The sequence below is a fragment of the Coprobacillus sp. genome (genome assembly GCF_984815275.1).
In genome coordinates this window covers 1-57671 of the sequence record NZ_CFJNYH010000008.1, presented here as the reverse complement: position 1 = coordinate 57671, position 57671 = coordinate 1, and the positions used below count along the sequence as shown (strand labels likewise).

Here is a 57671-nt window from a genome sequence, read left to right as displayed (position 1 = left end):
CACATTTTTCATTATAGAGAAGCGAAACCCCTCCAGATTTAGAGTTAAAGTTCCAAGAGTTACCATTCCCCAAATGTTTAAATAAAGATCTCGGTTTTTCTTTAATCAAAACACCAACCGTATCAACATTTGAGTTAGACATATTTGATAAAACAAAATCAATAATACCATAACGACCCAAGAAGCTTACCGAAGCAACTGGTCTTCTTTCCGTTAATCCTTCATAAGATACATCAGAGTGTAAATTTACTAATCCTACTACTTTTGCCATATTCTTAACCCCCTATTTCGCGTTGTCACTAACAAGTTCAACTGTTTTAGCTTCCTTGTTGACAACTTTCTTCGCTTTGATTACAACACCTTCATCGACAATGGCTTTATAGATTTCTGCTCCCTCTTCCACCAATACTCCTGGCATGAGCACAGAATCAACAACTTTTGCACCTTCACCAATATAAACGTTGTTGAATAAAACAGAACCAGTGACATCACCATTGACTATACAACCTTGTGTAACAAGGGAATTTTTCACACTTGCTTCTTCTCCAATAATCTGAGGCTTACTCAATGTATCTTCAGTATAAATTTTCCAATCTTTCTTAATATTATAAAGATCTAATTCCTTATCATCTAATAAATCCATATTGGCTTGCCATAAACTTTCAACAGTTCCAACATCTTTCCAATATCCAGCAAATTCATAAGCATATAATTTCTTACCTTCATTTAACATCATTGGAATAATATTCATACCAAAATCATGCTTACTACTTTCATCTTTAGCATCCTCAATTAAATATTTTCTTAATTCTTTATAAGTGAAAATATAAATACCCATAGATGCTAATGTAGATTTAGGTTTTTCTGGTTTTTCTTCAAATTCATAAATTGTACCATCTTTATTGGTATTCATAATTCCAAAACGACTTGCCTCTTTCATAGAAACATTTAAGACAGCCACTGTTAAATCAGCACCTTTTGCTTTATGTGCATTTAACATATCTGCATAATCCATTTTATAAATATGGTCTCCTGAAAGAATCAAAACATATTCAGGATCATATTGATCTAGGAAACTGATATTCTGATAAATAGCATCTGCCGTACCAGCATACCAAGTTGCTCCAACCTCTCCTCTTTCACGAGCTGGTAAAATAGCGGCTAATGAACTATTTCCATCAAGCCCCCACTTAGATCCAGCACCTACATACGTTCCTAATAAAACTGATTCATACTGTGTCAAAACTCCAACAATATCAATTCCTGAGTTGGCACAATTGCTTAATGGAAAATCAATAATTCTGTATTTTCCTCCAAAGTACACAGCTGGTTTCGCAACTTTAGCTGTTAATGCTTCAAGACGCGTTCCTCGACCACCTGCTAGAATCATTGCAACAATTTCTTTACCCATAATTTCTCCTCCTTGACTTTAATGTGAAAGTGCTTACCTATATCTTTATTTTAACACAAAGCATTTTAAAAAAACATAAATTCGTGTCATTTTCAAAAAGAAAAAATTCGCCAAATTCTATGAAATAAAAATAGTGTTGAACGTACCATTATTTTTTAAATAATAGGCAATTATTTTGATTTCATGCATATAGTAAAAAGAGGTGATGAACTTGTCCCCAAGAATCGCATTTAACGAGAATGACGTCGAATTATTGGCAAGAATCATGAAAGCGGAAGCCTTAGGCGAAGGTGATGAAGGTATGTTGATGGTTGGTAACGTCATTGTCAATCGTGTTGTGGCAAATTGTGATGTTTTTAGAGATACTCGCAACATTTCTGAAGTCGTCTATCAGAAGAATGCTTTTTCTGGTGTTGGCCAACCATTATTTAATCAACCAGTCAATGCCAAAGAACGTGAACTCGCATTAAGAAATATCGACGGTTATCGTGTTGAACCAGCTTATAGCGCTTTATGGTTTAAGAACCCCGGTTCTAACACTGCATGTCCTGATCAATTTTATGGGCAATTAACCGGACGGTATAAAAATCATTGTTTTTATGCCCCAGGTGGGAAATTAAATTGTGACTTGTAGGAGGGTCTATGGATACTAACAATCAATCTATTTTACAAGGCAGTCAAACAACTCAATCATCATTACCATCTCCAATTGCTGCCCAAACATATCTTGAAAACATATTACGTTTAAATATTGGAAAACTTGGAACGTTTTATTTCACTTATACTGGTAGTACTGACTGGCGTGACCGTGCTTATAAAGGGACTATTGAACAAGTTGGTCGAGACCACTTTATCGTTCGTGATCCTAAAAATCAAAAGTACTATATCTTCCAGTTTGTCTATTTTGACTGGGCTGAATTTGATGAGCCTCTTAATTTTAATACCAGATAAGCAAAAAGGATATTGCATACAACAATGCAATATCCTTATTTTTTTAATCCTACCAGATATTTTCTAACTCTAGATATAAAATGCAAAGATCCCGTAATAACAATATGACTCTTTTTGATATAGGCCGTCTGTAAAGCCTCAACAAAATTATCAACAATAATTAAATGTGGCTGTGATTCAACTGTTGTAATATCAATTGCTCTGTCATCATTAAATGTTGTTAAATATACTGTATAACCTTCTTTTAACATAAGGTCTAACATCGGTTGAACATCTTTATCATCTAAGCAAGAAAAGATAATACTAATATTTTCTTCTTTTTTGACACGTAGAGTTTGAATCAGAGCCTTGATTCCAGGTAAATTATGGGCACCATCAATTTCAACTGTTCCATCTTGATAAGGCAAAGTTTCATAGCGACCTTTCCAGGCTGCATTTTCAATAGCAGATGTTGTTAACTGGGTATCTAAAGTGATTAACTTAGAGGCAATCGTTAAAGCCAAACGAGCATTAGTCACTTGATAGATTCCTTGATTTTTAAGTGTAAATGCCATATTTCGATATCTAAAATGGAATGGATAACGTGAAACCTGATATTCTGGAACGACATACATAACTGCTTCTTGAACATCACATTGTTCTTGTAAACGTGCTAAAATCGTTCCTTTTGCTTCACTTGTAATAAACATTTGATGAGGTTTAATAATTCCCATTTTTTCATTAATAATATCATAGATACTCTCACCTAGCTGTTTTTGATGATCCATACCAATATTTGTAATCGCACTAATAATTGGATCAATAACATTTGTCTTATCATGCAAGCCACCAATCCCCGTTTCAATAATACGATAATCTAAATCTAAAGACTGAAAATAAGCAAGCATAATTAAAACATCAATTTCAAACATAGATAAACCATCTTCTTCAATGATATCATAATATTGATTAACATATTTCAATAAATCCTCATCACTGATAGGTTGATCATCTACTCTAATACGGTCATTATGACAAATAAGATAAGGTGATGTAAATGTTCCAACACGAAATCCATGCGCATTTAAAATACTTCTTAAATAATTCACTGTTGACCCTTTTCCATTGGTCCCTGCAATATGTATCATATTTTTTTGTTTCATATGAATATGGCATCTATTTAATGTATCTCTAAATTGATCAACAGTTCTTTTATTTCTCTTTGATTCTATATAAGCGATTGCTTCTTCAACTTGTGTAAACATCATTGAATCCTCCAATCTATTGGTTGTATTCCTTGACTTATCAAAAACTGATTTGTTTTAGAAAAAGGTTTTGAACCAAAAAAACCACGATATGCTGATAAGGGAGAGGGATGCGGACTCGTAATGACACAATGTTTTGTTTGATCTATCATTCTTGCCTTATCAATGGCTTGTCTTCCCCAAAGAATAAATACTAATGGCTTTTCTCTTTGATTCATAGCTTGAATAATATGATTTGTAAAGACTTCCCAACCTTTTTCTTTATGTGAATTTGCACGGTGTGCCTGTACTGTTAAAACTGTATTCAATAATAAAACTCCTTGATGTGCCCAAGATGTTAAATCTCCATGACTTGGAATTTCAATACCTACGTCATCATGTGCTTCTTTATAAATATTCACAAGACTTGGTGGTGTTTGTACCCCTCGCTCAACGCTAAAGGCCAATCCATTGGCTTGATGTTCTTCATGATATGGATCCTGGCCAATAATGACAACCTTGATATCATCATAGTCTTGAAAATTAAAACAATGGAAAACTCTATTTCTAGGTGGATAAATAATCTTTGTTGCGTATTCTTGATTAACAAAAGCTTCTAGTTCTTTGTAATAAGGCTGTTGCCTTTCATTTTGAATAATTGTCTTAAAATCCATAATTATAAAATAAACCTTTCTATAACTTCTGCAACAACACCCTGATTATTATCCGCTTTCGTTACAATATCACAAGCCTTTTTCACATCATCCACTGCATTCGCAGCAGCAACTGATAATCCTGCCACCTGTAACATAGACATATCATTATAGTTATCTCCTACAGCAATTGTCTCTTCTATGCCAATTCCTAAAATTTCTGCCAAATGTTTTAATCCAGCACCTTTATCTACCCCTAATTTATTAAATTCCATATAACGATTAGAAGAATAACTTACGGCACACTCACCTTCCCAAATATGTTTCATTTGAGGTTCTAAACTCATTAAATAAGGAACATCTGTATTTTGATATAAAATCTTTGAAATTGGCTGATCTTTTAAGAAATCAATTGTATTTTCTTCCATAATAACACATTCTACTTTTTGATTCTGAATTCTTTGGGCTTCTGATTCAGATAGATTGAACACATAAACTGTATCCTTTGTATAGATATGTTGACAAACATGACAATCTAATCCAAACTCAAATATTTCTTTTGTTTTCTCAAAAGAAAGTCCCTCAAAAAATAATATTTGATTATCTTTATTTTCTGTTAAAGCACCACCATTAAATGAAATCACATATTCACCAAGTTCATCATATAAACCCAAAGTTTTCAAATCATGTTGGATCGACATAAAGCCTCTTCCTGTTGCTGGAACAAATTTAACACCCTTCTCTTTCGCCTTTAAAATCATATCAATATTATGCTGACAAATTTGATGATTATCATTTAACAATGTTTCATCCATATCACTTGCTATTAACTTATACATTCTTAAACTCACCATCCCTTTCAATAAATTTCTCAATAACTTCAGCAACAGCTCCCTGATCATAATCAACAGTCGTTACATAATCTGACATTGCTTTGATATCATCTGTAGCTCCATCTACACAAACACCTAGTCCTGCTGTTTCTATCATTGAAGTGTCATTATAATTATCACCTATAGCAATTGTTTCAGTTTGACTGATTCCTAAATAATCAGCTAACCATAGCAATGCTGAACCTTTACTTACATCTAAGGGATTAAACTCTAAATATCGATATGATGAATAACTAACTGCAAAACGCCCTTTGGTAACATCAACTAAGTCTTCTTCTATCTTTTTTAAATAAGGCATATCACGTTTTTCAAAAAGAATTTTTGCTATCTTTGCCTCCTTTAAGAAGTCCATATTATAATCCTCAATAACTTCAAATCTTGCTTTCTGAGCAGTTTTTCTAGCAACCTCATCAGGATCAGCCTTAAATATATAACAACAATCCAAAGTAAATATCATGACACATACATCATAGTCTTTCCCTATGTCAAACAATGTCTTCGTATCTTCAAAAGTCAAACCATTAAAATAAAGAATGTGATTGTCTTTATTTTCTACAATTAATCCACCATTAAAACATATAGAATACTCTCCTGCCTTTTGATATGTACCTAATTCCTGAAGAATTTCTCCAATCATATTAAAAGCCCTACCTGTTGCTGGAACAAACTTAACACCTTTAGATTCCAATTTCCCAACAGCAGCACGATTCACTTCTGGGACATGATGATCGACTAATAAAGTTTCATCCAAATCCGATAAAATCATTTTATACATTTTCATTACCTCCATAAAAGAAATCCATAAACAAAGGAACACGTTGGCGCCATTGAGCCTCATTATGCTCAGCCCCCTCAAAATAACGATATTCTAAACTCTCAACTTTATCCTTTAACATGCTATAAATATCATTATTACTTTCAATATACCATTCATCAATACGGGCGTCCCCACACCCTTCAAACTCGCCTAAATCAAAATAGAATCTTTCTAATTCCTGATAATTATGTTTTTCAATAAGATCAGTAAATTCATCCATATAAAACCAAAAAGCAGTAGACAGTGCAGCACACTTATGAAAAACTTCTGGATATTCTAATGCAGCATATGCACTAATCACACCCCCCATAGAACTTCCAACAATTCCAGTGTCTTCACGGATTGTACGAAAACGTTGATCTATATATGTCTTTAAATCATCAATAAGCCATTTGACATATGCTATGCCTTCACCACCAATAATCTTATTCTTAATTCCTGTTTCCTGATAAGAAAATGCCTCATTAATTTTCCATGGTCCATATTCATCCATTCTCTTAAATCCAGCTTCATTACATGGAATAGCAACCATGATAATATCTAAATCCATGTTTTCTACATAATCTAAAAAACCCCAACTGATACCACAATATGATAGTTCGTCAAAAAATGCATTTTGACCATCTTGAATATATAAAACAGGATAATGTTTATCTTCTTGATAATAGCGTTTAGGAAGATAGACAGTTATTTTGCGATCTCTTTTTAACGCTTCCATCTGCATACGAAATGATACAATCATAATTTTCCTCCTGCAACACAAAAAAATAAGCACAAGCTTATTTCTTTGAATCTGGTAATTTTACCACTTCTTCTCCATCCTTAGAGAAGATATAATGATCTCTAGCATAACGTGCTACATAATCATCATCATTTAAAAGTTTAACCTGTTCAGATAAATCTTTTTTTTCTTTTAATAATTCAGCTTTTTTACTCTCTAAATGAGCCATTTCCTTTTTTTGCCCAAAGACACGATAAGCATTCATCCCTAAAGTATAAATTAAAATAGCAGAAATGCCTAAGTATATAAATCCTATGAATCTTCTGTATCCTGGTCCTTTTTTCTTTGCCATTTTAATTTCACCTTCTTCACTCTTTTTTGTATTATACCATTAATATAACGAAAAAAGAAGACAAAAGGTGCGATAATTCTTTTCAAAATACGAACAAAGATCTCTAAATGATACAAAATATAATAAGCATAATATCTTTGATAGAACAAATATCCAATAAAAATCATAACAAAGAAATAAAGTCTCAAAATACCATCATTTAAAATAACCAAACCATAAAAGTATAAAATACCAAACAATACACCAATTCCAACCTGTAAAATATATCGAAAAATATATGGAATCTTATACAAAAAACGATTAATGACATGATAAACACCACTCATTACAAAACCAAAAAGAAATGAATAAAACAGACATTGAAACTGTGTCAATAAATCCATTATTTCAACAGTTTACTAAAGCCTTTTTCCTTTTGATGAGATTTCTTCTTGTCTGAAACATAACTCATACTATCAATATTCCCTTTAATACTCACTTCGTTTTGATCCTGATCCAAGCGAACTAAAGTCAATTCACTTCCAGTAATATTTAAATACCCTAATGAAGTTTCAATTAAAAATTCATACGAATCAAAACTTTCTATTTTCTTCACACCAGTCAATTCTAAACTTTTACGATCTTTTAGACAAATATGATGATAAGGTGTTTGTTCAAAATGTAAACTATTATTATCCATAGATAGACCTCCTCACAACAACATATGCTCAACATAAAAAATTAGACCTTTATCTTCTTTTCATTTATGATAGTATTTATTTTTTGAAGTCTATCTTTTTATGAAGCAGAGAAATGATCCTACAACAAAAAAAGAAGAAGTTTAATCAATGAATACTTCTTCTTTTCTCTTTTCTTCTATAATTTCATATAACATTGTACTATCATCTTTAAGGACATGATCTTTTAAATCCTTCACTTGAACAACTAAAATACTGCGTCCAAATTCAATTTCAATGATATCACCAATCTTCAGTTTTGTAGAGGGTTTAGCCATTTTGCCATTAACCTTCACACGTGAAGATTCACTAATTTCTTTAGACACTGTCCTTCTTTTGATAATTCTTGATACTTTTAAAAACTTATCTAACCGCATGTCTCCATCTCCTGCTCAATAACCTCCTTCACAAATTGAAGAAGTGTTTCATCAATCATATAATATGGTGTTTCATCTGTCAACATTAATAATGCACCTAGATTTTCCTGTGTACCTTTTAATGGTAAAATTGTCACCTTTTCAACATCATCCACAAATTCCAACATTGTTTCAATAGTATCTTCTTCTTTTTCAATCATTAAAGCAAAATCTTTTGTAATTGGCTTTCTTTGATATTTTGCTAGCCCATTAGATGAACATGCAATAATATTCTTCTTATCACATAACAAAAAAGTGTTATGATACTTTTTGTATAATCTTTCTAATAAAAGTTCTACTGCTGAACCCATTTTATTTAACATTGAGAACTTTGTTAAAATAATCTTCTCATCTTCCAATGCAAATGAGATACTTTCTCCTTCTCGCATCATTAATTGCTTTCTAATTTCTTTTGGAATAACAATTCTTCCTAATTCATCAATTCTTCTTACCATACCAGTTGTTTTCATAATTTTACCTCACTTGAAATATTCGTTTGATATTATTATGTCCACTCCTAAGTCAATTAAACGTTGATATTCTTTAAAATTTGGAACTGTCCAAGTTGCAATAATCTTGTTATGTTGTTTTAACTCTTGAACTCTTTTTTCATTCAAGAATGTATATCTTGGATGGAATGCCAAAATATTGTTTTCTAGCAACTCTTGATATTTCTTTTTATATTTAAATTCCATTAAATATCCAACATAAGCATCTGGATTTAACTCTTTTATTTTTAATAGAGTAGGTAAATAAAATGATGAATAATAGACTTTGTCTTCAACACCTAATTCCTTGACAAGTTTTAAGACTTTTGCTTCAATACCATCATAATGAATAACATCTGTTTTTAACTCAATATTGACTACAAACTCTTTATCCTGTATAAATTCTAAGAGTTCTTTTAAAGTCGGTATAGGATATTCACCATAAGCTTTATAATTAAAATTATAATTTCTCAACTCTTTTAATGTATGGTCCTTAACATAACCTTTACCAGTACTTGTACGATTTATTTTTTCATCATGAATCAAAACAAGTTCATCATCTAAAGTTAAATGAACATCTGTTTCAACACCATCAAATCCTTGTTCATAAGCTTTGATAAAAGCTTCCATTGTATTTTCTGGATATTTAGCACTATATCCTCTATGGGCTAATTTTTTCATCGTATATCCCTTTCTTTATGCTATAATGATTATACTATAATTCGGAGGTAACGAAAATGATTAAAGCTATCTTTTTTGATATTGATGGAACATTATTATCTCACACAACACGTAGTGTTCCATATTCCACTCAAATTGCATTACAGCACCTAAAAGAAAAAGGAATTTATACTTTTATTGCAACTGGTCGTCATATATCTGAAATGGTTGATTTACCTATACATGACTTAGAATTTGAAGGATACATTACACTCAATGGACAATATTGCTATAATCGAGATGGTATCATTTATGATTTACCTATTCATTCTCATGATATTCACAATATTTTAAAACTCATTGATAAACATCCTTTCCCTTGCATATTTGTAGAAAAAGAACTTATGTATATTAATTATCATAATGATGCAGTTCAAATTGTTCAAGATGCCATTTCAACACCATTGCCTGATATTCAAGATATAAATCGCGCTTATTCACATCCTATCTATCAAGTTATTCCATATGATATAACATCTCAAAAAGAAAATATCATCCTAGATATTATGCCTCATTGTCAAAAAACACGTTGGCATGAATTGGCTATAGACATTATACCTAAAACAGGTGGAAAACAAAATGGCATTCGTGAAGTATTAAAACATTATGATATTCAACCTGAAGAAACGATGGCATTTGGAGATGGTCATAATGATATTGATATGTTTGAATTCGTTGGGCTTTCTATTGCTATGGGAAATGCAACTCAAGAATTAAAGGAAGTTGCCAGTGATGTAACAGATGATATTGATCACGATGGTATATATAATGCATTGGTTAAATACAATATACTTCAAAAGGACTAAACATGCTAATGCCAAATAAAAAGAGAACGAATTAAAAATTCGTCCTCTTTTTATTTGGCATTAGCATTAATTTAAAAACACCCAATTTATAGTCATCAGCACTGTTAACCAACTTTTTTACTAGGAATATCTTTTTGTATAAATTTTCACGGAAAGTATATAACTTCCTATGAGAGTCATAACAGCAAGAATTATTCCTATCATTAATAATATATTATGATTTACGTTCACAATACTCATAACATCAAAATTAAAGAAACTGAGAATATAAATAATAGCAGCAGCAACCATAAATATCATATACATAATAGAACCTTTTTTATTTCCCAATAAATAAAATCCAGTATAACAAATACCAAAGAAAATCAATCCTACTATAATACCTAAAATCCATAATTGTAGAGCTGGTATGAACTCTGCAACACCAGTGAAATAATAATATAAGGTTACTACTAACGAAAACAAATAGAATACACTTTGAGTCATTAACCCACCAATATACTTAGATAGGACAATTTGTTTTTTTGTCATTGGGAATGTGAGTTGCATTTTATCAAAGTTAGATTGTTCATCCTGCTCCATTGTCATTTGTAATAAAGCTGATCCAGAAACAGGAATTGCTAAAGCAACAGTTAGAGCAAGTCCATAATAATTAGGAAAAAAGATAACAATTCCAATTGAAACAATAATATTTGCTAACATTGAAATAATATTCTTTGGTAAAAAAGCAATCAAGTAATCTTTATAAATAATTCCTCTCATAAAACACGTTCCCCCCTTATATAAAATAGCATCAAGTCTTCAACATCAGCTTTCTCAACAATGGCATCTGTATGAACTTTCATAAAATCCTGTCTATTGTGAATTAATACACGATATTCAAATTCCTCTTTTTTGTATGCTATAACATCTTCTTTATTTAAAATCTCAAACATCTGTTTGCCACATCTTAATATTCCATAGTTATCCTGAATATCTTCATACGTCTTAGTAAACAACAGTTCACCTTCATGTACAAATGAAATATAATCCGCAACTTTATCCAAATCACTTGTAATATGTGAAGATATTAAAACAGCATTTTCATCATTAACTATATAATCTTTTAAAATATCTAATATTTCTTCTCTGACAACTGGATCCAATCCACTTGTTGCTTCATCTAAAATTAAAAGTTTTGGATTATGTGAAAAAGCAACTGCAAAACTCAACTTCATTTTCATTCCTTTAGAGAACTCTTTAATTTTTTTATCTTTAGATAAATGAAATTGATTTAAATACTTTAAATATGTTTCTTGATTCCAATTCTTATAAATCTTTGACATCATTATTCCAATCTTATCTGGTTTCATATTAGGATTAAAATGACATTCATCAAAAATCACTGCTATATCTTCTTTAACAACACTTTCATATTGATAAACATCCTTATTAAATATCTTAATATCACCTTCATCTTTTTTAGCAATATTCAAAATAGTATTAATAATTGTAGATTTCCCAGCTCCATTTTCACCAATTAATCCCATAATTGTTCCTTTTGGAATCTTTAACGAAATATCTTTTACACAAAAATCTTTATATCTTTTTGTTAAATGATTAATTTCTAATGCATAATCCATACTTATTCCTCCTCATAAATCACTGTTAATGTTTTTATCATATTCTCTAAAGAAACATCATAAATCTTAGCGATTTTCACAATATCTTCAATTTTTTCTTCAATGATCCGTAACTGCTCTTCCTTAATAAAATCCTTATTTTGAGCAGATACAAATGTCCCTTTTCCTGCGACTGTTTCAATAAAACCATCTTTCTGCAAATCTTCATAAGCATGTTGTGCTGTAATTACACTGACATGCAATGATTTGGCCAAATTTCGCATTGATGGCATTGAATCACCTGTTTTGAGTGTTCCATCTATAATCATTGTTTTAATTTGTGAAGTAATTTGTTGATATATAGGCTCGTTCGAACTATTGCTTAATATAATTTCCATACTTTCACCACCATACTGTACTTATCATACAAGTACAGTATATACACTTGTATGCAATTTGTCAAGACGCAAACGTAAAAAGCAGTCTCTTGTATAAGAAACTGCCAAACTATATATATTATACTTTTTAGAGCGGTACGAACTCTTTCTAAATTTCAGTTACACAACAATATTAAAGCTTCTATCATTTTCATTGTTATTATAGAAATGTTCGCTGCCTTCATCATATTTTTGATCTTCACATATTCATCATCTACTTCTTCGCTTTCACCAATAACATCATTGGTCTTCGTAGTTCATCTTTCATCCCAGGAATATCTAACATATCTGACGATGGCTTAGCTTCTTCAATAACTTCAATTTGAAAACCTGCTTTAAGGAGTTCCATGAGAATTTGTGTCAATGTATGATGTTGCTTTGTAACCGTTTTTCCTAAAAAGTGTGTGACGCGTTCACCTGTCATGAAATATTGATCAATTGGCCAATATAATGGTTTTCCTTGTTCATCATAAATCCATTCCTGATTGACACTCCCTGTAAATATAGGATGTTCAATATTGAAAATAAAGACACCATCTTTTTTTAATGTCTTATATACATTCTTATAAACCTGACTTAAATCTTTAACATAATGTAAGACCAGATTTGAAACTACACAATCATATGTATTCGCTGGATATTCATATGTATCCAATCCACAAACCCTATATGTAATACGTGTATCTCTATTTCTCGTTTGTGCCTCTTGAATCATTTTCTCACTTAAATCAATCCCTAAAACTTGCTTAGCTCCACATTCAACAGCATATTGACAATGCCATCCATATCCACAACCTAAATCTAATACTGTTTTTTCTTTTAAATCTGGAAACATAACTTTTAACTGGTGCCATTCACCAGCCCCATCTAATCCTTTTTGACTACGCGCCATTTTCGCATATTCTTCAAAAAACTCTTCATTATCATATATATTACTCATGACAATCTCCTCCTATATTCATTAATATTTCTTGATAACGCTGTGTTGCTAAGGCACTTGGCTTTCCTTTTTCACAAAAAGATAATTTAGCTAATTTTGGAACCACACGTTCTACTACAATTTGTCCATCTAATAATTTGGATTGTAATACTTGGAAAGCCTCTAAAAACCTTGGATCATGTCTGGCTGACTTATAGAACGATAACACATAAACATAATGGAAAAGGTTATATCCTCTAAACGGATACTCAACTTGCATAAAAAGTTTGCCAATCCCATAGTGACAGGGGCTAATTGGTTTTCTTATTACCCAATGTTCTAACAAAAAATGAACAGCTTTATCTAGTGCTTTATTTTCATTAAAATGCTTTGTAAAACGGAATGCATCTAAAACAATAAGTGTTGTATTAGGTGTAGAATAATTTGTTTCTTCCCCTCTTCCAAAACTATATTTATAACATTTCCATCCCCCATCATCCTCTTGGGTATTCAAAAAGTATTGAAATGAGTTCTGAACTCTTTGGTCTTGAGAATATCCCATATGACAAAGTGTTTGTAAAGCAAGTGCAGTATGACAAGGATAGATTCCTCCTGAAGGTGATATTTTAAACCGACCATCTTCTTTATATACACTCAAAATAAGAGTAGCCACTCTCTTCATAATCTCATCCTCAGGTGATACTCCTAATTCCAACAAAAAGTTCACACTCTCCAAGGTAGTAAATGGGGCACCTTTTAATAATTTCTTATCTTCAGTTGTCCATAAATCATCACCATTATCATATCTGTGCGATAAAATGATTTCTATATCTTTTTGATAACTTTTTTTATTCATAGTCTTATTCCTCATTATTGTCTATAATATAAACATGCGATTTTAGCAATCTTTGCTTTGTTATTTCAAACTGATTTATAGATTTAAAACCTATATAATAAGTTAGAAAGTCTATAGAGAAGTCTAGTCGAATACCCTCAATTGCTAAGATGTCAACACATTGATTTCCATCAATAGCAACAAGTTGAATATGGAGTATATTGTTTTCTTTTAATAAATTTACAATTTTTGATTATGAAACAAGCTTGCTTTCTCTTTCTCAAAAATATAATCAGAAACAACCAATAGTCCTTCTACAAATCCAGATGCATTGTTTCTTTCGCCTTCCTTTATTTTTAATATAGATAACCACTTCTTATCTCTATACACTTTCTTGAATCTTTCAATTCATTTTATCTATAAGTTTTGGGTGATAACTATATTGATTCTTTTTACATATCAATAACAATGAGTGCAGTTTTTTCTATTATATAAATCCTCATTGACTGTAAATTTATTTTCTCTTCTTATATTTTTCTTTTGCATACTCATATGATTCTTGTATCAATGGTTTCAATTTTCCAAATGTCTCTGGAGTTGGATTAAGAACACAGATCCAACTCATCCATGCATATACAGGATGAGGCATGATTTGATTCAACGAAGTGAAATCACAATTCATATCAACCATCTCTCCAGCCGCTGGTCTTTTAGGCGTTGCTCCAAACAAATCAATAAATGTTTTCTTGCGAATCCCTAAATTAACGCGAAACACACCTTCTCTATTTATTTGTGAACCCTTATCATTTTGACCATCTTTATCCTTAATCGTTAAAATATACACCCCTCTTTGAAGAAGCCCTTCAGGATTATAATAAATTCCTCTTTCTCCCCAGCTTTCTACCATGACAACTCCTTTAAGATTGTCCAAGCAATATTGTAATATCTCTTCTGCATTCATAGAATAATCCTCCTTATTTTACAAATATTTCTCAATACGACTTTGTTCTATAACTGTTTTCCCAAGTACTGTCAATGCCATTGTAGGACAATTATTAACGCAGCGATAACACATTGTACATTGATGATGAGAAGTCGCAACACCAGCCTTTAAATCAATATTTTTCATTGGGCATAATTCAACACATTTTCCACATCCTATACACTTTGATATGTCTATTTTTAATTTATCATTATATTTTTTAGTTTTATTATAGAAGTATAATCTTTGTCCAAACAAGCCTGCCAAATGATAGAAAAAACCTAACCCAACCTGTGAAGGTTGGCCCATCTTCAAATTCATAACAGCCTCTTCAATCCTATGAGTTGCCGAAATAACAAGTTCTTTATTCACATCCAACGGACGTTTTAATGCCTTTTCATCACCAATCGAATCAGGCATTTTTAAATGTAATCCCCCAACAATAGTAGCTCCATATTGTTTTAACTGGCGTGCCAATAGCCCAGCGCCATCACCACTAAAAAGCCCCATTGTTGCTATTACAAAAATATGTTTGCCTTTCCATAAATCAGCATGATTATCAATAAAATCTTTAACATACTTTGGTATTTGACTATATTGTACAGGATAGCCAAAAACAATCTCGTGACTCTTTAAAATATAGCTCTCAATATTGTCATCCTCTATTGAATATGTTTCAGAATTATCCTTATATTTCCTCATAAATGTTTCTACACAGTATCTTGTATTTCCTGTTCCACTAAAATAAATACCTATCATCTTTAGCAACCTCCTTATGACGTCTATTCTATCACGTCTCTATTCTAATGTCATTTTAAAATAAAAAGATGAAACAAATGAAATGTTTCATCTTCACATACTATTGTGTTAACACATCAGTGATTACAGGAACAACTTGTTTCTTTCTAGAAATAACACCTGGAAGACTTGCCTGTTGTTCAACCAAATCAATCTTGAATGCTGTTTCGACATAATCAGGACGTGGACCAGCAACAAACACTTCACTTGTAGCATTAATAACATCAGTTAATAACAACATAGCAAATTGCATATGATTATCCACTGCAACCTTTTCCATATATGCCAACATTTCAGCCTTATATGGCGCAAATCCTTCAATATCCATTGTGTTGACTTGAGCCACTCCAACAGAAACATCTCCAAAACTAAACTTCTTATAATCTTGATTAAAAATCTCTTCAACAGTTTTTCCAACCAACGAAGTTCCAGCTTTAAACATGTCCATTCCAAAGTCTTTAATATCCACATTAGCAATAGCTGCTAATTCTTTAGCCATCTTTGTATCAGTTGGTGTACATGTAGGAGATTTGAATAAAAGCGTATCACTTATAATAGCCCCTAGCATAAGTCCAGCCATATCAGCAGGTATTTCAATACCTTGCTCCTTATAACATTTAGCAACAATCGTTGCTGTACATCCAACTGGTTCTGCTCTAAACATGACAGGTCCAATTGTTTGAATATCTGCAACTCTATGGTGATCAATAATTTCTAAGATCTCTGCATCCTCAATTCCATCAATAGATTGTCCTCTTTCATTATGATCAACTTGAATCACTTTTTTTCTCATTCCATTTAAGACTTGGAAACGGGAAACTGACCCTACAACTCTTCCCATAAAATCTAAAACAGGATAACTTCTATAACGTGTTTCACTCATCACTTCTTTCACATAATCTAAAGTATCATCTGTTGAAAATGTTGTTAACCCACCTTTTTGCATAACATATTCAACAGGAATAGATTGAATAATTTGTTGTGATGACATAAATGTATTAAATGGCGTTGAAATAACACTAATATGAGCTTCCATACATTTATTTAATAAAGCATCATCAATTGATAATAATCCTGTTAGAATAATTAAAGAAACTTTCCCTTCAATCAAATGTTCAACAGCTTCATCTCTATCTCCACCAACAATAACAACATCATTTTCATGAATGCGTTTCATGGCTTCTTCTCCAGTCATGGCAGCAATATGTACTTCACCTTTAATTGTTTTTAAGGATTTATCTAAATATAAAATACTTGCATCTAATGTATCAATAACATTTTCAATTGGTGTATTGGCTTCTTTAAGAATTTCACTATTCCAATCATCCATATATCCTTCAATAATATTAGATGTAGACAATAACCCTAACAATTGACTATGGTCATCTAAAACAGGTGCACTTTTTAAATTTTGTTGTTTCATTAAGGCCCAAGCAGTTTTTAAAGTCAATTCCTTTGAAAAAACAGTTACTTTATCATAATCCAAGTCTTCAACTTTTTGTTTAACAGTCTTTAACAAAACAGGTATCTCTACACCAAATCTCTTCAAAATAAACTCAGTTTCCTTATTAACATCACCAAGTCTAACCGGCACAGCATTATAGCGTCCAGTTACAAATAATAAATGTGCATAAGCAATAGCACTGCAGATAGAATCACTATCTGGATTCTTGTGCCCACTTACAAAAACAATGTCTTTCATAAAATCCCCCTTACATTTTCTTTAAATAACGATAAATTGTTGGCTCACTAACAGCCAATTTTTCAGCAACAAGAACAATAGCTCCCTTTACCTTAAATGTACCCTTATCTTGTAAATATTTAACAACTTTAATCTTTTCTTCTACATTCAATCTTTCAACTAAGAAATAACTTGGAAATCCCATTTGTTCTAAGCATTCCTTTATGTATAAATCAATCATTTCATCTAATGGTGATGATAGAATCTCAATTGGATTATCTAATTTAAATTCAACATCCTTAGATTCCTTAATTCCTAAAATTCTCTTTAATGTAGACTCTAAATATTCATAGTCAGAAATATTCACATTAATACACAACATTCCTACTGGAACCTCATGCCCTTCTTCTTTTATAAAATAAGTTGCTGATCGTAACAGTTTTCCATCTGGACCAGTTGTTTTATAGTTCATTACGAAATCATGATCTTTATATTGTTTTGTCTCCAAATAGTGAATTGATAGATTAGAAAGTTTAGCACCAACCTCTCTGCCAGAAATATGACTGTTTGATATTGCTACTATTTCCTGTTCTTGAGAAGTCAAATCATGTAATGCAATTTCTACATTTTCACCTAAAGCTTCTCCCAAAAATTCTACTAATTTTCCATATGGTTCTAACAATTTATACATTATACCGCCTCCGATTGTCATTATACACTATTTTATTATAGACGACTAGTCTTTTTTATCATGATAAGAAATGATAATTTTTTGTAAAAGAAAACAACTTTTTTACATTCAAAAGTTGTTTCAAGTTATTTTTTATCAATATAAATATATGCTTTTGTGACAAGCATTCCCAGGGCATACCCGAAAACAGCTCCTGTTAATGCTCTTCTCAAATTGTTACTCATCATTCCCCAAAATGTTTGTAGACTTCCATCAATAATCATTGGTAACATGCAAAGGAAAATAACATACAAAGGAATTGTTTTTTTGTGTTTATAAGCAATATACAAAGTCATTATAAATAAAATAACAATAAATGTGCATCTATAACACAAAGGAAAACAAAAGCCTAAAATATGAGGAGCACGTTCAGCTATACCATTACACATAGGTATACTTCCAAACTGTGATAACCTCTGATATATAAAATCAATAAGACTACTCATAAGAAACTGTTTCTACAACAGCGTTAAAATCATTATGATTCCAATGAACTTCATCATCATATTGAGAAGCAATACCAACAATTCCACTCATGATACAACGAAACATCAAAACATAAAAAACAATATTAGCAATAAAGCCTTTGATACAAGATTTAGCACGCAATGGATATTCTTTGCTCCATACCAGATATAAGACAAGCCCAACAACTGGAATAAAAAAAGAAAGCAGTGCATAACCAAAACTTGATTCATCATCTGGTTTTTGATATGAACCTTGATAATTCTGATTAATAGGGTTATATCCATTTCCATTATTTTGGTCATGCGAATTGAGCTGTGCACCACAATAAGGGCAGAATTTCACATCTTCTTCAACCTGTTTTCCACATTGATAACAATACATATTGATTCCTCCTTTATATTTTTATTGTACTAAAATCTTATGAAAATGTAAAAGAAAAAAGTGCATATCATAGCGTCTACTATGAAGTTACACTTCTTTAACTATAAAACTTTCATTCCACCATACTTTCTGACTTTCAAAACGTGGCATGATCCTTCACCAAAATATTTCTCAATTTCTCTTTGATATGTGTCTACAAATTCATCTTCAACAAAAACTTGAATTGTTCCTGCAAATCCACCACCATGAATACGGCATACACCATTTGCTCCTAAAATATCTTCTGACAGTGCCAATGCGATGGAAACAGCTTGTTGATCAGTATTATGATTTGAATAAATATTTTGCAGATACTTAAAAGAACTTTCGCCAGAAGCTTTGATTGTCTTTTTAAAAGTATCAAAATCTCTATCATTTAAAGCTGATACAGCTTTCTCTACACGTTTATTCTCTTCAAAAAGATGAATCGTTCTTAAAACAGCTCTATCATTGATTGCGGTTCTTACTTCAGGTAATTTTTTATAGAACTCTGCTTCTTCAACATCTCTCAAGACCTCTTTCCCAAAATATTGAGCCACCTTTTTCATTTCATAAGGAATAGAAGCATAGTCATTTGTCAGATCTGCATGTGATGCATGAACATCAACAATACATAAACTGTGTTTAAATTCCGAAAAATCAACTTCTATCTTATTCACAATTGGATGTTCATTATCCTGAAAGTCAATATGAATAAGACTTCCCACTGAACAGGCACACTGGTCCATAAGACCGCATGGCTTTCCAAAATAAACATTCTCACTATATTGACCAACTTGTGCAATTGTCACTGGATTAATAGACATATTATTATACAGTCCAGAAAGTATTGTCCCAACAACAACTTCAAAAGCAGCTGAAGATGACAAACCAGACCCCTGTAAAACATCACTTGTCATATAAGCATTAAATCCACCAATCTTATATCCTAATTGCTGATATCTCGCACATACACCTCGAATAAGACCTTCTGAACTTTCAACTTCCTGATCTCTTTTTTCTAAATCCTTGATATTTACACCTTGAATATCATAGTCATCAGACAACACCTTAATTGTCTCTTTAGTTGGAGCAACCACAGCAATAATATCTAAATTAATTGCAGCAGCCAAAACTTCACCATGCTGATGATCTGTATGATTTCCACAAACTTCACTACGCCCTGGTGTACTATAAATTTCAACTTCCTGATCACCATACAATGAAATAAATTTTTCAATTGCTTGAACATATCTTTCTTTTTGATAACTTAATAAATGCTCATCAACATAAACATCTTTAAAAATAGAATTATATTTATGAGTCTGTATCTCCTGTATTAATAAACTTGCCTTTTTCATGATTTTATAACCTCAAACTTATATGATGTCATTTCATCATAAGTTTCACCTTTCTTTAATAATGTTGTCGGATTTTCTTCAATATGAATAGCATCTGGTAAATTTTGCGTTTCAATACAAACTGCATCTCTTTCATAATAATGTTGACCATATTTTCCTAAACGTCCATCTAAATAATTAGCTGTATAAATCTGCGCTCCAGGTAATGTTGTAGAAACAGTTAAACGTCTTCCAGTTGCTGGATGTTCTAATATGACTTGATTTTGTTGGGTATTGAAAATAAATGGATGATCAAATCCTTTTCCTAATTGAAGCTGCTTATCATCTTTGATAATCTGCTCTCCTATTGTCGTTGGCTGTAAAAAATCAAAAGCAGTATCTTTTGTTTGTTGGAATTTTCCAGTTGGTAAACCATCTGAATCAATGCATGCATATTGATCTGCTTTCACTTGTAATAAATGATTATAAACATTTTCTTGCTTAGCAGACAAGTTAAAATAAGAATGATTAGTGATATTAATCAGTGTATCCTTATTTGTTGTTGCTAGATAGCGAATATGAAGTGTATCATCTTTTAATTCGTAAATAACTTTCAACTCTAAATCGCCAGGATAACCTTCTTCACCATCAGGTGAAGAATAATGAAATATAATTGTATATCCATCTCTTATTTCATAATCAAAAGTTTGATAACTAAATCCTTTTATACCGCCATGTAAATGATTAGGACCATTGTTAATAGCTAATGTATACTCTTCATTATTTAAAGAAAAATGCCCTTTTCCAATTCTATTTGCAACTCTCCCTACCAACGCTCCCAAATAAGCATCAAGTGTCTGATAACTTTTAAAATCATCATAACCTAAAACAACATCTCCAACATGACCATCTTTATCTTTCATTAAAATCTTTACAATTGTACAACCAAAATTAGAAACTACAATTTCCAATTCATCATTTTGCATAGAAATGAGATCAATACCATTATCTAAACTTTCTATGATTCTAATCATTTTTATTCCTCCTTCTTGTCAAATGATTTTACAAAACTTATAAACGCATCAATACCTTCTTCATTCATTTTAAAAACACCAGCATCTTCTAAAACATTAACAAACTTTCGTGTTAATGATTCAGCAATAATATTATCAACATTATCTTCATTGATTACATAACTTTCTTCAAGTTCCTGATACCATAATTGGTGTTTCTCTAAAACAGCATAATCTTCGATATGAGATTGATGCAAAAGACAGGCTCTTAATAATTCTAACTCATCTTTGAGGCGTGCCGGTAAGATTGCTAATCCCATAACTTCAATCAAACCTATATTTTCTTTTTTTATATGATGCAAATTCTGATGTGGATGGAATATACCATCTGGATACTTTTCGCTTGTACGATTGTTACGTAATACCAAATCCATTTGATATTCAGAATTCTTTCGACGAGCAATCGGTGTGACTGTATTATGTGGAATATCTCCAGTATGAGAAATGATATCTAAAGAAGGAAGTGAGTACATTTTCCATTGTTTCAAAACAGTCTCTGAAAAATCAACAATAGCAGCTTTATCTGATGAAGTTACTCTGATTGTGGATAATGGCCATTTCATGACTTCAATTGTCAATGTTGGGTAATTTTGAAGTTTGATTGTTTGAATAACCTCAGCACCTTCAATTGGAAAAGTGTATCTCCCTCCCTGAAAATGATCATGAGTCAAAATTGAACCACCAACAATTGGCAAATCAGCATTTGAACCTAGCATATAATGTGGAAATATTTCTATAAAAGATAACAAATGTGTAAATGTTTCTTTATTAATAACCATAGGTTTATGTTCTTGGTTAAAAACAATACAATGTTCATTGTAATAAACATATGGTGAATATTGTAAATAATAATGTGAATGATCTAATTCAACAGGAATAATTCTATGAGTTTGTCTAGCTGCTCGATTTAAATCACCTTTGAAGCCAACATTTTCTTTACATAACAAGCATCTTGGATACCCACTTGATTTGATAAGTTTTGCTTTTGCAATCTCTTGAGGGTCTTTTTCTGGCTTTGAAAGATTGATTGTGATTTCAATATTGCCATATTTATAATATCTTTTAAAACGAATATTCTTATCAGTTCGACTTTTTCTAATATAGTTAGATGCAATGGATAAACCATAATAATAATCTGTCGCAGCCTGTGGTTGAAATTGATATCGTTCATAAAATGTTTTCACAACTTCACTTGGTCGAGGCATTAAACAATTCATAATACGTGTATCAAATAAATCCCTTGATGTTATATTATTTTCAATAAATTTTTTTGCAACAGCATAATCAAGCATATTCTCTAAAATAGGTGTACATTCAGATAAAGTTTCATAAATATCTTCCCATTCAAAATCTTCCAATTGAAAAAGATCCAATAACAAATTAACAGTATAATCCTTATCTTCTTCTTGAATCATTCCATGCTCTAACCCAAAATGAATCAATCTATTGATTTCATGATTCATATAAACCCTCCTTCATTATTCTTATATTCTTATTTTAACATATTAGTAAACAAAGTCAATTCTTTTTACTAAATCATTAAATACATTTACTAAATATACAAAGACCTAATATTTATTCAATGAATGATTGCAAAAATAATGATGATACCAAACATGTTGTTTTATTGTATATCAATGAGAGAATATGTTCTTTATAAACAAGGATATAAAATAATAAAATCCTTTATATCTTAATTTGAAATATCATTCAATAAATCACTGTTCTGATTATAAAAAAACAGCATAAAAAATTGACAATATATACTTATTTAATAAAAAATATAATAATCTACATAAGTAAATGACTATATCAAAAAAAAGAAATAACTTTATATTGTTACTTCTTTGCATCAATACATTTTATAACTGACATTTCCCATTTCATTCAACTCAATTATTTTCTTTCTAGAACAGTATCATCCTTATAATATAACTTCATCATATTTTTAAGTTGAAAGAGTGCGCCTATAAGATTGGCATCATTACCATGTTGACATATCACAACTTTTGGTCTATTCAATGGGTAGTCATGATTTTGATAATAACTATTCATTTTCTCAATATATTTATTTATATATTTTCGTAATATTGGTTGTTTAGATATACCTCCACCAATAGCTATCATTTCCGGATCAAATATTGCTTGAAGATTAAATATTTGACGAACAAGCTTATTACAAAAATCATCAATCCCTTTTAAGACTTGTGGATTGTTTCTATTAGCCATTTCAAATATCTCCTTGCCAGTATATTGCTGTGTTGTATTCAGTGACTTTTGTACGGATTTAAGCAATCCAGAACTCCCATTTTCATGACACCATTCATCTTCTTCCGATTGAGTGCAGTATTTTGCAGTGCTTACACATGAAAACTCACCAGAAGCATATGATTTGCCAATATGAACCTTTCCATCAATGATTAAACATCCACCTATCCCTGTTCCAAGAACAATCATTACTGCATCACTTATCCCCTTTAAACATCCAAAACCAAGTTCTGCATACGCTGCACATTTGGCATCATTTCCGATTGTTATTGGCAAAGGGATTCTTTCTTGCAATATCTCAACAAGATTCATATCTTTAATAAAAGAAAAGGCTCCTCCTGTTTTCGCAAAACCAATCTCTGGATTAATGACTCCTGGCATTGAGATACCTATACCACTTATACTCCCTTTATACTTTTCATAAAATGAGTATATAGAATCTAAAAATTGTTCCTTATTTTCTGTAGGCGCAGGTATACTTCCTTTTTCCAAAAATGTCATAGAATCATCAATCAATCCATATTTTATGGCACTCCCACCAATATCTAATGTCAAATAAATCATTTTCCTCTCCTATCCCACTTCAAAACGATCTGTCAAATCTCGGCCATGTGTTGCTATGACTTTCTTATACCAATAAAAAGAATCCTTTCGATAACGCTTTAATTGTTTTAAATCAAATTCTTCTCTATCAACATAGATAAATCCATAACGTTTCACCATACCCTCATGTGTTGAAATCAGATCAATCGCTGACCAAGGACAATATCCCATCATTTCACAACCATCACTGATCGCTAATTGAATCTGTTCAATATGTTCTCTCAGATATTGAATACGATAAGAATCATGAACTCTCCCGTCAACCAATTGATCATAGGCTCCTATTCCATTCTCACAGACAATCATAGGTAATCTATATCGAGAATAAATTTCACGAATTGTTCCTCTAAAACCTACAGGATCTATTTCCCAGCCAAATTCTGTCATTTCTAAATATTCATTTCTGTATGCACGATATAATCCCGCTGCCCCTCCTGTTGTTTGTTGATCAGCAACTGGATTGTCAGTTTCTGTTCCATCACTTTCTTGGCATGTTGCCGTGTTATAGTAATTAAATCCAATAAAGTCTGGATGTCCATTTTTGAGAGCTTCCGCATCTCCATCGGCAAATTCTGGACACGCATCATTCTCTTGAAGATAAGCCCACACAAGGTTGTTATAGACACCATAGACTGATGCATCTAAATATAACCAGTTTCTTATTGCATTAAAATTTTGGGCTGCTATAACATCTTCTGGCCTGCAACTTGCAGCGTACACTAACGAGATATTTAGTGCTGGACCAATTTTTGCATCTGGATTCATGTCATGACATAAAGACATAACTTTTGCTTGGGCTACCAACATATAATGATTTTGTTGGTAAATCTCCTTCATTTCATTTGTACATCCTTTTGGTAAATGAAGTGCTCCAATAACCTGACCCGCTAAAGTCAACATATTTTGTTCATTGATTGTTAACCAATATTTAACTCTATCACCAAAGTTTTTGAATAAGACCCTAGCATATTCAAGAAACCATTCTACTGATTCAGGGCAACTCCAACCACCTTTTTCATCAAGAGCTGCTGGCATATCAAAATGAAACATTGTCACAAATGGAATAATATTGTATTTTAAACATTCATCTATTAATTGATTATAGAATTCTATTCCTTTAGGATTTATTTTTCCAGTTCCTTGAGGTAAAACTCTAGACCAAGAGATTGAAAAACGATATGTTTTAAATCCCATTTCTGCCATTAAAGCAATATCTTCTTTAAAATGATGATAATGATCAGCACAAACAGTCAAATCAGAAGTCCCTTCTGGCACTTCCTTCACATCTTGGCACGATGGTCCTTTCCCATCAACAAGGTTCGCACCTTCTACTTGATATGCTGAAGTACTCGCACCCCAAAGAAAATCATTATCAAACTTTACTAATTTTTTGTGTAACATAGTTCCTCCTTTATATACTTACCTCTTTCACCAGCATCCTTTTGAACAACTTCATGAACATCCCTAAACTTGGTCCAAATATAACCATTCCTATCACTGTTCCTATACCTATAGACCAAGGAATATCAGTAAAAAGAGTCATTACAATAATAATTGCAAACGAAAGAATATCAGCACATTGTCTTATCACATGAAACTTTAATGGAATCATTTTTGTAAGAGCATCACAAAATCCCTCTAAAGCAAAAGTCACTTCATCTAATACCATAATGAAAGCAACACCAACAACACAAACTTCAGTAGATATAATATACATGATGATTCGTCCTATAAAAGATTCAAATGGAAATATAAGAATATCATATAATACATAATTGATAACAATTCCAAGTAAGACACTTAATGGTATTTGTAAGAATTGAATCATTTTAAAATCTTTTCTTAAGATAATGATTTGTCCTAATACACAAACAATATTTAAAATCATCCCTAAAGTTCCAACCTCAATCCCAGTCAAAGAGTTAAGGGATGCGCTTAACGCATCCCATGCACCAACTCCTACATTCGCCTTCAGTGTAAAAGCAAAACCAATGCCGACAATCATAAAACTAAAAATAATCATGAAGTATTTTTTTATTTGAAGACTCATCTTATTACTGTCTGACATACGCTTTCACAAAACGAATTGTTTCTTCACTATCATATGGTCTAATTGTATATTCTTTTGCTTCACTTGGTAGAATGAATGTTTCTGCATAATGGACAATGAATGGTTCAAACGCATCAGTTGGACTTTCAACAACTGCCTGTGTCCCTTCAACTAAGTTCAACATGTGAACACCATCTTCACAATGATGATATGTTTTCTTTGAAGAAGTGAAGCGTCTTGTTTCAATAAATTCTAACTCATGCAAACCAGTTCTTTCTTCCAAATAATCATCTTCTTCATGAATAATCTGAATATTATTCACAAGATTATCCTTAACCCATTGTGTTGTACGATCCCATTGAATATTCTTTGCACCATCCTCAATATGAATTGGACGAGGGAGGCCGTCTAATCCTAATCGATCCCAATCCCACAACTTAAATGTGAAGATATATGGTGTTGCACTAATTTCTAAAACCATACAGTTAGAAGATGAACAGTGAACTGTCCCAGCTGGAATTAAATAATGATCATGTTTTTTCGCTTCAAAGAAATTCACATATCGATCTGCATCAAAAGACCCTTCACCCTTTTGTGCTTTATTTAAATCATCAATCATTTCATGAGGTTGAATATTATCCTTTAATCCTAAATAAACACCACCACCATCTTGACAATCCAATATATAATAACTTTCATCTTGAGTATAAGTCATCCCAAAATGTGATTTTATATATTCAGTCAGCGGATGCACCTGAAGACTCAAATTCTGTCCACCAATTGTATCAAGAAAATCAAAACGTATAGGAAACTCTGCTCCAAAACGACAATATGTTTTCATACCTAATAACTCACGTGGCTGGTACAATACCAAATCCATTGCAGGAATCTCAATACGTGTCTGATTATATTTTAAATAAAGACTGTTCTCTTCTGGAACACCATCAAAACTCCACGCAAAGTTATCTTGTTTTGAATCTAAACCACAGACTTCCTTCATCCATTGACCACCCCAGACACCAGGATCAAAATAAGGCACTAATCGAAATGGACGCTTTACAATTTGCCTTAATCCTGATCTCAACGCTTCACCTGTCAACATTTTTGGATTCCTTTTGATATTGCTGTCAATGAGATAATCTATATGATCAAACATCTTCATTTTTTGCTTATCAGCAATACGCCATTCAATGAAGAACCCTCTTTTGATTTTTCTCAAAGTATCTTCATCTTGATTATCTTGTTTAAAGTTTGGCATTCCTTCTCGATAACGGCATTGGATTTCCCATCTTGCCATATCACAATATATATAGAGATCACCCTGAGATATTAAACTTGCTCCAACCCCATAAATTAAAATTCTTTGCTTTGAAGACAGGACTTTTTTCATTTCAATACACTTTTGCTGATCTACAAAATCTTCCATCTTTCCATAATACATAACACCACGGACACGATCTTCAGTCAAATGCGATGCCATCATCTGACTCAACTTTTCTTGATTATAGAAAATATCTTCACTTCTTATCACAATTTCTGGATCATAAATATCTTGAATCATTTCCAAGATTTCATCATCAACTCCTGGATAACACTCTACAGTCATACAAAACTGAGATTCTTGACTATATTTTTCTAATTCATTTTTAATACCTTGAACATCAGCAAAGACTTGATCATCAAAACCATTTATTTTTATTTCAGGATATTTATCATAATTCATTTCACATCATTCCTATCTTTTTTCAAATTCAATTTGACCATTTCTTTTATATACACGATATCCAAATTCTCTTTTTTCAATAGCGTGATAATCATGTCCAGCTGATGTTGGCCAACATGCACCAACTTTTAAATCTTCATCACCTGTATTGACCAGTCGATGAGCAATTCTCCCATCAATATGATGTAAAGACCCTTCATAAACTTTTTCAGCCCAAGTATGACCTTCTTCATCCATCAACAATAATAATCCTACACCTGCAATTCCAAAATAAATTTCTGCACAATCTTTATTTACATGGAAATGTCCTTTTGTCATATTACATTCATTATGTGAATAAACAGGTTTCAACACTGTTAAGCCCCAATTCAGATTTCCTAAAATATCTTTTCCTTTTGAATATGAATAAACTTCATAGACAATAGGATCATCCTCTCTTTGTTTTTCATAAAGATAATTCACTTCATGATATCTTTTTGTATAGCTCTCTATATCCTTACCTTCTAATACACCATTTTGAATATGATGTATCACTGATGGTTCAATGACTTTCATAAATACCTCCTAGGGAATAAAATTTTCCCACTTTTCCTTTGCCAGTTGTGGCTGTGATACAAATAAGAATAAATCAGGATTTTCAACAAATTGCTGATAAATCGGAATTCCTTTACGAATACCAAATTCTTCATATATTCTTGGTTCTTTCACAATTAGCTGACTTTTCTGATAAAATTGATTTGCTATAAAATCAATTCTGTTTTCATTCACAATCGGGAACCAGGCGACCCCCTTATGTGCTCTCACTTCATCATAATCAAATCCATAATCTCTTACACACCATGCTCCAAAAGTGAGATTTTGTGTTATATCAGCAACAATTGTGGCATGTGCCCATCCCGGTGGGACAATCACAATATCACCTGGTTTTGCATAAACCGCAAAGCATCTTCCAGGATGATCTTGAGCAGTTTCCTGCATGTAAATATAAGCAGCACCACTCCAAATTTCATAAACTTCACATGTCGACATTCCACAAGATGGTGATACAGCATGAATGTGCCCTTGTGAACGAATTGGCTCTTTTCCTAATGTTCCTTTCGCATATGTCACTGCTCCATACAATAGATTTCGTTCAATCATATTTTGCTTATCGTCATCATTTCCTACATCCATCGCAATAGAGTAAACAACTGCAGGACCATCACATGTTGGCTCCATAAGATTCTTTCTTATAGCATCTAAACTTCTATTTTCAACTTCTGGTCCAAAAACATTTTGACCATATTGAAAGCCCAATGGTTCATAAGTTGGTTGAATATCAAATCCAGGATTAAACTTCATATTTAAGCCTCAGTTTGTCCAACTTGTTCTTGTTTTACCAATTGTTTATCATACATTTTTACAAATGGTAAGTAGATAAATGTTCCAATAATAACATTGACAATTTGTACAACTGCTCCCATTGGTGAACCAGTAATCAACCAACCTGAAATCAATGGAGGTGTTGTCCAAGGAATATCTGCACCTAATGGATAAGGGCATAATCCTGACTGCATGAATCCCCAAGTCACAAGCACAAAGACAGCCATTGTCACAACCCATGGAATCAATAACATAAAATTCAATACAACTGGTGACCCAAACACAATAGGTTCAGAAATATTAAAGCATGCTGATCCAATTGATAATTTACCCACAGCTTTTAATTGTTCACTCTTGGCACTGATTAAACAAGCAACAATCAAAGATACAAATTGCATCCAAATGAAACCTGTAAAGAATTGACCAGTAAAAATGTATTGAGGTGATTGTCCACTCTGTACAGCAGTTAAGTTTGCAATCATGGCCGCATTCCAAATTGGCGTCATAACAGAACCAGCAATATTTTGTCCATGTAACCCCATAAACCATAAAACCTGAATAAAAACAACAATAATAATTGAAGCAGGCAAACTTGTTCCCAATGCCATCAATGGTGTTTGGAAAACATTGAAGAAGAATGTATGTACATCTCCAAAAGAAGTAAATGACATTCCATACCTTACTGCTGCAAACACTAAGAATGTTGCTAAAGCTGGAATCAGCATTTTAAATGGTTCAGCTACCATTGGTGGTACTGACTCTGGCAATTTAATCGTCATTTTAGAGTTCATTAATTTATTATAAATAACACCTCCACCAAAACCGACAATCATTGCAGTTAATAAACCTTGTCCTCCTAACCATGTCATGGGAATATATGCAAATGCACCTTCCTCATTCCAACCCATAGGAGTCACAATTAAGAAACAGCAAATCATAACAATAGCTCCAAAAATACCTTCATGTTCTTCTTGTCTTGTATAATAATAACCAATAACACCAGCCAAGAATAATGCAACGATGCTTAATGTTGCACTTGACATGGCATCCAAGAAAGTAATAATCTCATTCAAAACATCAGCAGGAACAACATAATCAATGAATGGGAAATACGAAATAATTAATGCAATTGACCCAGCAATAGTCAATGGCATAACAGCAATAAATGATTTTTGCAATACCTTTAAGTACTTATTATTTGCAATCTTAGAACCTATAGGCATTAAAATACCTTCTAACTTACTTTGGAATTTATCCATACCTTTCTCTCCTCCTCATTACTAAATGTTATAACATTACAATGTTATTATAGCACAACTTATCAAGAATGCAATACTTTTATGTTAGAATGTTATAACATTCTAACATAAAATAAAAAATAAGATACTCAGTACCTTATTTTATTTCAAATCTATAACAAGTTCATATCCATTTGCAACATATCTAGAATATGTGTACTCAATTGGTATATCTTCAGAACTGCCCATACGAATACGATTCATAAGAGCCTCATTTCTTGTAACACCAAACATTTCTTTTTCTTTAGCAGTCATAAGAGCAGCAGTGATTTTCTCTTTAACATGTGTAATTGGATAGCCTGCTTGTTCAAGTTTTGCATACATAGATCCACTAAAATCTGTTTGATCATCTACTGGAACAATTGGATTGATATAAGACTCATAATGAGTCACAGGTTTTTCATCCACATATGTTTGACGAGTTAATTTCAAAACTGGTCGATTAACTGAGACTCCAAAGAAATAAGCAACATCAATAGGAGGTGTAGCATATTCAACGCTGATCACTCTTCGATCATTTGCATTATTTTTTTCTTCCACACCATTAAAAGAAGATTGAAAAGAAGTTGCTACAGTATTTTCACGCTTTAAAACAATAGTGCCTTTCCCTCTTTTTCTGGAAATCAGTTTAGCATTAATAAGTTTGTCCATAGCCTGACGTACTGTTACTCTAGAAACCTCAAACTCTTCCATCAAAGCCATCTCACTTGGTAAAACTTCACCTTCTTTGTAATCACCATTAAGAATGCGCGATTCCAAGATATCATAAAGCTGACTCCATAATGGTTTTTGTCCACTTTGAAAACTTAATTTCATGTTACTCCCTCTCTTCATTATAACTTCTTTTTATTATACACTATATTACCAATTTTTGTAAACTCTCATATATTATTCTTCAAAACCGTTAACTTTAGTTACATATTCGAACCAATCTGCACTCTTTTTACGTTTTGTTTCACCAGATTTCAAATCATATTCATAAAAACCATAACAATTTTTAAACTGATTCGATGGTGACCACAAATCAATAAATGACCACATATTATAACCTACAAGATTAACCCCTTCCTGTATTGCTTTATGAGCCCATTTTAAATGTTTCTTTACATAATCAATACGATAATCATCTTGGATTTGTCCTTCTTTATTCCTAAAACGATATTCATCCTGAATACCCATACCATTCTCTGTAATTCTCATTTCTGGATTTCCATATTTTTCTTTCATCAATATTAATGTATCATAAAGACACTTTGGATAAATCTCCCAGCCACGATCAGTATTCATTTGACGTCCATGCATAATATAGAGTTCACTAAATGAATCAAATGTTATTGGTGCTTCAGAATTTCTTTGATAAGTAGGACATTTCACTCTTTCAGGACTATAAATATTTAAACCTAATACAGAAATTGTATTGTTCGCTATGAAACTAGCATCCTCTTCATGAACTTCTATGTGAGCACCATATTCCTTTACAAAGGCTAACCATTCTTCATTAACTTTACCAAGTAACAAGGGTTCCTCATAAGACAATTGCATCATCAATTCCACACGATGCTTTGCTAAAAGATCTGCAGGATGCTGACTCCTTGCATAAATATGTCCATGATTCAATACAGTTCCTATTTTTCCTTGATAGTTTCCTTTCTTAAAAACATCTACAACCTTTGCATGAGCAACAACCATGTGATAAATCGCATTGCTTGCTAAATTCCAATCTAATAAATTTGGATAGCACATATCATTTTGATACTTAAACATCACATCCACAATTGGTTCATTATATATATACCAGATATCTACATAATCACTAAATAGTTCAAAACATTTTTGACAATAATAAACAAACGGTTCAATAACATCACGTTTCGTAAACCCACCTTGCTTTTCAAACATTAAAGGCATATCAAACCAATATAAAACAATTGATAGTTCCATCCCTCTTTTTTTAAAAGATTGAAACATGTTCCTATAAAACTCGACAGCTTTTTGATTGATAGTTTTACCATCAGGTAACAATCTTGCCCATAGGATAGATGTTCTAAAACTGTTATGACCAATATCCTGAGCCAATTGAGCATACTTTTCATAATCCTCATACCAATTTAATGTTTCACTTGGACCAACCTCATTAAAAAAACGTTCAGGTGATAAACGATAGTATTCGTCCCATACTGTTGGTGCCTTCCCATCTTTATCAAATGCTCCTTCTGTTCCTTGAGCCCAAACTGCACTACCCCATTTAAAATTTTCTGGAAATGTATATTTCATATTTTTATCCTCTCATAATGTTAATTTTATTGTAATATTATAACATTATGACTATAATATATCATATATCTTGAAATTGTCAATCATTTCCACAGTATTATTATTTCTTTTTCATCCGCTATCAAATATTTAACTATAAAGACTGATTTTTCATTGATGACAAATAACTGGTAAGAATACACAATATAGGATATCGACTTATATAATACAAATCGGGGATAAATCAAAAAGCTTACTCTTATAAAAGTCATAAGAATAAGCTTATCCAATCTTTATAACAAGAAGATTATCTATCTTCTTTTTTTAACGCCTCATCAATTGCTTGAGCAGCTGTTTTTCCAGCACCCATTGCCAAAATAACAGTTGCAGCCCCTGTCACAACATCGCCACCTGCATAAACGCCATCTTTAGACGTTTTCATTGTTTCTTCTTCAACAATAATTCCGCCCCATTTTTGCGTATCTAAACCAGGTGTTGTTTGTCTAATCAATGGGTTTGGACTTTGTCCAATGGAAACAATAACTGTTCCTGTTTCAATAACAAAGTTAGACCCTTCTTTAACAACTGGTCTTCTTCTACCGCTATCATCAGGTTCACCAAGTTCCATTTCTACACATTCCATTGATTTCACCCAGCCATCTTCACCTTCAATCTTCACTGGATTTGTTAATAACTTAAAGATAATACCTTCTTCTTTTGCATGATGAACTTCTTCAGCACGAGCAGGTACTTCCTCAGCACCTCTACGATAAACAATATATACCTCTTTAGCTCCTAAACGTTTAGCAGTTCTTGCAGCATCCATCGCCACATTTCCTGCTCCTATGACACACACTGTATCACTTATCTTAACAGGTGTTGGATGATTTGGAAATTCATACCCTTTCATCAAATTGACACGTGTTAAAAACTCGTTAGCAGCATAAACACCATTTAAGTTTTCGCCTGGGATTCCCTGAAAACGTGGTAATCCTGCCCCACTTCCTACGAAAATAGCTTCGTATCCTTGTTCTTGTAATTCATCAATTGTTATTGATCTTCCCACAACAACATTGGTTTGAAAATCAACACCCATTTGTGCAACTCCATCAACTTCTTGTTGAACCAAAGCTTTAGGCAAACGAAATTCAGGAATACCATAAGAAAGAACTCCCCCAGTTTTATGCAATGCTTCAAATACTGTAACATCATAACCTCTTTTGGCTAATTCCCCAGCACATGTAATTCCTGCTGGTCCACTTCCTACAACAGCAACCTTTTTACCATTTTTCTCAATTTTTATGTTTGTTTTTTGTCCATGATCACGATGATAATCAGCTACAAATCTTTCTAAACGACCTATACCGACTGATTCACCTTTAATAGCACGTACACATTTCCCTTCACATTGATTTTCCTGTGGACAAACACGTCCACAAATTGCTGGTAAGGCATTTTCCTTAGTAATAATGGCATAAGCTTCTTCAAAATTTCCTTTTGCCACTTCTGAAATAAATTCAGGAATAGGAACACCCACAGGGCATCCTTGTTTGCATGGCTGATGTCTACAATTTAAACAACGTGTTGCTTCTTCCATTGCTTGTTCTTTTGTATAACCTAATGAAACCTCATCAAAATTCTTATTTCTTACATCAGGTTCTTGTTCAGGTATTTTTACTTTTTCCAATGACATATTTGGCATTACTTTACACCTCCCATTAAGTTACACATACGGTTTGCATTCTCACTCACAGTATGTTCTTCTTCTTTAAACATTCTTTGACGGGCAATCAATTCATCAAAATCAACTTGTAGACCATCAAAATCAGGTCCATCAACACAAGCAAATTTAATCTTTCCATCTACACTTACACGACAACATCCACACATACCAGTTCCATCAATCATAATCGGATTTAATGAAACAGATGTTTTGATGTTATGTGGTTTTGTAACACCCACAACTGCTTTCATCATTGGTACAGGTCCAATCGCAATCACTTCATCTATATCTTCACCTTTTTCAATCAAGTCAGCTAAGACTTGTGTAACAAATCCTTTACGTCCTAAAGACCCATCATCAGTTGTAATATAGACATTCTTACAGAACTTTTTAAATTCATCAGCCCATAAGACATATTGAGTTTCTCTACCCCCAATAATAACATCTACATCAACACCCATTTCTGCCAAAGCTCTCAATTGTGGAAATAGTGGTGCACTTCCTACCCCACCTGCAACACCAACAACATGCTTTGATTGATGTAACTTTGTTGGTTCACCTAGTGGCCCAACAAAATCTGTTAACTCATCACCTTCATTTAAATTTGATAATTGTTGCGTAGAATAACCAACAATTTGATATATAATAGTAATCGTTTCTTTTTCACGATCAAAATCAGCAATTGTTAATGGGATTCTTTCACCATCTTCACCAACTCGTAAAATAATGAATTGACCTGGCTCACATTTTCTTGCTACAAATGGTGCATGAATCTCCATTAATTCAACAACATCATTTAGTTTCTCTTTACGTATAATTTTATACATTCACATCATCCCCTCTTCATAGTTGTGTTGTATTATATCATATAGTCATATTTTCCGCAATACGACATTGTTTTTTCTTTTATTAAAACTTGACCTATTCCTAATTTATGGATATGATATTTAGGAATGGAGGAAATTATGGATACAAAACTTATATTCTTTGATATAGATGGAACAATTTTAGATGAACATACTCATACTGTTCCACTATCTGCAATCAATGCTATTAAAAAAGCTCAACAAAATGGCCATCAATGTTTCATCAATACTGGCAGACCACGCTCTACAATAGATAAAATTATCACCGATTTACCTTTTGATGGTTTTATTTGTGGTTGTGGAACCTATATTGAGCATCATCACCAAGAACTCTTTCATACTGAACTCAGTGAAGAACAAAGACGACTTGTCATTCAATCATCATTTGAATGTAAAATTGAAGCAGTTCTTGAAGGCAAGGAAGGTGTTTACTTTCCTGAAAACTGTCAACATTCTTTCATCAAAGATATCAAGCATCAATATGAACAAAATGGTTTCCCAGTCTATACATATTCAAAAAATGATTTGATTATGTTTGATAAATATGCTGCTTGGTATTATGAAGACTCAAAAATTGATACATATCGCGAAACTCTTTCACCTTATTTTGAAATCATTCAAAGAGATGTTGATTTCTTAGAAATTATCCCACTGGATTATTCAAAAGCAAGTGGAATACAATTCATTACAGATTATCTTGGAAACTCTCTAGAAAACACAATCAGCATTGGCGATTCTACCAATGATATCGCTATGCTAAAATATACAAAAGATTCTGTTGCTATGGGGAACAGTAATCCATTACTTTTTGATATAGTCACATATATAACAAGTGATATTAATGATGATGGTATTAAAAACGCATTAAAACATTTTAACATTATTTAAAAAAACCTATTTCATATCATAGGTTTTTTTGTGATTTATTTCTTAATAATCATAGTTTCTTTTTCTTTATCAATACTTATGCTTTGATAATTCTGACTATTTGTACAGATAATGAGAGTCGTTATATCATAGTTGGCTTTCTCAATGCTTTTAAAATCAACTTTCATTAATCGATCTCCTTTTTTGACTTTATCCCCCTGTTTAACGTAACTTTCAAAATACTGACCATTTAATTCAACTGTATCAATACCAATATGAATAAGTAATTCTTCACCTTGTTTCGTCTGTATTCCAAGCGCATGCTTCGTTTGAGCAAGCACTACAATTGTACCATCGCATGGTGCATAGATATATTGATCATTTGGAATAATTGCATAACCTTTTCCCATTTTTTCATTTGCAAACGTTTCATCAGCAACCTGATCTAAAGATATCATTTTCCCTTTTACAGGCATTTCTATAACAAGATCAGTTGTCTTTGCTTTGCTCATTCCTAAAATATAACTCAGCACTGCAGCAATCATAAAAGTGCTCACAATACAAACACACATTAACAATAAATTTGCAATTGTTCCATCTGGATTTGCATAGACTGGTAAGGATGTAATTCCTGGCATAACAAAGGCAAAACATTTGGCTCCTAAAAGAGTTGTAAGAGCTCCACCAATACCATTAGCTACCATCGCCGCAATTAGTGGTGTTTTATTTACAATATTGACTGTAAACAATGCAGGTTCTGAAATTCCTAGAAATGCTGAGAAACTTGTCGTGAGGGCAGCAGCTCTCATCTTGCTATCTTTCATATGTAAGGCAGCTCCTAATGATGCTCCTGATTCAGCCATATTATGACAGAATGAAATAGGTAATAGGTAATCATAGCCAAGTGTTGTTATATTTGTAATTTGAATCGGCGATGTTGACTGGTGCATACCACATGTGACAATAAGTGGCATAAAGAAGCCTAGTAAGAATCCTGCCAAAACACCAAATGTGTCAAACATCCATACAATACCATCAGCTAAATAAATACCGCCATACGCCCCAATTGGAGCCAAAATCAGATATGTCAAAGGAATTGTAACAAGCAATGACACCGTTGGAACAATGACCATTTTTAAAACATTTGGAATAAATTTGTCTATAAAACGATAAACCATGGCAAGTAATCCAACTCCTAAAATAACTGGAAATACAGAATCAGCATACTTAAAAACCGGAATAACAAAACCCAAGAATGTAAAAGGGCTACTTCCAGCATCAACGGCTGCCACAAAAGTTGGATACATCAAAGCTCCAGCAACACAGATTCCTAAGTATTCATTCACTTTTAATTTCCGAGCAGAAGAAATAGCCAATAAAAATGGTAAGAAATAAAATGGAATATCTGAAATCAAATTCAGTATCACAAAAGTTCCACTATCAGTAGCTACCCAGCCAAAGCCATCAATCATAGCAATAATCCCTTTTAACATACCGCCTGCCACTAAAGCTGGTAAGATAGGAGAAAAGATACCAGTAACGATATCAAGAATTTTCTGAATATCAAATGTCTTTGTTGTTTTGACTTCATTATCATTCAAACCTCCTAAAAGAGGTTCTATCTCAATAAAGACATCGGCTACCATTGGTCCAATAATAATTTGATATTGATTATTTTTAATCTGTGTTCCAATAACACCCTCTAAATCCTCAATAGCTTTCATATCAGCCAATTCATTATTTTTGAGATTAAATCTTAACCTTGTTACACAATGTAATGCAGTTGTAATATTATCACACCCACCCAAAAAAGAAACAATCTGTTTTGCAAGTTCTTTATTTGTCATATGTCTAGTCCAGTTCCTTCCCATTAGATTTTATACATTTTTGATACCAATAAAAACTATCCTTACAATAACGTTTCCCTGATCCTTGTCCACCATTATCCAAATCAACATAAATAACACCATAACGCTTATCAATAGTTAAAGGCCCACAAGAAACAATGTCAATAATTCCCCACATCGTATAACCAATAATATCAACTCCATCAATAACTGCTTCCTTCATTTGAGTAATATGTGATTTCAGATAATCAATACGATAAGAATCATGAACAGTTCCATCACTTTCTAATACATCAGTTGTTCCCAAACCGTTCTCAGCAATCATTAATGGCAATCGATAACGATCATACATCTTATTCAACGTCACTCTTAATCCTATTGGGTCCATTTGCCAGCCCCATTCACTGGTATTTAAATATGGATTTTTATTTGCCATAATCAAATTTCCAGCTGTTTTTTCCCAAGTCTGATCACTCGTTGAAACTTGTGAAAAATAATATGAAAATGATAGGAAATCTACTAATCCTGATTTGAGAATCTCTGAATCTTTGATATCCATATTAATATGGATATCAAACATATCAAAATATCTCTCCATATATTGAGGATATTCACCACGCACCATAACATCAGTATAAAACCAATTCCCATACTGTTCATCCTGCAATGCTTGTAAAGCATCCTCTGGGCGACATGTGGCTGGATAAGTTTCAAATCTCGCAATCATTCCACCAATCATAACTCCTGGTAACATTTCATGACATAATTTGACTGTCATAGCATTCGCAATCAATTGGTGATGCAAACATTGGAATATAGCCTGATTCATATTTTCTTCTTCATCTTGAATTAAGCAAACACCATCCCAAGGTGCAAAACGACCAGCATTAAATTCATTAAAAGGTAACCAATAATCAACCAAATCCCCCAGTTCTTTAAACAAAGTTTCAGCATAGTGAACATAAAATTGAATAGTTTGACGATTTTTCCAACCACCATATTTTAAAACAAGATTAACTGGAATATCATAGTGTAAAATTGTTGCAAAAACTTTTATACCTTTTTTATGACATTCAGCAAACATATCTTTGTAATAATTGAGACCTTCTTGATTAGGCATTAAATCGTCACCATTAGGAAAAATTCGTGACCAACAAATAGATGTTCTAAATATTTTCATTCCCATTTTATGAAATAAATCAATATCTTGTTTATATTGATGATAAAAATCAATCCCTCTACGATTTGGATAATATGTCACATCCATGTCTTTTAAAGCTTGTTCAAATTCTGCTTTAGAAAACGGACACTTGTGGTGTTTTTCTTCAACCTGTTCACGATTCCAAGATGGATCTAAATAGCGTAGATCCTGTGTAGAAATACCTTTTCCTCCATCTAGGAAACCGCCATCAGCTTGCGAACATGATATTGCTCCACCCCATAAAAAATCTTTATTAAATCCTGTTTTCATATTTTCTCTCCTTTTCATTGAACTAGCTAGTTTTCAATGTTATTATAACAAGAGAGATAGTATTTGAAAATATCACATTATTATATTATTTATATCATTTTCACAGTTAGGAGAGATTATGAATATTCAAGATTTAGATGAATTCTTACATATTGATACTTCAGGAGAAAAATGGCATTTAAAGCATCCTGGTGAGCTAAGTCCATTTTATGCTCACTTACCACTTCACAATTATCAAAATATGCAATGTTATTATTTTGATTTTGCCAATACTTTAAAAACGGATCAAATTGGTGTTGTTAAAGAATCACGATATACGACTATCCCACCTCATTATCATAAAGATATGGAATTAAACTATATATACGAAGGAACTTGTACTTTTATTATTAATGGGAAAGAAGTTACCATGAATCAAGGTGACTTATGCATTCTTGATACAAATGTTGTTCATAGTGCAACAAGTTATAAATCTGCTAATGATATTGTGATTAATATTGTTTTTAAAAAAGAGTTTTTTAATAGCGTTTTTTTAAGCCGTTTATCACAAAAAGGAATTATCACAACCTTTTTACTAAACGCAATATCTAAAAATCGTCATCATAATCAATATATTATTTTTAATACTCAAAACAATTTTAAGTTTCATACACTTATCCAATTTTTACTTTGTGAATATTTTGGTCCTAGTCGCTGTTTTAACGAATTAATGCAAACCTATGTTTCAGCTATATTCCTTGAATTAATTAATACTCTTTATGATGACCAAGACACGAACTATAATGACAAAGCCAGTCAAGATATCCTCATTCCTATTTTAAATTATATAGAAGAAAATTATACACATTGTAAATTAGAAGATGTTTCTAAAAGATTTGGTTATAATCCTAATTATCTTAGTAATCTTCTCAAGAAAAAAACAGGGATGTCTTTTATTGAAATAAAAACATCACAGCAATTAACTGAAGGAGCATTTCTACTTACAAACTCTCAACTGACTATTAATGAAATCATCTATAAAGTAGGTTGTAATAACATCAATTATTTTTATAAAAAGTTTCATACGATGTATGGTATGACACCAAAAGAATATAGAACAGTTGCTAATGAACTATCGCATACATTTTAACTAATAACATGACATTCAAAAACAAAAAAAGAACGTGGGGAGACGTTCTTTTTGATTATAGACGAATATATGTTTAGGGAGAGGGGTCGCCTATAGTTTGTATTATTTGTCTTTTCTTAAGACACTTATACTATAACCCAATCATATGAATTCTCTGTGAACAGATATTCATATTTTTAAATTTTTTCTAGCTGTCCTTGATGAATTTTTAATTGAATATCTAAGCAGGCTGCAAAATCTTTTGAATGTGTAACAACAATAACACATTTATTTTTTTGGTGAGCTAAATTCATAAATGTTTGTATAATGCCCCGTGATGTTTCCTCATCTAAATTCCCAGTTGGTTCATCACATAGAATCAAATCAACATCCTTAGCCATAGCACGTGCAATAGCAATTCTTTGTTGTTGCCCACCCGATAATTTACGAATATCACGTTGACTTTCATCTTCGCTCAAACCAAGTTCCTTCAAAATATTTAAAGCATATTCTTTTTTGTTAGGAACTATTATACCTGATATTTCCATAGCATTTATAACATTTTGAACTGCATTCATATAAGTAATCAAATTGTATGACTGAAAAACAATAGAAACATTATTTTTTCGATATTTTGTAAGTCCTATTTTTTCAATATCTATACCTTTATATAAGATATGACCAGCCTTAGGTCTATCTAAACCACCTGCTAAAACAAGTGAAGTTGTCTTCCCACTACCAGATGCCCCAACAATAGCGTATATCTTTCCTTTTTCAAATTGATATGAAGCATTTTTTAAAATGTTAACTTGGCTTGAGCCATCTTTATAGTGATAACAAACATTTTCAAATGATAATACTATTTCATTATCCATGTTATCCCTCCTTCTTCACTAATATTTCTCTTGGTGACATTCTTAGAATATAAATTGATGGTAAGACAACAGATATTAAACATATTAATCCTGTAATTTCAGCAAGTTGAATAACTGTTGATGCTGTTAATGAGACATCCAACTCAGTATTTGCTGATGATGTCATAGCAGTTCCAAAGAAATCCAGTTTACCTGAGTTCTTGTTATTATTTTCTCCTTGATCATCACCATTAGAATTATCACCTGGTATTTCCATAATCATATGATTATTTTCACTTTGACTAGATTCCAACATTGAACTCACCACATTAGAAACCATCTTTCCTGTTCCTAAAGACAATCCAAAAGCCACTGTTGCAATCATTAAGACCTCTAATAATTGTTGTAGCATAATTTTTATTTTAGATTGCCCTAATGACAGGAAGACTCCAAATTCATAAAAACGTCCTCGCATAGTTAATATTAAAATTAAACAGAGAATTGCACTTCCAGCACCTACAACAACCCACAGAAATATTGTAGCGAACTGTTCCATGTTTTCTAATGAAGATATACTTCTTTGATAAATTTGGTCATTAGCATCCAATGTATATGTTTCAAAATCTATATCTGATGATGTTTGAGCTAATTCTTTGAAGGCATCTATATGCTTAGGATCATCTAAATAATAAGTCGCACTGGTCATTTCTGTAGTACTATTATTTAATTTTTGAGCAGTCAATAAACCTGTGTAAATTTGATTGATAGGATTTTGACGATTACTCATCATTCCACCTAACTGACTTGTTGTCTTAATCTCATAAATACCTACAATAGTTAATTTAACATCAATATCTTCATTATCACTATTGGTTGCTGTCACTATAAATGAATCACCAACCTTTAGATCGTTATCTGTTGCAAGATTAGATTCAATAACACAGTTTGTTGTTGATGAATCATCCTCATTCAAAAGACGTCCACTTTTTAAAATATAATTTTGATCAACAAAATCAGACAAATTTATCATCGTTGTATTCCCTACAACAGTGAAATCATTTTCATCCATCATTCGAGGTTGACTCACTTGATTAGTTTGATTATTTCCACTAGGCCTCTGCTGATTGGTATTAGAAGATATCGATGTTTCTGTCTTCGTCATCTCAACTGGTTCGACATCCTCACTTGTCACGCCAACACTCACTGTATAATTATAACTCTTTACATACTGAAGTGATTTTAATTGGTCAGCCATGGCAATAGTAATACTACTTATTGCCTCATCCATAGCTGCACCTTTATCTCGATTCTTCATCATATTTTGCATATTATAAGAAAGAGTCACATCACTGCCTAAAGAAGTCCTCACTTGATCCATAGATTTAGATGTTGCACTTTTAATTGCTAATCCTGAAATAACAAGATTAGCAATTACACACATTAAAACAAATAATAATATTGTTTTGCCAATATTCTTTTTAATGCTTAACAATGCATTTTTTACCATTCCAATTCCTCCTTTATACATTTATAGTTTAAGAAGGTAATCTATGAAAATAATCAAGACATTGTGTGAAAAAGTAGGAATAATCTTTTATAGTTATGAAAAATCATATATAATATTTTTATTGAAGGAGGGTTTCAAATGATTAAACATATTGTTTGTTTTAAATTAAAGGATAACAGTTTAGAAAACTGTCAAAAAACATATGATATCTTAATGTCAATGAAAGGAAAAGTTGAGATGTTAAAGGATATCCAAGTTGGTATTGATTTCTTACATAGCGAAAGGTCCTACGATATTATATTAGAAACACTTTTAGCAGATGAAAACGCATTAGATGCATACCAAAATGATCCTTATCATTGTGATGTTGTCAAAAAACATATGCATGCTGTGAGAGAATCAAGCATAGCAATTGATTATTATATAGAAGAAAAGCAGAGTTAAATTAACTCTGCTTTACTGTTTCTATAAGTGGCAAAATATCACTTTCCTTAGCATAATTATGTGAATGTGCTATAGCCTCCATCATGCCTATCTCTTCTGCTGTTTTATCAGTTTTTTTCTTCAATGAATTATACATCATTTTTAACATCTTCTTTGAGAAAAATCCTAATTTATCATAGTCTAATCCAGCTTCAAAATAATAGAATGGGACATCTTTTCCAAATTGGGAAAGATTATCATTCTTTATTTTGTCAACAATCTCTGTTGCATCCTTTGAAATAGCTCCCGTTGCATAAATAATTGTTTTCTGACCTTGAATATATGGTTTAAAGTCTTTTAAACCATTCATTTTACCAGCCATTAGTCCTGCACCATAAATAACCAAATCATATCCTTCTAATGTTTTCAATTGATTTAAGGGAATAATATCACAGTTTAAAGCGGTTTGAATCCATTTGGCATATTGCTCAGAAAAACCAGTTTTACTCTTATAAACAACAATTATTTTCATTCTTTATTCTCCTTAATTTTTATCAAATTATTTTCCATCATTTTTATAACTTGTACTGTATCAGCAATTTGTTGTGGTGTTAATCCACTATATAAGTGCTTCATAAAAGCCATTTCCTGCTTTTCATATTTAACTTTCAAATCATTCATCTTATTGGTTTGTTTAATTCTCATTTTACGCTTATCTGTTTGATCACTTACAGTTATAAGAAACCCTTTTTCTTCCAGTTTGTTAATAATTTGTTTAACATTTTGATGTGAACTTCCCATCACTTCTGCTAATTGATTAACAGTAGGTTCTTCATCTTGGAAAAGACTTAAACAAATTAATAAGAAAAATTGTTTACACGTAATTTCATCATAAAAGGAATCACCTGCTGCTTGTAATCTGTTTCCAAACACAAAAAACAAACCAAACAAAATACGCTCATTATCCATCCCTTCTAATAATTGATTTCTATCCATTTTTATGCACTCCTTTTTGTAAAGCCTGACTTACAGCACTTTTAATAATTTCACTTGAATATGTTGCTCCACTTTTTACATCAACTTGATAGTTATTTTTCTGTATCATTGTTTTGACAATCTCTTCAGCAGGTTCTCCAAAACCATTATCATGCTGTAGGATCTCTATATTCTTCAGAGAATGATTTTCAACAGTTACATTCACTTTCACTTTGATTAACATTGTTTCAATATGACCTTCATATGTTCCCTCTACAACATCATTCATAACAATATTAGCATATTCCAAATTTTGCACATCTTCTGTCTGCTTTTGAAACATCCAAAAGATAATGCAACCCACAATAACGATAACTCCTAAGATAATTAATAATATTTTTTTCATGCTTCCTCCATATAGGTAACACATTACCTATATAAGTAATATATTACATATATTTAATTTTGTCAATAAAAAAGATAAACCTTTAAGTTTACCTTTATCTATATAATGTTTTTAGCAAAACTCTTGAATTCTCCTTTTTAGCCTCTTCTTCAAAATAACTAAAATAAGTTCCAGGAGTTATAATACCATTCATATTCACAATATCTATACCAGATTTCCCAATTATATGGTCCGCTAGTAAAACACAATTATTTGTCATTACAAAATAATATTTAAAACGCCCTTTTTTAAATTTATAAAATGAAGCTTGTGTTGCTTTATATAAACGACTGGCATAATCATCTACATCTTTATTCAATTGGCAAGGAGGATTCCACGATACTAAATTATCTTTGAATGTAGAAATTGTTTCTTCTATACGCTGTTTTTGAATTTCATCTAAATATAATGAATAGCCAAAAATATGGCTCGTTGAATCATCCTGACAACAAAATGTGATATAAGTTTCTTTCTCAACTGTAAAGAGAACACCATCACCAATAGCACCAAATAATTGAGTAGAAGCTTCATCATAAGCCCCATAAGCAATAACTTCACCTTGATAGCAGATATCAACATGACCAATTGCTCCAAAACCCTCTTTACTAACATGAATCAAAACCTCTAAATCAGATTTCCCTTTATATTGAATTGATTCATCTTTCACCTCTAATTGTTCATTAATATATTCAATAAATAACCTTGGTAACAAAGCAGCAATAAAGTTAGGCATAGATACTCTTATACGCCTCTTTAATGTATTCTTACGATCTTCTGATAAAAGTTCACGAATTGCCCTACCAATATACTTCATTCCTAAATAAATGGTATAGACTGCAAAAATATAAGTCATCTCAATGGCATGTATACCTGGTGATAAGATAAATGTTATACCTACCACTAAGAGTACCACTGATGCGATTAAAAAAACCAATCGACCATTTACCCTCTCTTTCCTATAATAACAATAAGTAATCAAATAAGAAAAGCCTGTCATACAAATATATAATGCAAATAATACAACAACTAGGGATAATGGTAACTGCGGAAACAAAAGAAAACCTAAACCAAATCCAATTCTCATAAACGTTTGTATAAGATCGTGTTTATTTCCCTGAAATAATCTCACTAAACAAAAGAGTGCATCCACAAGAATAAATAATCCTAAAAATACAACAATCATATACATAAAGTATGATGAAAAAGAAAAAGCAAGTATACCAATAAAAACAAATAGTAAACCTAATAAAAATATAAGAAAAAAATAGAATTTATTTTTCATTCAAATTGTTCTTCTGTTCCTGCCTGAATGACATAAATATCATTTGGTATACACACAATAGAACGTGAACTTCCTTCACTTACCCAACCAACCTTTTCACAATCATGATTCGGACACTCAACATTGACTGCATGATATTTCTTATCTTTGACTTCTAAAGAAAATTTTCCATAATCCCCATCAAATGTATAAGTTTTATCAATCGAAATATCAATTTTCTCTATAACTTCATTATGATAATAGATTTCAATAACATCTTTTTCTCCCTGCATCATTTCAAATATAAAATATCCAATTCCAATAACAACCAACAATCCTATAATCAATATAATATCTTTCTTTTTCATAAACTATTCCTTTCCAACTAAACAATATATATGAGAAAGTGGAAAACACTTTAATAAAAAATACATTAATGTTGCTCCAGCAACATTGAGTAAGAAATCATCAATATCTCCACTTCCAATTCTTAAATAAACTTGTAAAATCTCTACACTCAAAACCATCATAATAATAGTTAAGATAAACCATCTTATTTTCCTTAGTTTAGGAAATAAAACAGGTAAAAAATAAGCCATTGGCATAAAAACAAGCATATTTCCTAATAGGTTTCCTAACAATGCTTCTAAAGTTACAACACCTTTTTGATAACCTCTAATAAAGAGATGAATTGTCTCAAAAGGGTCTAAATTTACATTATATTGAAAATAATCTTCAAAACTTAATGTTGCTTTCATAACTTTTCTTCCAAAGTCTGGATCTAGAAACAAAATATAAAACAAATTGAGACAATAAAGAATAAATAAAACCCAATGCATCTGTAAAAAACTTTTTTTCCTCTTTTCTTGATTTTGATAATTTGAATCAAAATAAACATATCCAACAATAGATGTTGTTTGAATCATAATTAATATTACTTTTTGCATTAATGTCAATTTTAATTCAATTGATAATATATACATAAACTGCATGCCAAAACTAATGACAATACATAACAAAAAAACATATTTTAATCGCTTAAGTATCTTTTCCATAAACATATGTTAAGGGAGACAGGAAAATAAGTCAATAAATTTATAAATGTTTATTCATTATTCTTTCATTCTATTTTTATGCGGTGTATAATATATATAGATATAGAATATGATTGACAAGGAGGAAACAACAAAATGTTAAAAATCATGTTAGCATGTAGTGCAGGTATGTCAACTAGTTTACTTGTAACTCGTATGCAAAAATCTGCTGATGAAAGAGGTATTGAATGTAAAATTTGGGCTGTTAGTGAAACAGCACTAACAACTGAATATGGAAATGAACCATGTGATGTTTTATTAATTGGTCCTCAAGTTAGATTCCGTTTGAATGCTATTAAAGAACAAACAAAAGGTGAAGTTCCTGTTGAAGTTATTGATATGCGTACTTATGGTATGATGGACGGTGCTAAAGTTTTAGACCAAGCTTTAAAAATGTATGAAGATTGGAAAAATAAATAACCCCTAGTCATTATAAAAAGAGAAGTGAGAAATCACTTCCCTTTTTATTTACATTAAAAATAACAAGCAGCTGAGCCATGGTATTTTGAATTTCCAAAAGCAAGAATAAGTATAAAAATAGGATAAAAAAATATCAACCCTAATGTAAATAATAATCCATGTTGAAAAACAACTGATAGTCTAAAAAGAATATAAATCAAAATAAAGATATTAAATATCGGAATAAGCATTGTCAAAACTAGCCAGCCACTTCCCAGTGTTAATTTGCAAAAGATATAAACATTGAAGAGTGGAATAATTGCATACCAACCTTTATATCCTGCTTTTTTAAAAATAGACCACCATGCAATCAAAGATACAATTGAAATTAATAAACCACCTGTCATCATGATTTGATAAACATCTTGCATAAGAAACCTCTCCTTTTTTCCATTATATAACAAGAGCAGAGAAAGTATATAAAAGAAAATTTTTATTTTATACTGGTTATCCCTTATTTTACCCAATACGTATATACTTACGAACATGTAACTGTATTTTCATTAAAACACATTAAGGACATACGGAAAAAGAATAATCAAAATAAATCAATGCTTTTAACACTTTAAAATCTTATATATTATGAAATGAGTACATGTACACGTATCATTTTATGTTTCAAAATTGACAAGAAAAAAGTACTACAAATCAATGTAGTACTTTAAATCTTTTATTATTTCTTTGGAGTTTCAGTAGCAAACTTAGATTCATAATCATAGATCATTCTTAAGATGGCTTCCATATCATGTACCATTGGCATTCTTGGATTTGCTGGAGTACATTGATCTTCATAAGCATTCATAGCCATTCTATGAACTGATTCTTCCCAAGCAGCTTTATCGATACCTTGAGATTTAATGTTGCAAGCAACACCAACTTTTGCACATAATTCTTCACATGCATCAGCAAACATAGCAACACCTTCAGCAGGAGTTTTTGGTTTTAATCCAATTAATTGTGCTAATTCCATGTATTTTATATCTGCTTTATAGTTTTCAATCTTTGGCCAGATATTTAATTTTGTTGGGATAGTTCCATTATATCTAATCACATGTGGTAATAAGATACCATTAGTACGACCATGAGGAACATGCCATTCTCCACCAATCTTATGAGCTAATGAGTGGTTCATACCTAAGAATGCATTAGCGAATGCCATACCAGCGATTGTTGCTGCATTATGCATTTTTTCTCTTGCTTCTGGATGATTATTTCCTTCTTTTACTGATAATTCTAAGTAATCAAATACTAATTTAACAGCTTGTTTTGCCCATCCATCAGTGAAATCAGATGCTAAGATAGAAACATAAGCTTCTACTGCATGAGTTAATACGTCAATTCCAGTATCAGCAGCAATTGATGCAGGTAAACTCATTACGAATTCTGGATCAATAATTGCAACTGTTGGAGTTAATGAATAGTCAGTTAATGGATATTTTTTATTTGCTTGTTTATCAGTGATAACTGCAAATGGAGTCACTTCAGATCCAGTTCCTGATGTTGTTGGAATACAAATCAATCTTGCTTTCTTACCTAATTCAGGGAATTTAAATGCACGTTTTCTTATATCCATGAATTTTTGTTTGATATCATCAAAGTTCACTTCTGGATGTTCATACATTAACCACATAACCTTTGCAGCATCCATTGAAGATCCTCCACCTAATGCAATAATAACATCTGGTTGGAATTTTCTCATGATTTCAACACCTTCATTAACTGTATCAATACTTGGATCTGGTTCTACATCAAAGTATAATTCCATATCAACTTTGTTACGTCTTCTTTTAATAACATCTTCAATCTTATCTACATAACCAAGATTGTACATACCTCTATCTGTTACAATCATAGCTTTTTCCATGACTTTCATGTCTCTTAAATATCTAATTGAATTTCTTTCAAAATAGATTTTTGGAGGAAGTTTAACCCATTGCATATTGTTGTTACGTCTCCCTATTCTCTTAATATTTAATAAGTTTACAGCACTTACGTTATTAGAAACTGAGTTGTGTCCATAAGAACCACATCCTAAAGTTAATGATGGAATAAATGCATTATAAACAGACCCAATACCACCAAATGTAGATGGTGCATTTTCAATAACACGAATTGCTTTACATTTTAAACCAAATTCAACTGAAATATCATGATTTTGAGTATGAATTGCAGCTGAGTGCCCTAAACCATTGAATTCAACCATTGCTGCTGATTTTGCAATACCATCTTCAGTAGAAGTTGCTTTTAAAACTGCTAATACTGGAGATAATTTTTCTCTTGTTAATGGTTCATTAGGACCAACTTCTTTACATTCAGCACAGATGATTTGAGTATCTTCTGGTACTTTGAATCCAGCTTGTTCAGCAATCCAAGTTGCATCTTTACCTACAACGTTAGGATTTAATTTTGCTTCATTCACTTTATCAGTGTAAGAAGTACATCCAAACATAAAGGCTTCAAGTTTTGCTTTTTCATCAGCGTTTACAAAGTGAACTTTGAAACGTGTAATTTCTTCTTTAAATTCCTTGTAAATTTCTTGGTCAACGATTGCAGCTTGTTCAGAAGCACAGATCATACCATTATCAAATGATTTTGATAAGACAATATCGTTAACAGCTCTTTTTAATACACAAGATTTTTCAACATATGCAGGAACGTTACCAGCACCTACACCTAAAGCAGGTTTACCACAAGAGTAAGCAGCTTTTACCATTGCATTACCACCAGTAGCTAAGATAGTTGCTACTCCAGGATGATTCATCAATGCAGTTGTTGCGTACATAGAACGTAATCCTAACCATTGAATACAGTCTTCAGGAGCACCTGCAGCAATTGCAGCATCTCTTACAACTTTTGCAGCTTGAACTGAACATTCATATGCTGATGGATGGAATGAGAAGATAATTGGATTTCTTGTTTTTAAAGAAATTAATGATTTGAAGATAACTGTAGAAGTTGGGTTTGTTGTTGGTACAATACCACAGATAACACCAACTGGTTCAGCGATTTCTGTTACACCAGTTAAAGGATCTTCATTGATAATTCCTACAGTTTTTAAATGACGAAGATTACTTGTTACATATTCGCAAGCGAATAAATTTTTTACAGCTTTGTCTTCAAAAACACCTCTACCTGTTTCTTTGACTGCAGCTTCTGCTAATACACCATGTTGGTCTAACCCAGCAACAGAACATTTTGCAACGATGTAGTCAACAGCATCTTGATCAAAAGATTCAAACTTATCAAGAGCCACTAATGCTTTTTGAACTAACTCATCAACATGTTGATCAATTTGTTCATTAGTTGGTTCTTCAACTTTTTTTACAGCTTTTTTTTCTGCCATTTTTTTTCCTCCAAAAAATTTTATTTTATTTTACATCGTTAATATACTATATTCCTTGTGAAAAAACAAGCAAGAGAATATAAAAAATAAAAGGAAAAGGCTTACATATGTAATGTAAACCCTTTCCCTCGTGAATTTTTTTACAAAATATATACCAAATAACAGACATATGATATTAACATTATAAAAGCACCATACTTTTTCAATTTCATATCTTTGCCAATAAAGATCATAAACATAACAATTGCTACAATGGCAATCAAGCCATCTAATAAGAAATTCGATGCAAATGGAATACCATGAGGAGCAACTAGAGATGCTGTCCCTAATACAAATAAAATATTAAAAATATTACTTCCAATAATATTTCCTATTGCAATATCATTTTTTCCTTTCAAAGAAGCACTTACAGATGTTACTAATTCTGGTAAAGAAGTTCCAATAGAGACAATTGTTAATCCAATAATGCGATCACTGACACCAAATGATTGGGCTATTGAACTCGCTGCATCAACTGTAACCTGACTCCCGATGACAACACAAATAATACCTAATACAATCAAAACAATCAGTTTCCACATACGATCATTATCATCTAATTCTGGCACATCATCTATAGCACTATCATCACCACGTTTTGTGAGGCGATATAAATAAAATAAGAACAATAGGAAGAACATCCATAGGATACCTCCATCCACCTTTGTAATACTACCATCCGGATATCCTAAGAACAATAGAGCAATTGTAATAACAATGACAAATGGTGTTTCAATAAAGAATGTTGATTTTTTGACTGCCAAGACACCAATCATGCCAGAAATACCAAGGATTAATAAAACATTTGCAATGTTACTTCCAATAATATTTCCAATCGCAATACCAGCTGTGCCTTTATAAGCCGATGCTATACTGACTGCTGCCTCTGGAGCACTTGTCCCAAAAGCCACAATTGTTAGCCCAATAACTATTTGAGGAATATGTAACATAGCAGCAACCTTGGATGCCCCTTCCACAAAAACATCAGCACCTTTAATCAATAATATAAATCCAACCACCAATAAAATAATATTTAATAACATCGTTTCCTCCCTTCAAAAGAAAAAGACACATTTATCTCATTTTATGAAACAAAGGTCTTGTTTATCACTCTTATCAATGACTTATCATCATAACCAAAGCATAAGTGTTTACATATAAATAGTATATCATAAATATAGAGTATTTTAAAGAATATAAGAGAATCATGAAAAGATTCCTTATTCTTTTTGAGTATTCACACAGATACTTAAACATAAACCAACAGCAGAAAAAATAATCCATCCTAATGATTGATTATACAATGGTATAGAATGCAACCATTGATAATTCAATCCCAAACTAGGTAATAAGCCAAGAATACTTCCAATACCAGTCAATAACATAGTGATTTGATAAACATATGTATATTTATGAATCCAAGGGTGTAAAAAAGCTAAAACGATTAAAACAATTGATAATGGATAAAGAAAATTTAATACAGGAACAGAAACTTGAAGAATCATATCTAACCCAATATTTGAAATGATCATACTCAAGCCAGCAAAGAGAAATGCCCATTTCTTATAACTAATTTGAGGAATAATTTCATAAAAATATTCACTACAACAACAAATCAAACCAATGCAAGTATTTAAACAAGCAATAAAGAAGGTTGCACCTAAGATAATAACTCCTGTATTCTTAAACAAATATTCAACAAACTGCATCAATGTTTGTGCACCATTTGAATGGTAACCATTGATATTACCAGCCAATCCCCCAATATGCAACAAAGCACAATAAACCAATGTCAAACAAAACCCAGCAATCAAGCCAGCTTTCATTGTTGAAGAAACAATCGTTTTTGAATCATGAATCCCTTTACTTTGAATATTTAAGGCTATAATAATCCCAAAATTCAATGCAGCAATGGTGTCCATTGTTTGATAACCATCTAAAAAACCTTGTATCAAAGAATGACTTGTATAAGGTTCAATGCTTGTTCCATATTGGAAAGTTCCTGCAAAAAAACTCCCAATAAATATAATACTAATTAAACATAAGAGAATTGGACATAAAACCTTACCTAAACGATCTGATAACTTTTCTGGGTTTAAAGCCATATACAACGCTATACCAAAAAATACAAATGAATAAATAAATTGAGCAATTTTTCCATAATTTCCAATAAAAGGAACAATTGTCATCTCAAATGATGTACTAGCAGTTCTAGGAATAGCTAAACAGGGCCCAATTGATAAATAAATAAGCAAAGTAAAGACAAATGCAAACTTTGGATGTACACGTCCAGCTAATGGCTTTAGCCCACCAGCCTTAGCTACAGCAATGACACCCAATACTGGTAAGCCAACTGCACTGATTATAAATCCGATCATCGCAAACCAAGCGAGTCCTCCTGCCTGCTCCCCTAAAAATGGTGGAAAGATTAAATTTCCTGCCCCAAAAAACATCGAAAATAATGTTAACCCTATAAACAAGAGTTCTTTTCTCTTTAATGTCTTCATAATTACACCTCAGTGTTTATTATTGTAACAAAATAAGAAAAGAATACAACTAAAATAATTGATAAATCATCACCATCAAAGGCATACTCACAATACTAAAAATAACACTCATAACATTCATAATACTGGCATATCCAGGATGTTTATTATAAAGTTGTGCAAATTGCGTTATTGTTGCAGCAGCAGGTGCACTTGCTGCTAAAATTGTAATCAAGAAAATTTGATTTGCATCAGATGAAATTGTTGATAATCCTGTGAACTGAAAGACCAATACAATGATAAATGGATAAACAATCAATCGCATAAAACAAATAAGATATGTTCTCTTTTCACTAAAGATATCTTTAAAATTCATTTCACCAATTAACATCCCAATAACAATCATTGCAAGTGGTCCAATCATGCTTCCTACTTTATCAAAAGTTGTCACAACCAATCCAGGTAATTGAAACTGAGATAAAAATAAAATAATTCCAATCATAATAGCAATCACATTGACATTTAAAAAAATCTTTTTTATATCATACTGCCTCTCATTACATACTAGACTTTTTGCATGTGTCCATAATAATATTGTTTGAACAATCATATATCCACTTGTATACAAGACCCATTCTTTCCCTAAAATAGCACCCACCAAAGGAATAATTAAATTACCAGAATTCGAATAAATAACAGTCGCTTTTTCAATAGGAACAAACCCAAATATTTTACTCAATAACTCTGTTAAAGGAATATAAATAACATGGACAATAAAAGCTCCTAATAAAGCCAGTCCTAAACCAAATAATTTATCTGGTGTAAATTCAATCATAAAAGATGTGAGGATAGCACAAGGTGAAACAACAAACAAAATAACTTTTGAAATAACTTTACTATCCTGTGTACTTAATGTTTTTGTTTTGACTAACATAAAACCTAAAAAAATCATAATAAATAACTGACAAATTTGTTGCATTAATAAAAAACTTAGTTCCATAATTAACCTCCAACCCAATCAGTATAAATTTATTTCAGGGTATATTCAACTGATTCAATAATAGAATTCACCTAATTTGAAAAAGTAATAACATTGTTATTACTTTTCAAATAAACAAGCACCATTTGTTTCAATGACTTTCTTATACCAATAAAATGATTTCTTAGGATAGCGTTTATATGTTCCATTTCCTAAATCATCACAATCTACATAAATGAAACCGTATCTCTTACTCATTTGTTTTGTTGATTCACTGACTATATCTATACATCCCCATGACGTGTATCCCAAACATTCTACACCATCAATTTCAATAGCATTGAGCATTTCTTTAAAATGCACATCAAAATAATTAATACGATATTGATCGTCAACAGTTCCATCAATTAGTTCATCTTTAGCTCCTAATCCATTTTCAACAATAAACAATGGTTTTCTATATCTGTCATATAAATCTACCATTGATATTCTCAGTCCGATTGGATCAATTTGCCAACCCCAATCACTCGCTGGTAAATATGGATTCTTAACTGCAGTTATTGTATTACCGACTGCTGTATCTAAACCTTCTACACTTTTTGCTGAACAAGATGACATATAATAACTAAAAGACACAAAGTCTACTGGATATTTCTTCATAATATTAAGATCATCTTTTTCCATCTGAATATTTAAGCCTTCATTTCTAAACTTTGCCAACAAATATGCTGGATATTCTCCAAACACTTGTGTATCACTATAACAATATGTGCTACGCATATCCTGTTGTGCTTGCAAGACATCTTCTGGTTTACATGTATATGGATAATATGTGAGTTTTGTTAACATACATCCCACCATTGATCCTGGTATTTTCTCATGACAGATCTTGGTTGCAAGAGCACTTGCTACAAATTGATGATGCATTGCTTGAAAAATAACTTCTGTAAAGTTTCTATCTGGGAATCTATCTTCTATAAGCCCTCCAGTTGTATATGGGTGTCTAATCATAGAGTCGACTTCATTAAATGTCAACCAGTATTTGACCTTGTTTTTATATCTTTCACAGATGACCTCTACATATCTGACAAACATATCAATCACTTCTCTTGATGCCCATCCATCATAATTGAGCGTGAGATGAATTGGCGGTTCATAATGAGACATTGTTACTAATGGCTCAATACCATATTTGATACATTCATCAAAAACATCATCATAGAATTTTAAACCTTCTTCATTAGGTTCAGTATCATCACCATGAGGAAAGATTCTAGACCAGGCAATTGACATACGATAAACCTTAAATCCCATTTCAGCAAACATTTTGATATCTTCTTTATAATGGTGATAACCATCAGATGCATGTCTTTTTGGATACAATGAATCATCAGTTGATTTTAAAGCATCTTCAATATCTTTTGAAGTTACTGCATTCTGTGCTTTATAATCCTGTACATCTACATCTAAGTGATGTCTTGCACAATCAGAGACACTCATCCCTTTTCCTCCTTCATTCCATCCACCTTCATATTGATTAGCAGCAGTAGCACCACCCCATAAAAATCCTTTTGGAAATTGTCTTGTCATAACATGACCTCCTTTATTTATCACTATTATACTTTATTTTTTATTATTTACTTGTCTTTGTCTTCATTTTGGAACAACTCTCCAAAATTAGAAACACATTGTATATAATTTTGGTATTCTCATTTCATTTTTTCATTTTGCCATTCAGCTCTTGCATTCATTAATTTTGAATAGACTTCTTCAATTGTATCCATATGATGTAACATTAACGAAGATATACAAATATCTAATACATATTGAACTGCTACTGTATATGTTGTGGTTTGTAATTCTAGCTGATTTCTACCATCCATGATTTGAATATTCTCATCTGTAATATTCGCTAATCTCATATCACTATTACAGGAAATAGAAAGGGTTTTAATACCGCTTTCTTTTAATCTTTTAGCTGCGTCTATGACCATAGGATTTTTACCTGTATGAGATAAGAGTATTCCTAAAGTAGGAATCTTTTGATATTCTAAATATTTAATATGTTCCCAATGTGAAGCATTATAAACAAAGCAGTCCTTATGTACGTTTTCAAATCGAAAAGCCATCATTTTTGCCAAATCATAATTAACACCATCTCCATATATTTCTATTCTTTTGGCTTGTTTCATTAAGTTTGTAATTCTGATAATCGTATTTCTTGATAACATACTTTTTGTATAATCCATAGTTTTTAAATAAACAAAAGGTAAAGTATTAATAATATCGTCTATGGATGATGATTCATCAAATGGCTTAGTTTTAACCATCTCTCTTTGTTTCATCATTTCTGGAAATTCTGAAGCATAGATAAATTTAAGATCAGCAAAACCTTTGACTTCTAGCTTTTTACATAATCGGATGACTGTAGATGATGAAGTATAACTGGCTTTAGCGAGTTCACTAACATTCATATCTAATAAATCTTTCGGATTGTCAAGAATATACTCAACGACTGCCTTTTCTTGAGATGTTAAATTCTTTAGTGCACACATTTTATCTATAATCATAACTCTCTTCTCCTTTGTTACAAGTATATCAAGTTTTTGTAATGATGTTTAAAATTTTAAGAAAATGAAAAAAGAAGCTGAGTAAAATCAGCCTCCTAATATTATCACATTAGCTCCACTAACTATGAAATCATTCTCTGTATGTATACTGGTTGTTCCTCCTCTGGTATATCAAATAAATCGAATGCTTCTTCTAGTGTATACCCTTTTTCAATGATCTTTTGTATCATCTCACTCTTCTCTTCTCTCCTCCCTCTGGCCTCGCCTTCAATAATACCCTCTTGAATACCCTCTTGCTTACCCTTTCTTTTAATCTCTTCCCAGATTTCACACATCTCTTTTCTCCCTCCTTCTGTCTCTTTAAAAT

At 31.8% G+C, this 57671-nt stretch carries 63 protein-coding genes and 1 pseudogene (1 of these 64 running past the window's edge); 7 read left to right on the top strand and 57 right to left on the bottom strand.

Annotation, left to right across the window (positions count from 1 at the left end; all coding sequences use genetic code 11):
- Together glgD and AC5M21_RS04630 are read right to left on the bottom strand one after the other, a co-directional pair.
- On the bottom strand, positions 1-271 hold the 5' end (the start) of the coding sequence (gene glgD / locus AC5M21_RS04635) for a glucose-1-phosphate adenylyltransferase subunit GlgD (RefSeq protein WP_008789998.1). Its footprint begins 836 nt before the window's first position; the window shows 271 of its 1107 coding nt (coding positions 1-271); the start codon lies at positions 269-271; its stop codon lies beyond the left edge, outside the window.
- A 12-nt stretch (positions 272-283) separates the two neighbouring features.
- Positions 284-1411, bottom strand: coding sequence for a glucose-1-phosphate adenylyltransferase (locus AC5M21_RS04630; RefSeq protein ID WP_008789999.1), 1128 nt, complete (start codon positions 1409-1411; stop codon positions 284-286).
- A 205-nt stretch (positions 1412-1616) separates the two neighbouring features.
- Between AC5M21_RS04630 and AC5M21_RS04625 the strand changes: the two genes are divergently transcribed.
- Positions 1617-2045, top strand: a complete 429-nt coding sequence (locus AC5M21_RS04625; RefSeq protein ID WP_008790000.1) for a cell wall hydrolase — start codon at positions 1617-1619, stop codon at positions 2043-2045.
- 8 nt (positions 2046-2053) lie between these two features.
- Positions 2054-2362, top strand: coding sequence for a spore coat protein GerQ (locus tag AC5M21_RS04620; protein WP_008790001.1), 309 nt, complete (start codon positions 2054-2056; stop codon positions 2360-2362).
- Between the two features lie 35 nt (positions 2363-2397).
- Here AC5M21_RS04620 and AC5M21_RS04615 read toward each other — a convergent pair whose 3' ends face one another.
- The 11 genes from AC5M21_RS04615 to AC5M21_RS04565 form a co-directional block, all read right to left on the bottom strand.
- Positions 2398-3609: a bifunctional folylpolyglutamate synthase/dihydrofolate synthase gene (locus AC5M21_RS04615; RefSeq protein ID WP_008790002.1), complete on the bottom strand. Its 1212-nt coding sequence runs from the start codon at positions 3607-3609 to the stop codon at positions 2398-2400.
- Positions 3606-4259, bottom strand: a complete 654-nt coding sequence (locus AC5M21_RS04610) for a uracil-DNA glycosylase (RefSeq protein WP_008790003.1) — start codon at positions 4257-4259, stop codon at positions 3606-3608. The genes AC5M21_RS04615 and AC5M21_RS04610 overlap by 4 nt, the downstream gene beginning before the upstream one ends.
- A 2-nt stretch (positions 4260-4261) precedes the next feature.
- Positions 4262-5077, bottom strand: coding sequence for a Cof-type HAD-IIB family hydrolase (locus AC5M21_RS04605; RefSeq protein ID WP_008790004.1), 816 nt, complete (start codon positions 5075-5077; stop codon positions 4262-4264).
- Positions 5070-5906: a Cof-type HAD-IIB family hydrolase gene (locus AC5M21_RS04600; RefSeq protein WP_008790005.1), complete on the bottom strand. Its 837-nt coding sequence runs from the start codon at positions 5904-5906 to the stop codon at positions 5070-5072. The genes AC5M21_RS04605 and AC5M21_RS04600 overlap by 8 nt, the downstream gene beginning before the upstream one ends.
- Positions 5899-6690 (bottom strand): alpha/beta hydrolase, encoded by a 792-nt coding sequence (locus AC5M21_RS04595; RefSeq protein WP_008790006.1) that lies wholly within the window; start codon positions 6688-6690, stop codon positions 5899-5901. Before AC5M21_RS04595 ends, AC5M21_RS04600 begins: the two co-directional genes overlap by 8 nt.
- A gap of 37 nt (positions 6691-6727) precedes the next feature.
- Positions 6728-7021, bottom strand: a complete 294-nt coding sequence (locus tag AC5M21_RS04590) for an FtsB family cell division protein (RefSeq protein ID WP_008790007.1) — start codon at positions 7019-7021, stop codon at positions 6728-6730.
- Positions 6982-7404 carry a spore cortex biosynthesis protein YabQ gene (yabQ, locus tag AC5M21_RS04585; RefSeq protein WP_008790008.1) on the bottom strand — a complete coding sequence of 141 codons (423 nt, stop codon included), beginning with the start codon at positions 7402-7404 and terminating at the stop codon, positions 6982-6984. Before yabQ ends, AC5M21_RS04590 begins: the two co-directional genes overlap by 40 nt.
- Positions 7404-7700 carry a sporulation protein YabP gene (gene yabP, locus AC5M21_RS04580; protein WP_008790009.1) on the bottom strand — a complete coding sequence of 99 codons (297 nt, stop codon included), beginning with the start codon at positions 7698-7700 and terminating at the stop codon, positions 7404-7406. Before yabP ends, yabQ begins: the two co-directional genes overlap by 1 nt.
- Positions 7701-7841: 141 nt before the next feature.
- Entirely contained in the window at positions 7842-8114 is a 273-nt protein-coding gene (locus tag AC5M21_RS04575) for an RNA-binding S4 domain-containing protein (RefSeq protein ID WP_008790010.1), read from the bottom strand.
- Entirely contained in the window at positions 8105-8623 is a 519-nt protein-coding gene (locus AC5M21_RS04570; RefSeq protein ID WP_008790011.1) for an AbrB/MazE/SpoVT family DNA-binding domain-containing protein, read from the bottom strand. The genes AC5M21_RS04575 and AC5M21_RS04570 overlap by 10 nt, the downstream gene beginning before the upstream one ends.
- 9 nt (positions 8624-8632) lie before the next feature.
- Positions 8633-9322, bottom strand: coding sequence for a glycerophosphodiester phosphodiesterase (locus AC5M21_RS04565; protein ID WP_008790012.1), 690 nt, complete (start codon positions 9320-9322; stop codon positions 8633-8635).
- Between the two features lie 56 nt (positions 9323-9378).
- Between AC5M21_RS04565 and AC5M21_RS04560 the strand changes: the two genes are divergently transcribed.
- Positions 9379-10167, top strand: coding sequence for a Cof-type HAD-IIB family hydrolase (locus tag AC5M21_RS04560; RefSeq protein WP_008790013.1), 789 nt, complete (start codon positions 9379-9381; stop codon positions 10165-10167).
- Between the two features lie 120 nt (positions 10168-10287).
- On the opposite strand, the gene AC5M21_RS04555 is transcribed toward AC5M21_RS04560, so the two are convergent.
- The 26 genes from AC5M21_RS04555 to AC5M21_RS04430 all read right to left on the bottom strand — a co-directional run bounded on the left by AC5M21_RS04555 (position 10288) and on the right by AC5M21_RS04430 (position 35537).
- Entirely contained in the window at positions 10288-10929 is a 642-nt protein-coding gene (locus tag AC5M21_RS04555) for an ABC-2 transporter permease (protein WP_008790014.1), read from the bottom strand.
- On the bottom strand, positions 10926-11789 hold the full coding sequence (locus AC5M21_RS04550; protein ID WP_008790015.1) for an ABC transporter ATP-binding protein: 864 nt from the start codon (positions 11787-11789) through the stop codon (positions 10926-10928). The genes AC5M21_RS04555 and AC5M21_RS04550 overlap by 4 nt, the downstream gene beginning before the upstream one ends.
- Positions 11790-11791: 2 nt before the next feature.
- Positions 11792-12166 (bottom strand): GntR family transcriptional regulator, encoded by a 375-nt coding sequence (locus tag AC5M21_RS04545; protein WP_008790016.1) that lies wholly within the window; start codon positions 12164-12166, stop codon positions 11792-11794.
- A 253-nt stretch (positions 12167-12419) separates the two neighbouring features.
- Positions 12420-13145: a class I SAM-dependent methyltransferase gene (locus tag AC5M21_RS04540; protein ID WP_008790017.1), complete on the bottom strand. Its 726-nt coding sequence runs from the start codon at positions 13143-13145 to the stop codon at positions 12420-12422.
- Positions 13138-13980, bottom strand: a complete 843-nt coding sequence (locus tag AC5M21_RS04535; RefSeq protein WP_017144100.1) for a prenyltransferase/squalene oxidase repeat-containing protein — start codon at positions 13978-13980, stop codon at positions 13138-13140. Before AC5M21_RS04535 ends, AC5M21_RS04540 begins: the two co-directional genes overlap by 8 nt.
- Before the next feature lie 219 nt (positions 13981-14199).
- On the bottom strand, positions 14200-14349 hold the full coding sequence (locus tag AC5M21_RS04530; protein ID WP_017144099.1) for a hypothetical protein: 150 nt from the start codon (positions 14347-14349) through the stop codon (positions 14200-14202).
- Positions 14350-14473: 124 nt separating this feature from the next.
- Complete coding sequence (locus AC5M21_RS04525; protein WP_008790019.1) at positions 14474-14920, bottom strand: DUF6194 family protein; 447 nt, start codon at positions 14918-14920, stop codon at positions 14474-14476.
- Between the two features lie 18 nt (positions 14921-14938).
- Positions 14939-15700: an EFR1 family ferrodoxin gene (locus AC5M21_RS04520; RefSeq protein ID WP_008790020.1), complete on the bottom strand. Its 762-nt coding sequence runs from the start codon at positions 15698-15700 to the stop codon at positions 14939-14941.
- A gap of 100 nt (positions 15701-15800) precedes the next feature.
- Entirely contained in the window at positions 15801-17441 is a 1641-nt protein-coding gene (locus AC5M21_RS04515) for a putative manganese-dependent inorganic diphosphatase (protein WP_008790021.1), read from the bottom strand.
- A 10-nt stretch (positions 17442-17451) separates the two neighbouring features.
- A complete protein-coding gene (locus tag AC5M21_RS04510; protein WP_008790022.1) occupies positions 17452-18111 on the bottom strand; it encodes a helix-turn-helix transcriptional regulator in 660 nt (219 codons plus the stop codon).
- A 125-nt stretch (positions 18112-18236) separates the two neighbouring features.
- Positions 18237-18539, bottom strand: coding sequence for a DUF2085 domain-containing protein (locus tag AC5M21_RS04505; protein ID WP_017144098.1), 303 nt, complete (start codon positions 18537-18539; stop codon positions 18237-18239).
- A gap of 49 nt (positions 18540-18588) precedes the next feature.
- The gene (locus tag AC5M21_RS04500; RefSeq protein WP_302280554.1) at positions 18589-18999 is read right to left on the bottom strand and encodes a zinc ribbon domain-containing protein; all 411 of its coding nucleotides are present in this window, start codon (positions 18997-18999) and stop codon (positions 18589-18591) included.
- 101 nt (positions 19000-19100) lie between these two features.
- Positions 19101-20378 (bottom strand): galactokinase, encoded by a 1278-nt coding sequence (locus tag AC5M21_RS04495; protein WP_054689313.1) that lies wholly within the window; start codon positions 20376-20378, stop codon positions 19101-19103.
- Complete coding sequence (locus AC5M21_RS04490) at positions 20375-21391, bottom strand: aldose epimerase family protein (protein ID WP_008790026.1); 1017 nt, start codon at positions 21389-21391, stop codon at positions 20375-20377. The genes AC5M21_RS04495 and AC5M21_RS04490 overlap by 4 nt, the downstream gene beginning before the upstream one ends.
- A 2-nt stretch (positions 21392-21393) precedes the next feature.
- The gene (locus tag AC5M21_RS04485) at positions 21394-22893 is read right to left on the bottom strand and encodes a UDP-glucose--hexose-1-phosphate uridylyltransferase (protein ID WP_008790027.1); all 1500 of its coding nucleotides are present in this window, start codon (positions 22891-22893) and stop codon (positions 21394-21396) included.
- Positions 22894-23326: 433 nt separating this feature from the next.
- Positions 23327-24262: an ROK family protein gene (locus tag AC5M21_RS04480; RefSeq protein WP_008790028.1), complete on the bottom strand. Its 936-nt coding sequence runs from the start codon at positions 24260-24262 to the stop codon at positions 23327-23329.
- A gap of 9 nt (positions 24263-24271) precedes the next feature.
- A complete protein-coding gene (locus tag AC5M21_RS04475; protein ID WP_008790029.1) occupies positions 24272-25702 on the bottom strand; it encodes a glycoside hydrolase family 1 protein in 1431 nt (476 codons plus the stop codon).
- Positions 25703-25712: 10 nt separating this feature from the next.
- Positions 25713-26369, bottom strand: coding sequence for a YczE/YyaS/YitT family protein (locus AC5M21_RS04470; protein WP_008790030.1), 657 nt, complete (start codon positions 26367-26369; stop codon positions 25713-25715).
- Positions 26356-28074 carry a class I mannose-6-phosphate isomerase gene (locus AC5M21_RS04465; RefSeq protein ID WP_008790031.1) on the bottom strand — a complete coding sequence of 573 codons (1719 nt, stop codon included), beginning with the start codon at positions 28072-28074 and terminating at the stop codon, positions 26356-26358. The genes AC5M21_RS04470 and AC5M21_RS04465 overlap by 14 nt, the downstream gene beginning before the upstream one ends.
- A 12-nt stretch (positions 28075-28086) precedes the next feature.
- Positions 28087-28629, bottom strand: coding sequence for a glucose-6-phosphate isomerase family protein (locus AC5M21_RS04460; RefSeq protein ID WP_008790032.1), 543 nt, complete (start codon positions 28627-28629; stop codon positions 28087-28089).
- Positions 28630-28638: 9 nt separating this feature from the next.
- On the bottom strand, positions 28639-29415 hold the full coding sequence (locus tag AC5M21_RS04455; protein WP_008790033.1) for a glucose-6-phosphate isomerase family protein: 777 nt from the start codon (positions 29413-29415) through the stop codon (positions 28639-28641).
- Between the two features lie 2 nt (positions 29416-29417).
- Positions 29418-30695 carry a PTS sugar transporter subunit IIC gene (locus tag AC5M21_RS04450; protein ID WP_008790034.1) on the bottom strand — a complete coding sequence of 426 codons (1278 nt, stop codon included), beginning with the start codon at positions 30693-30695 and terminating at the stop codon, positions 29418-29420.
- Positions 30696-30836: 141 nt separating this feature from the next.
- The gene (locus AC5M21_RS04445; protein ID WP_008790035.1) at positions 30837-31550 is read right to left on the bottom strand and encodes a GntR family transcriptional regulator; all 714 of its coding nucleotides are present in this window, start codon (positions 31548-31550) and stop codon (positions 30837-30839) included.
- Positions 31551-31622: 72 nt separating this feature from the next.
- The gene (locus AC5M21_RS04440; RefSeq protein WP_054689320.1) at positions 31623-33008 is read right to left on the bottom strand and encodes a glycoside hydrolase family 1 protein; all 1386 of its coding nucleotides are present in this window, start codon (positions 33006-33008) and stop codon (positions 31623-31625) included.
- A gap of 286 nt (positions 33009-33294) precedes the next feature.
- Entirely contained in the window at positions 33295-34689 is a 1395-nt protein-coding gene (gltA, locus tag AC5M21_RS04435) for an NADPH-dependent glutamate synthase (RefSeq protein WP_117598887.1), read from the bottom strand.
- Positions 34689-35537 (bottom strand): sulfide/dihydroorotate dehydrogenase-like FAD/NAD-binding protein, encoded by an 849-nt coding sequence (locus AC5M21_RS04430; protein ID WP_008790038.1) that lies wholly within the window; start codon positions 35535-35537, stop codon positions 34689-34691. Before AC5M21_RS04430 ends, gltA begins: the two co-directional genes overlap by 1 nt.
- A gap of 138 nt (positions 35538-35675) precedes the next feature.
- Between AC5M21_RS04430 and AC5M21_RS04425 the strand changes: the two genes are divergently transcribed.
- Positions 35676-36464 carry a Cof-type HAD-IIB family hydrolase gene (locus AC5M21_RS04425; protein WP_054325541.1) on the top strand — a complete coding sequence of 263 codons (789 nt, stop codon included), beginning with the start codon at positions 35676-35678 and terminating at the stop codon, positions 36462-36464.
- 35 nt (positions 36465-36499) lie between these two features.
- On the opposite strand, the gene AC5M21_RS04420 is transcribed toward AC5M21_RS04425, so the two are convergent.
- Together AC5M21_RS04420 and AC5M21_RS04415 are read right to left on the bottom strand one after the other, a co-directional pair.
- Positions 36500-38290 carry a glucose PTS transporter subunit IIA gene (locus AC5M21_RS04420; protein WP_054325542.1) on the bottom strand — a complete coding sequence of 597 codons (1791 nt, stop codon included), beginning with the start codon at positions 38288-38290 and terminating at the stop codon, positions 36500-36502.
- A gap of 4 nt (positions 38291-38294) precedes the next feature.
- Entirely contained in the window at positions 38295-39761 is a 1467-nt protein-coding gene (locus AC5M21_RS04415; RefSeq protein ID WP_008790041.1) for a glycoside hydrolase family 1 protein, read from the bottom strand.
- Positions 39762-39879: 118 nt separating this feature from the next.
- Between AC5M21_RS04415 and AC5M21_RS04410 the strand changes: the two genes are divergently transcribed.
- Positions 39880-40890, top strand: coding sequence for an AraC family transcriptional regulator (locus tag AC5M21_RS04410; protein ID WP_008790042.1), 1011 nt, complete (start codon positions 39880-39882; stop codon positions 40888-40890).
- 176 nt (positions 40891-41066) lie between these two features.
- Here AC5M21_RS04410 and AC5M21_RS04405 read toward each other — a convergent pair whose 3' ends face one another.
- Both AC5M21_RS04405 and AC5M21_RS04400 read right to left on the bottom strand, forming a co-directional pair.
- Entirely contained in the window at positions 41067-41744 is a 678-nt protein-coding gene (locus tag AC5M21_RS04405) for an ABC transporter ATP-binding protein (RefSeq protein WP_054325543.1), read from the bottom strand.
- Position 41745: 1 nt separating this feature from the next.
- Entirely contained in the window at positions 41746-43230 is a 1485-nt protein-coding gene (locus AC5M21_RS04400; protein WP_117598888.1) for an ABC transporter permease, read from the bottom strand.
- 138 nt (positions 43231-43368) lie between these two features.
- On the opposite strand from AC5M21_RS04400, the gene AC5M21_RS04395 reads away from it, so the two are divergent.
- Positions 43369-43674 carry a Dabb family protein gene (locus AC5M21_RS04395; protein ID WP_008790045.1) on the top strand — a complete coding sequence of 102 codons (306 nt, stop codon included), beginning with the start codon at positions 43369-43371 and terminating at the stop codon, positions 43672-43674.
- A 1-nt stretch (position 43675) separates the two neighbouring features.
- On the opposite strand, the gene AC5M21_RS04390 is transcribed toward AC5M21_RS04395, so the two are convergent.
- The 6 genes from AC5M21_RS04390 to AC5M21_RS04365 form a co-directional block, all read right to left on the bottom strand.
- Entirely contained in the window at positions 43676-44185 is a 510-nt protein-coding gene (locus AC5M21_RS04390; RefSeq protein WP_008790046.1) for a flavodoxin domain-containing protein, read from the bottom strand.
- Positions 44182-44649, bottom strand: coding sequence for a MarR family winged helix-turn-helix transcriptional regulator (locus tag AC5M21_RS04385; RefSeq protein WP_008790047.1), 468 nt, complete (start codon positions 44647-44649; stop codon positions 44182-44184). The genes AC5M21_RS04390 and AC5M21_RS04385 overlap by 4 nt, the downstream gene beginning before the upstream one ends.
- Positions 44642-45034: an FMN-binding protein gene (locus AC5M21_RS04380; RefSeq protein WP_008790048.1), complete on the bottom strand. Its 393-nt coding sequence runs from the start codon at positions 45032-45034 to the stop codon at positions 44642-44644. Before AC5M21_RS04380 ends, AC5M21_RS04385 begins: the two co-directional genes overlap by 8 nt.
- Positions 45035-45128: 94 nt before the next feature.
- Entirely contained in the window at positions 45129-46355 is a 1227-nt protein-coding gene (locus AC5M21_RS04375) for an HdeD family acid-resistance protein (protein ID WP_008790049.1), read from the bottom strand.
- Positions 46352-46702, bottom strand: coding sequence for a NusG domain II-containing protein (locus AC5M21_RS04370; RefSeq protein WP_008790050.1), 351 nt, complete (start codon positions 46700-46702; stop codon positions 46352-46354). Before AC5M21_RS04370 ends, AC5M21_RS04375 begins: the two co-directional genes overlap by 4 nt.
- Before the next feature lie 3 nt (positions 46703-46705).
- Positions 46706-47317 (bottom strand): VanZ family protein, encoded by a 612-nt coding sequence (locus AC5M21_RS04365; RefSeq protein ID WP_017144095.1) that lies wholly within the window; start codon positions 47315-47317, stop codon positions 46706-46708.
- A 207-nt stretch (positions 47318-47524) separates the two neighbouring features.
- Here AC5M21_RS04365 and AC5M21_RS04360 point away from each other — a divergent pair, with 207 nt between their 5' ends.
- Positions 47525-47848: a PTS sugar transporter subunit IIB gene (locus AC5M21_RS04360; protein WP_008790052.1), complete on the top strand. Its 324-nt coding sequence runs from the start codon at positions 47525-47527 to the stop codon at positions 47846-47848.
- Positions 47849-47901: 53 nt separating this feature from the next.
- On the opposite strand, the gene AC5M21_RS04355 is transcribed toward AC5M21_RS04360, so the two are convergent.
- The 8 genes and pseudogenes from AC5M21_RS04355 to AC5M21_RS04320 form a co-directional block, all read right to left on the bottom strand.
- Positions 47902-48258 carry a DUF5684 domain-containing protein gene (locus tag AC5M21_RS04355; RefSeq protein ID WP_008790053.1) on the bottom strand — a complete coding sequence of 119 codons (357 nt, stop codon included), beginning with the start codon at positions 48256-48258 and terminating at the stop codon, positions 47902-47904.
- A gap of 302 nt (positions 48259-48560) precedes the next feature.
- Entirely contained in the window at positions 48561-51230 is a 2670-nt protein-coding gene (adhE, locus tag AC5M21_RS04350) for a bifunctional acetaldehyde-CoA/alcohol dehydrogenase (protein ID WP_008790054.1), read from the bottom strand.
- A 140-nt stretch (positions 51231-51370) separates the two neighbouring features.
- Complete coding sequence (locus tag AC5M21_RS04345; RefSeq protein ID WP_008790055.1) at positions 51371-52312, bottom strand: calcium/sodium antiporter; 942 nt, start codon at positions 52310-52312, stop codon at positions 51371-51373.
- A 177-nt stretch (positions 52313-52489) separates the two neighbouring features.
- Positions 52490-53776, bottom strand: a complete 1287-nt coding sequence (brnQ, locus tag AC5M21_RS04340; RefSeq protein WP_008790056.1) for a branched-chain amino acid transport system II carrier protein — start codon at positions 53774-53776, stop codon at positions 52490-52492.
- A gap of 49 nt (positions 53777-53825) precedes the next feature.
- Positions 53826-54755: an AEC family transporter gene (locus tag AC5M21_RS04335; protein WP_008790057.1), complete on the bottom strand. Its 930-nt coding sequence runs from the start codon at positions 54753-54755 to the stop codon at positions 53826-53828.
- A gap of 99 nt (positions 54756-54854) precedes the next feature.
- The gene (locus tag AC5M21_RS04330; RefSeq protein ID WP_008790058.1) at positions 54855-56324 is read right to left on the bottom strand and encodes a glycoside hydrolase family 1 protein; all 1470 of its coding nucleotides are present in this window, start codon (positions 56322-56324) and stop codon (positions 54855-54857) included.
- Between the two features lie 119 nt (positions 56325-56443).
- Positions 56444-57304, bottom strand: coding sequence for a MurR/RpiR family transcriptional regulator (locus AC5M21_RS04325; RefSeq protein ID WP_008790059.1), 861 nt, complete (start codon positions 57302-57304; stop codon positions 56444-56446).
- 122 nt (positions 57305-57426) lie between these two features.
- A pseudogene (locus tag AC5M21_RS04320) lies at positions 57427-57671 on the bottom strand (PD-(D/E)XK nuclease family transposase); the annotation flags it as partial.

Excerpts from the sequence above, each read along its gene's own strand:
- AC5M21_RS04440 (WP_054689320.1), bottom strand. The coding sequence starts at position 33,008 with ATGAAATATACATTTCCAGAAAATTTTAAATGGGGTAGTGCAGTTTGG.
- AC5M21_RS04500 (WP_302280554.1), bottom strand. The coding sequence starts at position 18,999 with ATGTATTGTTATCAATGTGGAAAACAGGTTGAAGAAGATGTGAAATTC.
- AC5M21_RS04485 (WP_008790027.1), bottom strand. The coding sequence starts at position 22,893 with ATGAATCATGAAATCAATAGATTGATTCATTTTGGGTTAGAGCATGGA.
- AC5M21_RS04395 (WP_008790045.1), top strand. The coding sequence starts at position 43,369 with ATGATTAAACATATTGTTTGTTTTAAATTAAAGGATAACAGTTTAGAA.
- AC5M21_RS04365 (WP_017144095.1), bottom strand. The coding sequence starts at position 47,317 with ATGTATATATTATCAATTGAATTAAAATTGACATTAATGCAAAAAGTA.
- gltA (WP_117598887.1), bottom strand. The coding sequence starts at position 34,689 with ATGCCAAATATGTCATTGGAAAAAGTAAAAATACCTGAACAAGAACCT.
- AC5M21_RS04360 (WP_008790052.1), top strand. The coding sequence starts at position 47,525 with ATGTTAAAAATCATGTTAGCATGTAGTGCAGGTATGTCAACTAGTTTA.
- AC5M21_RS04615 (WP_008790002.1), bottom strand. The coding sequence starts at position 3,609 with ATGATGTTTACACAAGTTGAAGAAGCAATCGCTTATATAGAATCAAAG.
- AC5M21_RS04510 (WP_008790022.1), bottom strand. The coding sequence starts at position 18,111 with ATGTATAAATTGTTAGAACCATATGGAAAATTAGTAGAATTTTTGGGA.
- AC5M21_RS04460 (WP_008790032.1), bottom strand. The coding sequence starts at position 28,629 with ATGAAAGTCATTGAACCATCAGTGATACATCATATTCAAAATGGTGTA.
- AC5M21_RS04490 (WP_008790026.1), bottom strand. The coding sequence starts at position 21,391 with ATGATTAGAATCATAGAAAGTTTAGATAATGGTATTGATCTCATTTCT.
- AC5M21_RS04480 (WP_008790028.1), bottom strand. The coding sequence starts at position 24,262 with ATGATTTATTTGACATTAGATATTGGTGGGAGTGCCATAAAATATGGA.
- AC5M21_RS04410 (WP_008790042.1), top strand. The coding sequence starts at position 39,880 with ATGAATATTCAAGATTTAGATGAATTCTTACATATTGATACTTCAGGA.
- AC5M21_RS04630 (WP_008789999.1), bottom strand. The coding sequence starts at position 1,411 with ATGGGTAAAGAAATTGTTGCAATGATTCTAGCAGGTGGTCGAGGAACG.
- AC5M21_RS04430 (WP_008790038.1), bottom strand. The coding sequence starts at position 35,537 with ATGTATAAAATTATACGTAAAGAGAAACTAAATGATGTTGTTGAATTA.
- yabP (WP_008790009.1), bottom strand. The coding sequence starts at position 7,700 with ATGGATAATAATAGTTTACATTTTGAACAAACACCTTATCATCATATT.
- AC5M21_RS04535 (WP_017144100.1), bottom strand. The coding sequence starts at position 13,980 with ATGAATAAAAAAAGTTATCAAAAAGATATAGAAATCATTTTATCGCAC.
- AC5M21_RS04610 (WP_008790003.1), bottom strand. The coding sequence starts at position 4,259 with ATGGATTTTAAGACAATTATTCAAAATGAAAGGCAACAGCCTTATTAC.
- brnQ (WP_008790056.1), bottom strand. The coding sequence starts at position 53,776 with ATGAAGACATTAAAGAGAAAAGAACTCTTGTTTATAGGGTTAACATTA.
- AC5M21_RS04420 (WP_054325542.1), bottom strand. The coding sequence starts at position 38,290 with ATGACAAATAAAGAACTTGCAAAACAGATTGTTTCTTTTTTGGGTGGG.
- AC5M21_RS04445 (WP_008790035.1), bottom strand. The coding sequence starts at position 31,550 with ATGAAATTAAGTTTTCAAAGTGGACAAAAACCATTATGGAGTCAGCTT.
- AC5M21_RS04325 (WP_008790059.1), bottom strand. The coding sequence starts at position 57,304 with ATGATTATAGATAAAATGTGTGCACTAAAGAATTTAACATCTCAAGAA.
- AC5M21_RS04590 (WP_008790007.1), bottom strand. The coding sequence starts at position 7,021 with ATGGCAAAGAAAAAAGGACCAGGATACAGAAGATTCATAGGATTTATA.
- AC5M21_RS04380 (WP_008790048.1), bottom strand. The coding sequence starts at position 45,034 with ATGAAAAAAATATTATTAATTATCTTAGGAGTTATCGTTATTGTGGGT.
- AC5M21_RS04555 (WP_008790014.1), bottom strand. The coding sequence starts at position 10,929 with ATGAGAGGAATTATTTATAAAGATTACTTGATTGCTTTTTTACCAAAG.
- AC5M21_RS04495 (WP_054689313.1), bottom strand. The coding sequence starts at position 20,378 with ATGAAAAAGGCAAGTTTATTAATACAGGAGATACAGACTCATAAATAT.
- AC5M21_RS04565 (WP_008790012.1), bottom strand. The coding sequence starts at position 9,322 with ATGAAAAAATTAGCCCATAGAGGATATAGTGCTAAATATCCAGAAAAT.
- AC5M21_RS04335 (WP_008790057.1), bottom strand. The coding sequence starts at position 54,755 with ATGGAACTAAGTTTTTTATTAATGCAACAAATTTGTCAGTTATTTATT.
- AC5M21_RS04385 (WP_008790047.1), bottom strand. The coding sequence starts at position 44,649 with ATGGATAGAAATCAATTATTAGAAGGGATGGATAATGAGCGTATTTTG.
- AC5M21_RS04415 (WP_008790041.1), bottom strand. The coding sequence starts at position 39,761 with ATGAAAACAGGATTTAATAAAGATTTTTTATGGGGTGGAGCAATATCA.
- AC5M21_RS04600 (WP_008790005.1), bottom strand. The coding sequence starts at position 5,906 with ATGTATAAAATGATTTTATCGGATTTGGATGAAACTTTATTAGTCGAT.
- AC5M21_RS04370 (WP_008790050.1), bottom strand. The coding sequence starts at position 46,702 with ATGAAAAAGAAAGATATTATATTGATTATAGGATTGTTGGTTGTTATT.
- AC5M21_RS04525 (WP_008790019.1), bottom strand. The coding sequence starts at position 14,920 with ATGAATGCAGAAGAGATATTACAATATTGCTTGGACAATCTTAAAGGA.
- AC5M21_RS04470 (WP_008790030.1), bottom strand. The coding sequence starts at position 26,369 with ATGTCAGACAGTAATAAGATGAGTCTTCAAATAAAAAAATACTTCATG.
- AC5M21_RS04505 (WP_017144098.1), bottom strand. The coding sequence starts at position 18,539 with ATGTGTAATGGTATAGCTGAACGTGCTCCTCATATTTTAGGCTTTTGT.
- AC5M21_RS04400 (WP_117598888.1), bottom strand. The coding sequence starts at position 43,230 with ATGGTAAAAAATGCATTGTTAAGCATTAAAAAGAATATTGGCAAAACA.
- AC5M21_RS04375 (WP_008790049.1), bottom strand. The coding sequence starts at position 46,355 with ATGAAAAATAAATTCTATTTTTTTCTTATATTTTTATTAGGTTTACTA.
- AC5M21_RS04405 (WP_054325543.1), bottom strand. The coding sequence starts at position 41,744 with ATGGATAATGAAATAGTATTATCATTTGAAAATGTTTGTTATCACTAT.
- AC5M21_RS04390 (WP_008790046.1), bottom strand. The coding sequence starts at position 44,185 with ATGAAAATAATTGTTGTTTATAAGAGTAAAACTGGTTTTTCTGAGCAA.
- AC5M21_RS04620 (WP_008790001.1), top strand. The coding sequence starts at position 2,054 with ATGGATACTAACAATCAATCTATTTTACAAGGCAGTCAAACAACTCAA.
- AC5M21_RS04625 (WP_008790000.1), top strand. The coding sequence starts at position 1,617 with ATGAACTTGTCCCCAAGAATCGCATTTAACGAGAATGACGTCGAATTA.
- AC5M21_RS04345 (WP_008790055.1), bottom strand. The coding sequence starts at position 52,312 with ATGTTATTAAATATTATTTTATTGGTGGTTGGATTTATATTATTGATT.
- AC5M21_RS04605 (WP_008790004.1), bottom strand. The coding sequence starts at position 5,077 with ATGTATAAGTTAATAGCAAGTGATATGGATGAAACATTGTTAAATGAT.
- AC5M21_RS04455 (WP_008790033.1), bottom strand. The coding sequence starts at position 29,415 with ATGAAGTTTAATCCTGGATTTGATATTCAACCAACTTATGAACCATTG.
- AC5M21_RS04540 (WP_008790017.1), bottom strand. The coding sequence starts at position 13,145 with ATGAGTAATATATATGATAATGAAGAGTTTTTTGAAGAATATGCGAAA.
- AC5M21_RS04545 (WP_008790016.1), bottom strand. The coding sequence starts at position 12,166 with ATGGAAATTATATTAAGCAATAGTTCGAACGAGCCTATATATCAACAA.
- yabQ (WP_008790008.1), bottom strand. The coding sequence starts at position 7,404 with ATGGATTTATTGACACAGTTTCAATGTCTGTTTTATTCATTTCTTTTT.
- AC5M21_RS04450 (WP_008790034.1), bottom strand. The coding sequence starts at position 30,695 with ATGGATAAATTCCAAAGTAAGTTAGAAGGTATTTTAATGCCTATAGGT.
- AC5M21_RS04595 (WP_008790006.1), bottom strand. The coding sequence starts at position 6,690 with ATGATTGTATCATTTCGTATGCAGATGGAAGCGTTAAAAAGAGATCGC.
- AC5M21_RS04475 (WP_008790029.1), bottom strand. The coding sequence starts at position 25,702 with ATGTTACACAAAAAATTAGTAAAGTTTGATAATGATTTTCTTTGGGGT.
- AC5M21_RS04570 (WP_008790011.1), bottom strand. The coding sequence starts at position 8,623 with ATGAAAACAACTGGTATGGTAAGAAGAATTGATGAATTAGGAAGAATT.
- adhE (WP_008790054.1), bottom strand. The coding sequence starts at position 51,230 with ATGGCAGAAAAAAAAGCTGTAAAAAAAGTTGAAGAACCAACTAATGAA.
- AC5M21_RS04355 (WP_008790053.1), bottom strand. The coding sequence starts at position 48,258 with ATGCAAGATGTTTATCAAATCATGATGACAGGTGGTTTATTAATTTCA.
- AC5M21_RS04575 (WP_008790010.1), bottom strand. The coding sequence starts at position 8,114 with ATGCGGTTAGATAAGTTTTTAAAAGTATCAAGAATTATCAAAAGAAGG.
- AC5M21_RS04560 (WP_008790013.1), top strand. The coding sequence starts at position 9,379 with ATGATTAAAGCTATCTTTTTTGATATTGATGGAACATTATTATCTCAC.
- AC5M21_RS04425 (WP_054325541.1), top strand. The coding sequence starts at position 35,676 with ATGGATACAAAACTTATATTCTTTGATATAGATGGAACAATTTTAGAT.
- AC5M21_RS04515 (WP_008790021.1), bottom strand. The coding sequence starts at position 17,441 with ATGAAAGACATTGTTTTTGTAAGTGGGCACAAGAATCCAGATAGTGAT.
- AC5M21_RS04465 (WP_008790031.1), bottom strand. The coding sequence starts at position 28,074 with ATGAATTATGATAAATATCCTGAAATAAAAATAAATGGTTTTGATGAT.
- AC5M21_RS04520 (WP_008790020.1), bottom strand. The coding sequence starts at position 15,700 with ATGATAGGTATTTATTTTAGTGGAACAGGAAATACAAGATACTGTGTA.
- AC5M21_RS04330 (WP_008790058.1), bottom strand. The coding sequence starts at position 56,324 with ATGACAAGACAATTTCCAAAAGGATTTTTATGGGGTGGTGCTACTGCT.
- AC5M21_RS04550 (WP_008790015.1), bottom strand. The coding sequence starts at position 11,789 with ATGGATTATGCATTAGAAATTAATCATTTAACAAAAAGATATAAAGAT.